General features: G+C 46.7%; 35 protein-coding genes and 1 riboswitch (1 of these 36 running past the window's edge). Of the genes, 6 read left to right on the top strand and 29 right to left on the bottom strand.

The window, feature by feature from the left end:
- On the bottom strand, positions 1 to 1,686 hold the 5' portion of the coding sequence (gmhB, locus tag LKD42_RS06080) for a D-glycero-beta-D-manno-heptose 1,7-bisphosphate 7-phosphatase (protein WP_248835121.1). It extends 93 nt beyond the left edge of the window; the window shows 1,686 of its 1,779 coding nt (coding positions 1–1,686); the start codon lies at positions 1,684 to 1,686; its stop codon lies beyond the left edge, outside the window.
- Positions 1,687 to 1,837: 151 nt separating this feature from the next.
- Between gmhB and LKD42_RS06075 the strand changes: the two genes are divergently transcribed.
- The gene (locus tag LKD42_RS06075; RefSeq protein ID WP_248835120.1) at positions 1,838 to 2,125 is read left to right on the top strand and encodes a hypothetical protein; all 288 of its coding nucleotides are present in this window, start codon (positions 1,838 to 1,840) and stop codon (positions 2,123 to 2,125) included.
- Positions 2,126 to 2,270: 145 nt separating this feature from the next.
- Here the strand turns inward: LKD42_RS06075 and cptIN are convergent, their stop codons facing one another.
- The 4 genes from cptIN to LKD42_RS06055 all read right to left on the bottom strand — a co-directional run bounded on the left by cptIN (position 2,271) and on the right by LKD42_RS06055 (position 7,656).
- Positions 2,271 to 2,735: a type III toxin-antitoxin system CptIN family toxin gene (cptIN, locus tag LKD42_RS06070; protein WP_248835119.1), complete on the bottom strand. Its 465-nt coding sequence runs from the start codon at positions 2,733 to 2,735 to the stop codon at positions 2,271 to 2,273.
- A 300-nt stretch (positions 2,736 to 3,035) separates the two neighbouring features.
- Positions 3,036 to 3,275 (bottom strand): hypothetical protein, encoded by a 240-nt coding sequence (locus LKD42_RS06065; protein ID WP_248835129.1) that lies wholly within the window; start codon positions 3,273 to 3,275, stop codon positions 3,036 to 3,038.
- A 101-nt stretch (positions 3,276 to 3,376) separates the two neighbouring features.
- Positions 3,377 to 6,583, bottom strand: coding sequence for a carbamoyl-phosphate synthase large subunit (gene carB, locus LKD42_RS06060; protein ID WP_248835118.1), 3,207 nt, complete (start codon positions 6,581 to 6,583; stop codon positions 3,377 to 3,379).
- A complete protein-coding gene (locus tag LKD42_RS06055) occupies positions 6,583 to 7,656 on the bottom strand; it encodes a carbamoyl phosphate synthase small subunit (protein ID WP_022119556.1) in 1,074 nt (357 codons plus the stop codon). Before LKD42_RS06055 ends, carB begins: the two co-directional genes overlap by 1 nt.
- A 325-nt stretch (positions 7,657 to 7,981) precedes the next feature.
- On the opposite strand from LKD42_RS06055, the gene LKD42_RS06050 reads away from it, so the two are divergent.
- On the top strand, positions 7,982 to 9,208 hold the full coding sequence (locus LKD42_RS06050) for a peptidoglycan-binding protein (protein ID WP_248835117.1): 1,227 nt from the start codon (positions 7,982 to 7,984) through the stop codon (positions 9,206 to 9,208).
- A 110-nt stretch (positions 9,209 to 9,318) separates the two neighbouring features.
- On the opposite strand, the gene LKD42_RS06045 is transcribed toward LKD42_RS06050, so the two are convergent.
- The 4 genes from LKD42_RS06045 to LKD42_RS06030 all read right to left on the bottom strand — a co-directional run bounded on the left by LKD42_RS06045 (position 9,319) and on the right by LKD42_RS06030 (position 14,593).
- Positions 9,319 to 10,116: an HAD family hydrolase gene (locus tag LKD42_RS06045; protein WP_248835116.1), complete on the bottom strand. Its 798-nt coding sequence runs from the start codon at positions 10,114 to 10,116 to the stop codon at positions 9,319 to 9,321.
- Positions 10,106 to 11,767, bottom strand: coding sequence for a phosphoenolpyruvate--protein phosphotransferase (ptsP, locus tag LKD42_RS06040; protein WP_022119553.1), 1,662 nt, complete (start codon positions 11,765 to 11,767; stop codon positions 10,106 to 10,108). Before ptsP ends, LKD42_RS06045 begins: the two co-directional genes overlap by 11 nt.
- Before the next feature lie 131 nt (positions 11,768 to 11,898).
- The gene (gene tig / locus LKD42_RS06035) at positions 11,899 to 13,101 is read right to left on the bottom strand and encodes a trigger factor (RefSeq protein ID WP_248835115.1); all 1,203 of its coding nucleotides are present in this window, start codon (positions 13,099 to 13,101) and stop codon (positions 11,899 to 11,901) included.
- A 34-nt stretch (positions 13,102 to 13,135) separates the two neighbouring features.
- On the bottom strand, positions 13,136 to 14,593 hold the full coding sequence (locus tag LKD42_RS06030; RefSeq protein ID WP_248835114.1) for a polysaccharide deacetylase family protein: 1,458 nt from the start codon (positions 14,591 to 14,593) through the stop codon (positions 13,136 to 13,138).
- Positions 14,594 to 15,106: 513 nt separating this feature from the next.
- Here LKD42_RS06030 and LKD42_RS06025 point away from each other — a divergent pair.
- Entirely contained in the window at positions 15,107 to 15,619 is a 513-nt protein-coding gene (locus LKD42_RS06025) for a hypothetical protein (protein ID WP_022119550.1), read from the top strand.
- A 43-nt stretch (positions 15,620 to 15,662) separates the two neighbouring features.
- Here the strand turns inward: LKD42_RS06025 and LKD42_RS06020 are convergent, their stop codons facing one another.
- The 3 genes from LKD42_RS06020 to LKD42_RS06010 all read right to left on the bottom strand — a co-directional run bounded on the left by LKD42_RS06020 (position 15,663) and on the right by LKD42_RS06010 (position 17,633).
- The gene (locus LKD42_RS06020; RefSeq protein WP_248835113.1) at positions 15,663 to 16,088 is read right to left on the bottom strand and encodes a YwiB family protein; all 426 of its coding nucleotides are present in this window, start codon (positions 16,086 to 16,088) and stop codon (positions 15,663 to 15,665) included.
- Positions 16,089 to 16,910 (bottom strand): glutamate racemase, encoded by an 822-nt coding sequence (gene murI / locus LKD42_RS06015; RefSeq protein WP_147631933.1) that lies wholly within the window; start codon positions 16,908 to 16,910, stop codon positions 16,089 to 16,091. It abuts the gene before it with no gap.
- 75 nt (positions 16,911 to 16,985) lie between these two features.
- A complete protein-coding gene (locus tag LKD42_RS06010) occupies positions 16,986 to 17,633 on the bottom strand; it encodes a YigZ family protein (protein ID WP_248835112.1) in 648 nt (215 codons plus the stop codon).
- A gap of 445 nt (positions 17,634 to 18,078) precedes the next feature.
- Here LKD42_RS06010 and LKD42_RS06005 point away from each other — a divergent pair, with 445 nt between their 5' ends.
- Positions 18,079 to 20,865 carry a transglycosylase domain-containing protein gene (locus tag LKD42_RS06005; RefSeq protein ID WP_248835111.1) on the top strand — a complete coding sequence of 929 codons (2,787 nt, stop codon included), beginning with the start codon at positions 18,079 to 18,081 and terminating at the stop codon, positions 20,863 to 20,865.
- Between the two features lie 179 nt (positions 20,866 to 21,044).
- Here LKD42_RS06005 and LKD42_RS06000 read toward each other — a convergent pair whose 3' ends face one another.
- The 4 genes from LKD42_RS06000 to ftsH form a co-directional block, all read right to left on the bottom strand.
- Positions 21,045 to 21,977, bottom strand: a complete 933-nt coding sequence (locus LKD42_RS06000; RefSeq protein WP_248835110.1) for an ROK family glucokinase — start codon at positions 21,975 to 21,977, stop codon at positions 21,045 to 21,047.
- Positions 21,974 to 22,924, bottom strand: a complete 951-nt coding sequence (gene hprK / locus LKD42_RS05995; RefSeq protein WP_248835109.1) for an HPr(Ser) kinase/phosphatase — start codon at positions 22,922 to 22,924, stop codon at positions 21,974 to 21,976. The genes LKD42_RS06000 and hprK overlap by 4 nt, the downstream gene beginning before the upstream one ends.
- Before the next feature lie 226 nt (positions 22,925 to 23,150).
- The gene (gene uvrC / locus LKD42_RS05990) at positions 23,151 to 25,007 is read right to left on the bottom strand and encodes an excinuclease ABC subunit UvrC (protein ID WP_248835108.1); all 1,857 of its coding nucleotides are present in this window, start codon (positions 25,005 to 25,007) and stop codon (positions 23,151 to 23,153) included.
- 18 nt (positions 25,008 to 25,025) lie between these two features.
- Positions 25,026 to 27,014: an ATP-dependent zinc metalloprotease FtsH gene (gene ftsH, locus LKD42_RS05985; RefSeq protein WP_248835127.1), complete on the bottom strand. Its 1,989-nt coding sequence runs from the start codon at positions 27,012 to 27,014 to the stop codon at positions 25,026 to 25,028.
- 249 nt (positions 27,015 to 27,263) lie between these two features.
- Between ftsH and LKD42_RS05980 the strand changes: the two genes are divergently transcribed.
- On the top strand, positions 27,264 to 28,742 hold the full coding sequence (locus tag LKD42_RS05980) for a DUF1846 domain-containing protein (protein WP_147631928.1): 1,479 nt from the start codon (positions 27,264 to 27,266) through the stop codon (positions 28,740 to 28,742).
- A gap of 145 nt (positions 28,743 to 28,887) precedes the next feature.
- Positions 28,888 to 30,498 (top strand): CTP synthase, encoded by a 1,611-nt coding sequence (locus LKD42_RS05975; RefSeq protein ID WP_248835107.1) that lies wholly within the window; start codon positions 28,888 to 28,890, stop codon positions 30,496 to 30,498.
- Between the two features lie 174 nt (positions 30,499 to 30,672).
- On the opposite strand, the gene LKD42_RS05970 is transcribed toward LKD42_RS05975, so the two are convergent.
- The 13 genes from LKD42_RS05970 to LKD42_RS05910 form a co-directional block, all read right to left on the bottom strand.
- Positions 30,673 to 32,013, bottom strand: a complete 1,341-nt coding sequence (locus tag LKD42_RS05970) for a polysaccharide deacetylase family protein (protein ID WP_248835106.1) — start codon at positions 32,011 to 32,013, stop codon at positions 30,673 to 30,675.
- Between the two features lie 6 nt (positions 32,014 to 32,019).
- The gene (locus LKD42_RS05965) at positions 32,020 to 32,247 is read right to left on the bottom strand and encodes an HPr family phosphocarrier protein (protein ID WP_147631926.1); all 228 of its coding nucleotides are present in this window, start codon (positions 32,245 to 32,247) and stop codon (positions 32,020 to 32,022) included.
- 112 nt (positions 32,248 to 32,359) lie between these two features.
- Positions 32,360 to 32,836, bottom strand: coding sequence for a COG2426 family protein (locus LKD42_RS05960; protein ID WP_022119537.1), 477 nt, complete (start codon positions 32,834 to 32,836; stop codon positions 32,360 to 32,362).
- Positions 32,837 to 33,034: 198 nt separating this feature from the next.
- Entirely contained in the window at positions 33,035 to 35,464 is a 2,430-nt protein-coding gene (locus LKD42_RS05955) for a transglutaminase TgpA family protein (RefSeq protein ID WP_248835105.1), read from the bottom strand.
- Positions 35,465 to 35,473: 9 nt separating this feature from the next.
- The gene (locus LKD42_RS05950; protein ID WP_173866391.1) at positions 35,474 to 36,571 is read right to left on the bottom strand and encodes a DUF58 domain-containing protein; all 1,098 of its coding nucleotides are present in this window, start codon (positions 36,569 to 36,571) and stop codon (positions 35,474 to 35,476) included.
- Positions 36,572 to 36,580: 9 nt separating this feature from the next.
- Positions 36,581 to 37,510 (bottom strand): AAA family ATPase, encoded by a 930-nt coding sequence (locus LKD42_RS05945; protein WP_147631945.1) that lies wholly within the window; start codon positions 37,508 to 37,510, stop codon positions 36,581 to 36,583.
- Between the two features lie 146 nt (positions 37,511 to 37,656).
- Positions 37,657 to 39,012, bottom strand: coding sequence for a prenyltransferase/squalene oxidase repeat-containing protein (locus LKD42_RS05940; RefSeq protein WP_248835104.1), 1,356 nt, complete (start codon positions 39,010 to 39,012; stop codon positions 37,657 to 37,659).
- Positions 39,006 to 41,144 (bottom strand): DUF4430 domain-containing protein, encoded by a 2,139-nt coding sequence (locus LKD42_RS05935; RefSeq protein ID WP_248835103.1) that lies wholly within the window; start codon positions 41,142 to 41,144, stop codon positions 39,006 to 39,008. Before LKD42_RS05935 ends, LKD42_RS05940 begins: the two co-directional genes overlap by 7 nt.
- Before the next feature lie 103 nt (positions 41,145 to 41,247).
- Positions 41,248 to 45,216: an InlB B-repeat-containing protein gene (locus LKD42_RS05930; protein WP_248835102.1), complete on the bottom strand. Its 3,969-nt coding sequence runs from the start codon at positions 45,214 to 45,216 to the stop codon at positions 41,248 to 41,250.
- Positions 45,217 to 45,382: 166 nt separating this feature from the next.
- Positions 45,383 to 52,618 (bottom strand): Ig-like domain-containing protein, encoded by a 7,236-nt coding sequence (locus tag LKD42_RS05925; protein ID WP_248835101.1) that lies wholly within the window; start codon positions 52,616 to 52,618, stop codon positions 45,383 to 45,385.
- A gap of 187 nt (positions 52,619 to 52,805) precedes the next feature.
- A riboswitch (cobalamin riboswitch) is annotated at positions 52,806 to 52,998 on the bottom strand.
- A 211-nt stretch (positions 52,999 to 53,209) separates the two neighbouring features.
- Positions 53,210 to 53,731: a flavodoxin domain-containing protein gene (locus tag LKD42_RS05920; RefSeq protein ID WP_022119529.1), complete on the bottom strand. Its 522-nt coding sequence runs from the start codon at positions 53,729 to 53,731 to the stop codon at positions 53,210 to 53,212.
- 177 nt (positions 53,732 to 53,908) lie between these two features.
- Positions 53,909 to 55,636 (bottom strand): ABC transporter ATP-binding protein, encoded by a 1,728-nt coding sequence (locus tag LKD42_RS05915; RefSeq protein WP_248835100.1) that lies wholly within the window; start codon positions 55,634 to 55,636, stop codon positions 53,909 to 53,911.
- Complete coding sequence (locus LKD42_RS05910; RefSeq protein ID WP_248835099.1) at positions 55,633 to 57,378, bottom strand: ABC transporter ATP-binding protein; 1,746 nt, start codon at positions 57,376 to 57,378, stop codon at positions 55,633 to 55,635. Before LKD42_RS05910 ends, LKD42_RS05915 begins: the two co-directional genes overlap by 4 nt.
- Between the last annotated feature and the right edge of the window lie 293 nt (positions 57,379 to 57,671).

Here is a 57,671-nt window from a genome sequence, read left to right as displayed (position 1 = left end):
AATCAGAACTGTTTTACATCCTGCGGCCAAGCCCGCCTTAATATCATTCTCACCATCGCCAATCATATAGCTCTGGCTCAAATCAATATTATAATCGCCGGCCGCCTTCAGCAACATTCCCGGCTTCGGTTTGCGACAATCGCATTCAATCTTTAACTCTGGGATTTCTCCTTCATATCCCTTGTGTGGATGATGAGGGCAATAATAGATTGCATCAAGGTAGGCTCCCTGCAAGCCGAGTTCTGTCTCCATCTTATTATGGATTTCCTCCAGTTCCTGGAATGCCACCTCTCCTCTAGCAATAACAGGCTGATTTGTGACTACAATTGCAAGATAACCAGACGCATTAATTTTCTTGATTGCCTCTGCCACACCATCAATCAACTCAAAGTCATTAATGTTTCTAAGGAAGCCAACATATTTATTGATCGTACCATCCCGGTCGAGGAACACTGCTTTCTGCTTGTTTGAAAGATTCTTAGCCGACACTCTTCCTACCTTGAAATCATCTTCTACCTGATGGAAGCGATCCGGAGTTCCCATATCCTTTACATACTCTGGAGAGTCATAGCAGAACATCTCACCGGTTCCTGCTAGTGGTTTTAGAAGCTGCCGATCCAAATCAACTTTTACGGTCTTTCCTGTCATCTCGTCCACAGTACCGATTTTATCTACATCAATTGATGCCATATCAAGGATTTTAGGATCAATCACATGCAAACCTGCATTAACTCTATTTTTGTAATATGTCGGGCGAACATCTTCCTTAGCTAACCAAGATTGAACCGACATGTCCTTGTCCGCAATGATGAGTCCACTATCGTAAGGATGGTTATTCGGATGAGTGAACAGCGTCACCAATCCACCATGTTCTTGATGAAATCCGACCATTCGATTAAAGTCAACATCAAAAACCGCATCTGCGTTCAGAAGCAGAAATGGCTCCTCTCCCAATTGCTCTCGCAACTTAAAAAGTGCACCAGCATTTCCAAGCGGCGTGACCTCATTATAATACTGGATTGACACACCCAGATTTGAGCCATTCCCAAAATGACCTATAATTTTGTCTCCCATATGGGATACTGTCATAATAACATGTCTGATCTCTGTTGGATCATCCGGTATATAATCTTTGTTTTTTCTTTTCTGTACAAAAAAATTTGCCACCACTTTGAAGTCACTGTGAAAGTGACTGATCTGCTCTTCCGTCAGCCACGCAACCTCAAAGACATGCATCTGATAATCATTCACATAGGTATCAAGACATCTTGGGATTTCCATCAGTTCTTTGATCTTTTTCCTGCTGTTCCAATGTCTGTCCGTCCCAAAATATAACACGATCGTCACTACCGGCAGCATCTTTTTTCTTTCCTGCTGTAACTGACTGCGGTATGCCGCCCCATCATATCCAACGATGCGAAACGGCATGTTCTTCTCCACCTTGCTCTGGTTCTCAATCCCACAGATTGCAAGTTCTACCTTTTCCTCTTTCCAGTATTTTGCAATATCACGCTCCAGTTCGTGAACCTTCTCATCCTCTGCCTTGTACTGTGCATGAACGGTTGTATTTTCCAGAGCTTCCGGTTTGATTTCCTGAACTCCATCAAATAATAATCCATTTATGATATCTGCAAAAACATCATTATAATCTTCCAATACCTTTTCTGTAATATCTTTTTGCCCCATAAGCCTCGCTCCTTTTCTTCTGTTTTTGGCACGAAGCTGCCAGGACTGGATTACTGCTGTTTATTGCCGCTTCGTGCAGGTCTTTAATGTTTGGATTTTCCTGCCGAATGGCATAGAATATCGAATAAGATTTGATGTGTTGATTTTGTTTGTGTTTATTATACTTGTGTATGTGATACGTGTCAACCTTTTTGTTTCTTTTCTTGAAAACATCCAAATTAAAAGTTACCTCTTTTCCACAGCAAAAGACACGAAAAAAGAATTTGTTCTTCTTCGTGTCTTTTTGCTTTACATATCTTTCTTTTTTTCTCTTCCTGATGCCTTGCTTTCACAAAGCGGCTTCTTGCAGTTTGGGGATGCAAGAAGCCAAATTAGTATGAATGAATTGCTTGTTATTCAGCTTTTTTATTATAACAAAGTTTCTCTGCGTTTTCAATAGTTTTCCGGCAATATTTTTCTTTCTTTTTCGTGTTTTTTTCTACACGATGCTCTCCTGCTATGATTTTTGTGCTATACCGTATTTCAGATTTCAAATATGAGAAATGGGTGGGTGGATGTGTGTAAGCAAAAACGTCCGTTTTTTCTTATTTTTTTAACTTATCTAACATTCTTGCTACGTCTGGCTGTGTTGTCATAAATTTCACTCTACGTTTTAACATCCCTCGAACTTTTTTTGCTTTTCTTTCTATTACTTTTACATTTTGTTCGCTGGTCAGCATTAAATGATTATTTGCTATTTTATATTCTCGTTCAATGTATTGTTCTGTAATCGGAAACATGTCTTGTATCAAAAATACACTTTCGCTCTTATCATCCAGTCTTAAGATATGTAATATATCACAAGTTTTTCCTTTTGCTTCTCTTTTTTCCATGATTTTTCTATATTTTTCTATTTTACTTGAAAGTGGAATCATCCAGTAAATTCCTGTATTCTCATCCTCAAAGCAATAATAGTGTGGTCTGTTTTCTTTTTTATTTCCTTTAAGATATGGTTCATTCATATCTTCAAAAAATTGTTCTTTTATAATATAGAATCCTGATTTTTTCATTATTGTATTTTCCTCACCAGCATAATAAAAAGTCCTCTACCATCTGGTAAAGGACTCAACTTTCAACCCGACCATTTATATACCACATATCGGTCAGTGGTAAACTTTCAACCCGACCATTTATATACCACATATCGGTCAGTGGTAAACTTTCTTTATGTCTTCATAATATCAGTTCCATAGTTAAAAGTCAAGTCTTATGTTTACTTTTTCTATGTTTTTGTGTTTATTATAATCGTTTATGTGATATCTGTCAATCTTTTTGTTTCTACTTATTTTAAGATGCCAGGGTCAAAAGGTCTAAATCCACATGAGCTTGCTCATAGGTGGATGAAAGACCTTGGGACCCGCCCCGATATGAGCATAAAAGTGGGATGATAATCCCACGATATGCGAATATTGGGGCGGATTGTGGGAGTGCAACGCACGGAACAATCCGTAGGCATCATAGTTGGGGACTTTTGACACCCACATCATTTTAAAAAAAAGAAAAAAATGCCGGATACGCAAAGTCTCCATAACGATTTTATGCTTCATCATGCATTTCATCTGTTCTTGGACTTTTGTATCCGGCATTTTGCAATGCTCAGGGAATTATTTCTGTACAGAGTATAAAATGCTCCCTGTAATCATCTTTTTGTTTAGATATTTTTCACGGTTGCGATATCGATCAGGGTCAGCTTCTTGATATCGGTGTTCTCCAGGCTGGTCACGAGTGCCCTGGCGGTATCCATAGCGGTCAGGACGTTAACGCCTGTCTCGATGGCTGTCCTGCGGATGAGGAATCCGTCTCTGGAGTGCTCTACGCCCTGGGACGGGGTATCGATGACAAGGTCGATCTTGTGGCCGAGGATCAGGTCGAGGAGGTTCGGTGACTCCTGCTCGATCTTGTTGGTGCGGATCGCATTTACGCCTGCTTCCTGCAGGACTTTTGCGGTGCCGCGTGTTGCGTAGATGCGGTATCCGATCTTCTCGAATCTTCTGGCGATCTCGATTCCTTCTTCTTTGTCGGCATCTTTCAGTGTCATGATCATATTTTTATGCTTCGGCAGTTTGATGCCGGCACCGATAAATGCTTTGTAGAGTGCTTCGTTGAAGGTCTTTGCGATACCGAGACATTCTCCGGTGGACTTCATTTCCGGGCCGAGGCTGATGTCAGCACCGCGGATCTTCTCGAAGGAGAATACCGGCATTTTGATCGCGATATAGTCTGCTTCCGGTGCAAGTCCGGTCGGATAGCCGAGTTCTTTTAATTTTTTGCCGAGGATCACTCTGGTTGCCAGCGGTACGATCGGGATTCCGGTCACTTTGCTGATGTACGGTACGGTACGGCTGGAACGTGGGTTTACTTCGATGACATATACGTCTTCGCCGCAGACGATGAACTGGATGTTGATCAGTCCGATGACATGCAGGGACTGTGCCAGTTTTCTGGTGTAGTCTACGATCGTTGCTTTTACGTGGTCATCAAGGCTCTGTGCCGGGTACACGGAAATACTGTCTCCGGAATGGATTCCGGCACGTTCGATATGCTCCATGATACCAGGGATCAGGATATCTTCGCCGTCGCATACGGCATCGACTTCGATCTCTTTTCCGACCAGATATTTATCTACGAGGATCGGGTGTTCCTGTGCGATCCGGTTGATGATGCCGATAAATTCATCCACATCTTCGTCATTGATCGCAATCTGCATACCCTGTCCGCCAAGTACATAGGACGGGCGGACAAGTACCGGGTAGCCGAGTTCGTTTGCTGCTTTTTTGGCTTCTTCTGCGGTAAATACGGTGTGGCCTGACGGTCTTGGGATGCCGCATTTCTCCAGGATCTCATCGAACAGCTCACGGTCTTCGGCTGCATCGACGTTCTCTGCGGATGTTCCGAGGATCGGCACGCCCATCTTCATCAGGGCTTCTGTCAGCTTGATCGCTGTCTGTCCGCCGAACTGCACTACGGCTCCGTCCGGTTTTTCGAGGTTTACGATGCTCTCTACGTCTTCCGGTGTCAGTGGCTCGAAATACAGTTTGTCTGCGATGTCGAAGTCGGTACTTACGGTTTCCGGGTTGTTGTTGATGATGATGGTCTCGTATCCTTCTTTTGCAAATGCCCAGGTACAGTGTACGGAGCAGAAGTCAAACTCGATACCCTGACCGATACGGATCGGACCGGAACCAAGGACGAGGACTTTTTTGCGGTCGTTTGTCTCGATGGCTTCGTTTTCGCTGCCGAATACAGAATAGTAGTACGGTGTCTCTGCGGCAAATTCTGCGGCACAGGTATCTACCATTTTGTAGGCTGCTGTGATGCCGTTTGCATAACGCATGTCTTTGATCTCTTCTTCGGTCTTTCCGGTCAGGCGTGCGATCACGTTGTCCGGGAATTCGATGCGTTTTGCTTCTTTTAATAATTCTGCCGTCAGTGGCTGTGTCTTCAGGGCCATTTCCATTTCTGTTAAGATGCACAGTTTGTCGATGAACCATTTGTCGATCCTGGTGATCTCATGGATCTTATCATAGGAAAAGCCTCTTCTGAGTGCTTCTGCGATCACCCAGATACGGCGGTCATCGACTACAGCAAGCTGTCCGGTCAGTTCCTCATCATCCAGGTGTGTGAAATCGTAGGACATCAGACAGTCTACGTGCTGCTCCAGGGAGCGGATGGCTTTCATCAGGGCTCCTTCGAAGTTGTCGCAGATGCTCATGACTTCGCCGGTTGCTTTCATCTGCGTGGTCAGTGTTCTCTTGGCACTGATGAATTTATCGAACGGCAGACGCGGGATCTTGACAACGCAGTAGTCCAGCATCGGCTCGAAACTTGCATACGTTTTGCCTGTGATGGCATTTTTGATCTCATCCAGTGTGTAGCCCAGTGCGATCTTTGCGGCAACTTTTGCAATCGGGTAGCCGGTTGCTTTGGATGCCAGTGCGGAGGAACGGGATACTCGTGGGTTTACTTCGATTACACAGTATTCGAAGCTTTCCGGATTCAGGGCGTACTGTACGTTGCATCCGCCGGTGATGCCAAGCTCGCTGATGATGTTCAGGGCGGAGGTACGCAGCATCTGATATTCTTTATCGCCAAGGGTCTGGGAAGGTGCTACGACGATACTGTCTCCGGTGTGCACGCCGACCGGGTCGATGTTTTCCATGTTGCAGACGGTGATGCAGTTGCCGGCACTATCTCGCATGACTTCGTACTCAATCTCTTTCCATCCGGCGATGCAGCGTTCTACCAGAACCTGTCCTACTCGTGACAGACGCAGACCGTTTTCGAGGATTTCTACGAGTTCTTCATAGTTGTGGGCGATTCCGCCGCCGCTTCCGCCGAGGGTGTATGCCGGACGCAGTACTACTGGGTATCCGATGATCTTGGTAAATTCTATACCGTCTTCTACGTTTTCTACGACACGGGATGCTGCGATCGGCTCACCGATCTTTTCCATGGTCTGTTTGAATTCCAGGCGGTCTTCTGCTTTTTTGATGGTCTGGGAAGTGGTTCCGATCAGACGTACGTTATTCTCACGTAAGAATCCGGCTTCTTCGAGCTCCATGGCAAGGTTCAGTCCTGCCTGTCCGCCAAGGGTCGGCAGTACGCTGTCCGGCTTTTCTTTCAGGATCAGCTGCTCTACGACTTCTACGGTCAGAGGCTCGATGTATACACGGTCTGCGATATCTTTGTCGGTCATGATCGTTGCCGGGTTTGAGTTCAGAAGTACGACTTCGATGCCTTCTTCTTTCAGGGAACGGCACGCCTGTGTTCCTGCATAGTCAAATTCTGCTGCCTGTCCGATGACAATAGGACCGGAGCCGATCACAAGTACTTTTTTAATCTCTGGATTCTTTGGCATTATTCTGACACCTCCATCATTTTCATAAAGCGGTCAAACAGGTAACCGGAATCTAATGGTCCCGGGCATGCTTCCGGGTGGAACTGTACCGTAAAAATATTTTTCCCGGTGTAGGACAGTCCTTCGTTTGTACCGTCGTTTACATTGACAAATGCCGGTACTGCTACGGACGGATCCAGTTTATCGGTATCTACCACATAGCCATGGTTCTGGGAGGAAATGTATACACGGCCGGTCTGCAGATCTTTGACCGGGTGGTTGCCGCCGCGGTGTCCGTATTTCATTTTGTGCGTATCCGCACCGGTTGCCAGTGCCATCAGCTGATGTCCGAGGCAGATTGCAAAGATCGGGATATCGGTATTGTACAGTTTGCGGATCTCTTCAATAATGGAAGTACATTCTTTCGGATCTCCAGGTCCGTTGGAAAGCATGATGCCGTCCGGATTGGATGCTATGATCTCTTCTGCTGTGGTCAGTGCCGGATATACGGTCACTTCGCAGCCGCGTCTGTTCAGATTGCGGGCGATGTTTCTCTTTGCACCGAGGTCAAGAAGTGCTACTTTCGGTCCGTTTCCTTCCAGGACGTATTTCTCTGTGCAGGTCACTTTTTCTACCACTTTGCCTGTATTATATGCTGCGATCTTCGGAAGAACCTCACTTAAATCTTCATATTCGCAGGTGGTGATCATGCCATTCATGGTTCCCTTTTCTCTCAGGATCTTGGTCAGTGCTCTTGTATCGATCCCGGCAATACCAGGAATGTCGTGTTTTTCCAGAAATTCCTGAATCGTTCCTTCACAGCGGAAATTGCTCGGCATTCTGGAAAGTTCACGAACAATGTATCCGTCCGGCCATGGCTTTGCGGATTCCATATCTTCGTAGCAGATGCCATAGTTTCCAATCAGCGGATAGGTCATCACAACGGCCTGTCCTGCATAAGATGGATCAGTCAGCACCTCCAGATATCCGGTCATGGATGTGTTAAATACGATCTCGCTGATGATTTCTTTTGTCGATCCGATACTTTTTCCAGTGAAAACAGTACCGTCCTCCAGAATCAAATATGCTTTCATTCGTCTTCCCCTTTCGCGTTTAATCCAATGGTTATTGTATCTTTGTCTGTACCCCGGACTCTAAAAAAGGGTACGTAATAGTAAGTCCCTACTACGCCCCCCTCAGCCCTGGATACATAAATGCTCAAATTGTTAAGATTCTACCACAAGATAATCAAGATTGCAAGTACTTGTTTGCGAATTTTTATGCATTTTTATGATTAGTTATACAAATAATGTCAGGTTCAAAAGCCTGAAAGCACGATGTGCCGGCACAGGAATTGTTTTCTGGCATCTTTTCCGTTCTTCTGCATATACTTTTTCAAGGGAATTTTTGAGGTGTTCTATGGCTACCGGAAAATTACAGATACAGGTTACTTCCCAGCTGCGTGCTGCTCCCGTGGAGGATGCCGTGATCGATATTTCAAGCACCGGGGAACCGGATCAGATCCTGGAAGAAGTCAGAACGGACAGTGTCGGACAGACGGATACGTTGGAGCTGGAGGCTCCGCCGGAGGAATACAGTTTAAGTCCCGGCGAAATGCAGCCTTACTCGGAGTACAATTTCCGCATTACGGCTCCGGGCTATGAGCCGCTTACGATCTCCGGTGCGGAAATCCTCGCAAATCAGCTGGCTTTGCAGGATATCCGGCTGAAACCGCTCGCCGGCCCGGAAGCATATGACAATGTCGTGATCCCGGCTCACACGCTCTATGGCGATTATCCGCCAAAAATCGCAGAGGCGGAGATCAAACCTCTCTCGCAGAGCGGCGAGATCGTCCTAAGCCGCGTAGTGATCCCGGAATTTATCGTGGTGCACGACGGTGCCCCGACGGACAGCACTGCGGGCGATTATTATGTGCGTTACCGCGATTATATCAAAAATGTGGCTTCCAGCGAAATCTATGCCACCTGGCCGAAGGCCGCCATCCGTGCCAATGTGCTGGCGATCATGTCGTTTACCTTAAACCGTGTATACACGGAATGGTACCGCAATAAAGGATTTGATTTTACGATCACGTCCTCGACTGCATTTGACCACAAATGGATCTACAGCCGAAATATTTTTGAGAGTATCTCGGAGGTTGTGGATGAGCTTTTTGCCGATTATTTATCCCGCCCGAACGTCAAACAGCCAATCCTGACGCAGTACTGCGACGGCAAACGGGTCAGCTGTCCGAACTGGTTGTCACAGTGGGGTTCAAAGTCTCTGGCAGATCAGGGATACACAGCCACAGAAATCCTCCGCTACTACTATGGCGACAACATCTATATCAATTCAGCGGAGGAGATTTCCGGGATTCCTTCTTCCTGGCCTGGATACGATCTCGACATCGGGGCAACCGGGCCGAAAGTGGAGCAGATGCAGGAACAGTTAAATGCGATTTCAAATAATTATCCTCTGATCCCGCGGATCGCCGTAGATGGTATTTACGGAGAAGAGACACAGAAGGCGGTGGAAGTTTTTCAGGATATTTTCAATCTTCCGGTGACCGGTATTGTGGACTATCGCACCTGGTATAAAATCCAGGAGATCTATGTCGGCGTGACCCGCATCGCAGAGCTTCGTTAAATATCTTTTTCTGTCTTTACTATATCCGAAATGAACGCAGAACAATAAAAAAGCAGGTCAGACTGTGCATTCTCATCCTGATGAGTGCACATCTGACCTTGCTTTATAATCTACTGATCCGCCGAAAGATAACCGAAATGGCGAAGTGCAAAGCTCACGCCTTCTTCTTCGATCGGCCTGGTCACGTAATCTGCCACTTCTTTGAGCTTATCCACAGCATTTCCCATGGCGATGCCGTTTCCTGCCTTCTCTATCATTTCGTAATCGTTCATGCTGTCTCCAAATGCCACGATGTCAGACCAGTCTTTCTGGTAATAGTCCAGAAGTGCCTGGATGCCGTTTGCCTTGGAAACTTCTTTTGTGATGACATCTGCCCCTCTGCGGTCGGCAAAAAGCGGCGTCTTGATTTCCGGAAATGCTTCCCGGAGCAGATCGGTACCTTTTGGATCGCCAAAGTATGCCAGTCCGTAAAACGGGTGTGTCAGAAGGTTGGACTCGTCTATGTACTCGCGGTCTCCGTCTCCGAAAATCCGCTTTTCATGCTCGATCAGCACTTCTTTGTTGACATAGCAGCCGTATTTGCCGATGTTCATGCCGATGCAAAGATGATGCTCACGGCAGAACTCCATCATACGTGCAATCAGCTTCGGATCCATGAAGACTTCCCGGATCTTCTTCTCGCCTACGGTTACTTTCTGTCCGTTGCTGTGGACGATCGCATCCGGATTCAGCTGCTTTTTATAAGCTTTGCTGAATTCACTGTCCATATCGCGACCGGTTGCGACAGCTACCACATGACCTTCTTTTTTCAGTGTTTCCAGATCCTTAAGCACTTTTTCGGAAATGTGAAAAGTCTTGTGATCCAGAAGTGTCATATCTAAATCAAAACAAAATATTTTAGAGCACATTTTTTAAGATTTCTTCCTGTCTTTCTTTGACTGAAGTCTCGCGGATCTTCTTACGCAGCGGCAGAACACATGCCGGTGATACAGACAGTTCGTCGATGCCCATTGCCAGGAATGCTTCTGTCATCTCCATATCTGCTCCGAGTTCACCGCAGATACCGATCCAGATGCCGTTCTTATGTGCATTGTCTGCTGCCATTTTGATCAGACGCAGCAGACCTTTGTGATGCGGATAGTAGAATCCCTCCAGGTTTGCATTCTGTCTGTCTACAGCGGTTGTATACTGTGTCAGGTCGTTTGTTCCGACGCTGAAGAAATCGACTTCTTTTGCCAGGTCATCGCTGATCATGGCTGCTGCCGGTGTCTCGATCATGATACCAAGCTGGATCTCTTTGTTGTACGGGATGCCACTTGCATCTAATTCTGCCATAACACTCTTTACGATCTCTTTGATCTGCAGTACTTCTTCCAGTGCCACGATCATCGGGAACATGATGGCAATGTTTCCAAATGCAGATGCACGCAGCAGAGCACGCAGCTGTGTACGGAAAATATCCTGCTGTTTCAGGCAGATACGGATCGCACGGTAACCCATTGCCGGATTTTCTTCGTGAGGCAGGTTAAAGTAATCAATCTGCTTGTCTGCTCCGATATCCAGTGTACGGATGATGACCTGTTTCTGTCCCATCGTCTCAGCCACATATTTATATACTTTAAACTGTTCTTCTTCGGTCGGGAAATTGTCATTTTCCAGATACAGAAACTCGCTTCGGAACAGTCCGATGCCTGCTGCATCATTTTTGATCACAGCTCCGATATCAGATGCATTTCCGATATTGGCATACAGTTTTACTTTCTGTCCGTCCAAAGATACGGTCTCTTTTCCGCGGAACTGCTGCAGAAGCTCCTGCTGTGCCAGATACTCCTGTTTCTTTGCCTGATATTCTTTCATGGTCTCTTCATCCGGCTCGATGATCAGGCATCCGTTTGCTCCATCCACGATGGCTTCTTTTCCTTCGTATTTCTCATCCAGTGCATCACCGATACCGATGATTGCCGGGATGTTCATCGTCTTTGCAAGAATTGCGGTATGGGAGTTCGTAGAACCGCCCTGTGTCACAAAAGACAATACCATATCTTTATTGAGCTGTACGGTCTCGCTCGGTGCAAGATCGTCTGATGCCAGAATGACCGGCTTGTCCGTTACCAGTCCGCTCTCACCTGCTCCGGTAAGGATTTTCACTACACGGGCTGAAATATCCTTTACGTCAGCAGCACGCTCACGCATATAGTCATCATCCATGGAAGCAAACATCTGTGAGAAATTATCTCCGGTAACGCTGACTGCATATTCTGCATTTACAGACTGTGTCTGGATCATGTTTTCGATTGCTTCTACATAGTCCAGATCTTCCAGCATGAACTGATGTGTCTGGAAAAGCATGGCATTGCTCTCGCCAACTTCAGAAACGGCTTTGTCATACAGTTCACCGAGTTCTTCAATGGCTTTTGCTTTTGCATTTTCGAAACGCTGGATCTCAGCCTGCGGATCTTCTACTTTTTTTCGCTGTACTACACCGGAATCTCTCTTAAAGAAAGCGATCTCTCCAATTGCGATTCCACCAAAAACACCTTTTCCCTGTAACGTAATCATTAAGTTTCCTCCTCACTTATTTTACTTATGTAATGCTCAGCAACTTCGCAATTACAATTTTTCTTATGAAACACCTGTAATGGCCCGGCAGCAAGTGCTTCGGCCTGCACCGGATCATTACAGACATTTTTTTATTTAGATGCTGTTTCTGTCTCGGTTTCTGCTGTTGTCTCTGCCAGTGTACCGTCTGCATTTTTTACAACGGCATTTTTCTCAAGGATCTCCACTGCTTCATCCTGCAGAATGCTTGCCATGATCGTGCTCTTACCATACTGGCTGATAAATGCATCTACATCTGTTGATCCCATCTGTGCTGCGTATTTGCTTGCTTTTTCCTGGAATTTTTCATCGGAAATCTCAACGCCTTCTGTCTCTGCGATCGCACGCAGTACCATTTCCTGGCCAAGGCTCTGTTTTACGGTTTCTGTCATTTTCTTTACAAATTCTTCTTCCGTCATGCCTACCTGCTGTTTCAGGAAATCTGCATATTCCATGCCATACTGATCTGCGTAGGATTTATAATAGGAGGTAACCTGCTCCAGCTGATAATCGATCATTTCCTGCGGATAATCGTTTACGGTTGCATTCTGGTATGCAAGTGCTACCAGATCATTGAGTTCCTGGTTGTGCTGGTTTTCTTTTTTCGTGTTTTCCAGTTCTTCTTTTATATAGTTGTTGTATGCTTCTACTGTTTTGTATTCATTATTGGAAATTTCCGCTGCAAGCTCATCTGTCAGCTTTGGTGCACGTTTTACGGAATTGATCTTAACGGTAAATACAACTTCTTTGCCTGCCAGGTCGGTGGAACTGTAATCTTTCGGGAAAGTCAGGTTCAGATCTACGGTATCTCCGATCTTTTTGCCAATCAGTCCGTCTTCAAAGCCGTCGATGAAGCTGCCGGAGCCGATCGTCAGATCGTAGCCTTCTGCTGTGCCGCCGTCAAATGCTTTTCCGTTTAATTTTCCTTCGTAGTCGATGTTTGCCACATCACCGTTTTCTACGGTACCTTCTTTGAGCTCTTCGGATTTGTCGTTGTTGTTTAAGTTTGTCTCAACCTGCTGCTCGACTTCTTCGTCTGTGACATCGATGGATGCCAGTGTTACTTCCAGTCCTTTGTAGTCTCCCAGTTTGACATAATCCAGTGCTTTGTAGTCCGGGCGTTCTGCTGCTTCTGTTGCTGCTTCACTCTCAGATGAGCTGTCTGCGGTTGTCTCAGAAGACGCATCCGATGCTGCTTCGGTTGTGGTGTCTGTATCTTTTGTCGTGTTTCCTGAACATCCTGTCACGGTGATCGCCATGCCAAGAAGCAGGGCTGCGATTACTTTTCTTTTCATTGTAGTTGTTTCTCCTTTCAGATCTTGCGTCGCTTTACATTTCCGGTACCGGTGTCGGTCTTGCTTTATCAAAGACTTCTCCGGCATTAAAAAGATCTTCCAGCATTTCCGGATTATAATACATACGGTAGCCGTCCAGATTTCTTCTTCCCTGACGCATATAATTTTCTCCAAACTGTACCCAGTACTGCGTGGAATCTACATTACAGTAAATATCAAATCCCATGCTCTTAAGATAAGCGAATTTTTCGTTATCTGATGTGTATGGCTGCCAGTCGCCAAGGTCGGAACCAAAGGCAAAAATGATCACATTGGTGTCTCCGACAAGCGGTTTTACATAGTCCAGCCATTTCTGTGTATCGGTCTGCAGTCTTTCAAGACTTGCTTCGCCAACATTGATATGTCCCCATGTATGACTTGCAAACTCCCATCCTTCTTCTTTCATGGCATCTGCCACTTTTTTTGCCTGCTGTCTTTCCTTTTTCCAGGCTGCTTTGTCGAAATCCGGGTTCTCTTCGAAGAATTTCTCCTGGTACTCATCCAGGTCTTTTCTTGTCTTGTATGCGATATCGGTGCGATAACCGAGTATACCGTTGTATCCGGTCAGAGCAATGATTCCCTTATGTCCGTGATAGGAGAAATCCGGATGCTCTTCCACAAAGCGATCGATCAGAGGCACCATATCGTAATCGCCTACTGATATACTTCCGTCATCTTCTTTATATTCATTTTTAATATCGCCATTTTCATCCACAATCAGCTTCGTTGCCATGCCATCACCATCCATATAATGATAGTAACTGACATCGTCCTGTGAAAGGACAAATGCCTTTTTGCCCGGCGGAAGCATGATCTTGCCCGGTGATACGGTACCATCTTCATTGACCGTACACATATCATGCAGACTTACCATCACATATCCTTTGTCATACATAGACTGTGTGATCTTGTTGAACTCATCGATGGTAGTCATAACCTGATTATATCCGGCTTCTTTGGAATCACCATCAAATGCTTTCGAGGTGTCATATATTAATGTATGATAAAATACATGCGTCACCTGGTCAAGTGGATATTCTACAAGCTCCGATTTTGCCTGCTCGTACTCTGCCACTTTATCCTGCATATCCTGACTGTCTGCGAAATCAGAAGATGCCTTTAAAAGCTCAATTGCACCGTCATAATCATACTGTGCTGCCTTTAATTCTGCCTGAGACATGATATCGTCTTCTTTTTTCTGTGCCTGTGTTTCTGTCTCGGCTGCACTCTCTGTGCCTGCGGTATCTGCCGTACTCTCACTTTCAGCACTGGTCGCTGCCTGCTCCCGGTTGTCCCGAAGCTTTTTCTTTTCAAGCATATCTTTTCCAAGAAATGCACACAGGCCAAGGATGATGACCAGAAGAAGGACTATGATCATCCTCCCTATAAACATCTGTCGCCTTTTTCTTTTTTTGCGGGCATCCGCTCGCTTCTGTTTTTCACTTTCGTTCATATTCCCCTCCACACTGGTGATAAATTCGCCCTTCGGACTACTTTCTCATGTTTAGCGGATTCCAAAGTCATACTCTGGCCACCTTGCATTATTATGATTCCACGGATTGCTCCGCATTTCATGCTCCCGCAATCCTGAAAACATTCGAAATCCGTCCTGGCGGACTACTTTCTCATGTTTTTACGGGCTCCATAGACATACTGTCCTGCCCACATATTATGATGCTACGGATTGCTCCGCATTTCATGCTCCCGCAATCCTGAAAACATTCGAAATCCGTCCTGGCGGACTACTTTCTCATGTTTTTACGGGTTCCAAAGTCATGCGTTTTCATGTAAACATGAAACGCATGACTTTTTAACCCTTGCATCATAATATCACATCTATAATAGAAATTACCACCCTAAATTGATGATATTCATAAAATTGTAATTATTCGGTACCGCTTCTTGCACTTTCTGCAAATAAATGGTACAATATTGAAATATATGAACTTATTTAGGAGGGTGTACTATGTCTACATTTTGGAATGTCCTCATTGTAATTCTGCTCGTGCTGGTAATCGCACTTGCACTTCTTTATTACTTTGGACAGAAAGCACAGAAAAAACAGGCCGCACAACAGGAACAGCTCGAAGCGACTCGTCAGGTCGTCTCTATGCTTATTATTGATAAGAAACGCCTCAAACTAAAGGAATCCGGTCTTCCTCAGATTGTCATCGATCAGACACCGTGGTATATGCGTCGTACGAAGATCCCGGTTGTCAAAGCAAAGATCGGTCCTAAGATCCAGACGCTGATCAGCGAAACAACTATTTTTGATTCTATTCCGGTAAAGAAAGAGATCAAGGCTGTTGTCAGCGGTATCTACATAACTGAGATCAAGAGTGTCCGCGGCGGACGAGTTGAGGCACCGCAGCAGAAAAAGAGCCTGCGTGTCCGTCTTTCCGAAAAGCTTCTTCGCAAGTCAAAAGAGCTCAATGCATCTGCTGCCGAAGATTCCAAGGGAAAGAAAAAGAAGAAATAAAAACTTTCAAGTGCATGCGTATCGAGAGATATGGATGCACTTTTTATTTGGAATTTGCACAAATGCTGATGCTGCAGTCTGCAATATACTCACTGTTGATCTCCAGTGCGTATTTTACCTGCACATCAATGCTGTCTTCTTTTTCGCTGACATCCAGATGTGTTGCGGAGATCCCGACCAGGAATCTTCCAAATGGGGTGTCGTAATAAGATTCGCTTTTTTTGTCTTTTTCGAACACCATATGCACGTTTGTCATCCCGCGTCTGGTCAGTTCCAGACTGCCGTTTTCGATTTTCAGAAGATTGCGAATCACTTCATTGGAATCTTCCTGTACTTCATCGTACTTGATATAATGGCGGCCGTCTTTTTCAAAGTAGCTGCCGGAAGTGATCACTTCCATCTCTTCACTGTTTTCTTCTCCATCCGGAAATTGTACACCGCTGATGCGGAGGATTATATCTTTTGTCATTTAGTACTCCTCTATGCTGATCTTCTTTGTGGTATTTACATCAAATGGCAGAATCGAATCTGCAAATCTCATAAATTTATCTGCCTGGTCGCTGACATAAAACTGATATTTACGTGCTTCTTCCTGAGACTGGATGTTTGTCAGTCCTTTTTCTGCAAGAAGCTGTTTCAGCTCACGTGCAGTCTCATAAGCCGGATTGACCAGTGTCACCTTTTCTCCGACAATTTCACGCAGTGTGGAACGCAGAAGCGGATAGTGGGTGCATCCAAGAATCAGGGTATCGATGTCCTGCTCCATCAGTTTCCGCAGATATCTGCCCGCAACTTCAAATGTCACCGAGTCTTTCAGCCATCCTTCTTCTACGAGCGGCACAAACAGCGGACATGCCTTGCCGATCACCTGGATCTGCGGGTCCTGTCTGGTGATATAAGAAGAATAAATTCCCGAATTTATTGTTGCTTCTGTAGCGATAACACCGATCTTTTTGTTGTGGGTTGCCTCACATGCTACTTTCGCTCCCGGCTTTACTACACCAATGATCGGAATATCCAGCTCTTTTTCCACATCTTCCAGTGCATAGGCACTTGCCGTATTGCAGGCGATCACGATCGCTTTGACATCCTGTGTTTTTAAAAAGCGGATGATCTGTCTGGAATAACGCAGCACCGTATCTTTTGATTTTGTTCCATAAGGAACACGGGCTGTGTCCCCGAAATATACGATATTCTCTTCCGGCAGGTTTCGCATGATCTCACGAGCCACCGTAAGACCGCCAACGCCGGAATCAAAAACTCCTACCGGAGCATTACATTTGTCACTCATAAATTATTTTCCTCCGAATTAATCCCTTATATTTTACGTCGAACCCCTGTAAATTGCAAGCAGTCCTTTCCCTGCTTAGAAAAAGACCGGTGTTTTCCCGTCAAATGCATAGGCAACCGGTTCTTCTTTTGCAAAGACCGTCTTGCCGTTCGTCCCTTCTGTGATCTCTTCTTTGACAAAGACAAGCTCTTCCTGCGGAACCAGCGTCTCGACGGTCACTTTGTCCGTATACTGAGAATCTGTGATCAGAAGCCCTCTCTGTCCGAGCAGATACTGGATCTTACCGATCCCGGAATAATCGGTTTCCATCGCCAGCAGAAAGCCTTTTTTCTTTTCGAGTACGGTGCTGGCCGCAAGCCCTGCCTGTACAGATTTTGAATACGCACGGACAAGCCCGCCTGTTCCAAGCAGTGTTCCGCCGAAATAACGTGTCACCACAACGGCTGTGTTGTGGATGCCCTCTCCGAGCAGCACGTCCAGCATCGGATGACCTGCTGTTCCTGCCGGTTCCCCGTCGTCACTGCTTCTCTGTATTTCATTATGTTCCCCGATCACAAATGCAGAACAGTTATGTCTGGCATCCCAGTATTTCTTTTTCATCTCTGCAATAAATGCAGATGCTTCCTCCTCCGAGTCCACCGGCTTTACGGTCGCGATAAAACGTGATTTTTTCTCAACGATCTCGCCCTCTCCGCCGCAATAGACAATTTTATATTCTTTCATATGCCAAAACCCTCCGATTAAAATTCCAGAATTCGGTAATACTTATGCTATCTTACCAGAGTCCCCCAAAAGAAGCAACAGCAGAAATCCTCCTTTGCTCTTTCTTTCCTGAAAGTTGTGTGATAAAATACTAAGATGCCAGGGTCAAAAGCCTGAAACCACGATGTGCTTGCACAGGAGTGGTTTTATGGCTTAATGACCCGCCCCAATATGCGCATAAAAGTGGAGCGTAAGCTTCACGATATGCGAATGTTGGGTAGGATTGTGAAAGTACGCAGTACGGAACAATCCGTATGGCATCATGGGTTCCGCTAAATCATGAGAAAGCAGCCATTTTTCGCTGAAAAATGAGCGAATTTCGAATGATTTTGTAGCACATCCTGCTTTTTAAACGTTATCGTTTTTACATAGCAAAATTTACTGTCTTTTTTCGGAGGTATTTTATATGAATTTTGACAAAAACCACGTTGCCCGCAAGAAGAGCATTCCAACGGGAACCAGGATCTTCCGGCGTATTTCGCTTACGGCTCTGAAGATTTTTCTGGTACTTCTGCTGTTTTGCGTCATCCTTGGCACGGCGGCCGGTGTCGGCATGATCAAAGGGCTGATCGCCAGTGCCCCTAACATCGATTCTCTCTCGGTTGCACCGGCAGAATCGGCCACCTACATCTATAACACCGGCAATAAACCGGTCCAGAAGCTTGCCGAATCAACTTCCAACCGTATTCTTGTGAAGCTGGATCAGATCCCGGAGGATCTGCAGCATGCGATCGTTGCCGTCGAGGATGAGCGTTTTTACAAGCATCACGGCATCGATATCCAGGGTATCGCCCGTGCCGCAGTGATCGGCATCACCAGTGGGGATTTCTCAGAGGGTGCCAGTACGATCACGCAGCAGCTGATCAAGAATAATGTTTTTACGGACTGGGTGACGCAGACGGCTCTTTCTCAGAAGCTGCGTCGTAAGTTCCAGGAGCAGTATCTGGCTCTGCAGCTGGAGAAAAAGATGTCGAAGGACCAGATTTTGCAGGATTATCTGAACACGATCAACTTAGGTGCCAGCTCGTACGGCGTACAGGCTGCTGCCAAACGCTATTTTAATAAAGATGTATCTCAGCTGAATCTCTCGGAATCTACGGTCATTGCCGGCATTACACAGAATCCGACGCTGTACAATCCGATCATCAATCCGGATGAGAATGCAAAGCGACGCAAGATCATTCTTCAGAAAATGGTCGATCAGGGCTATATCAGCGAACAGCAGCAGCAGGATGCCCTTGCGGACGATGTGTATTCCCGTATCCAGAAAACGGCTCAGGAGACGGACGAGGTTTCTATTTACAGTTACTATACGGACGCTCTGATCGAACAGGTCATGGATGACCTTGTGGAAGTCAAGGGATACACCAGACAGCAGGCTTACAAAGCTGTTTACTCCGGCGGTCTGAAGATTTATTCCAATCAGGATGAAGAGATTCAAAAAATCTGCGATGCGGAGTTTGCCAACCCGGAGAATTATCCTTCGGTGACGCTGATTGGTCTCGATTATGCTCTGAGTATCCAGAAATCCGACGGCGAGATTATCAATTACAGCAGTGAAATGCTCCGCAGCTGGTTCCAGAAACAGGACAGCTCTTTTAACATGATGTTTGACGATGAGGAATCTGCAAAAGCTGCCGCAGAGACTTACAAAAACGCCATGGTTGAAAAAGGCGATACTGTGCTTGGCGAGCGTGTTTCTCTTGTTCCGCAGCCACAGGCCTCTGTCGTGATCATCGACAATGAGACCGGATATGTGAAGGCGATCGTCGGCGGACGTGGCGAAAAGGAAGCCAGCCTGACGCTGAACCGTGCCACGGAAACCCGCAGACAGCCTGGTTCGACTTTTAAGATCGTCAGCACATACGCTCCGGCTCTTGATGCCGAGAATATGACGCTTGCTACGGTATTCGACAATGCACCTTACAATTACACAAACGGTGTCCCGGTCAATAACTGGGCAGGTAAAAATGCCTACACCGGACTGACTACGATCCGTCAGGCGATCGCAGGTTCAATTAACGTAGTAGCAGTCAAATGTCTGACCGAGATCACACCGCGGCTTGGTTTTGAGTATGCCGAAGCTCTCGGCATCAGCACACTTTACGATGATGAAAATCTGGACGTACGCCAGCCGCTGGCTCTTGGCGGTATCACGGACGGTGTCGTAAACATCGAGCTGTGCGATGCCTATGCAACGATTGCTAACGGCGGCAAATACAACGAAGCGAAGTTTTATTCCCGTATCGAGGATTCCGAAGGAAAAGTGATCATTGACAATACTCCGGAAGAAAAGACAGTTTTAAAGGACAGCACCGCTTTCCTGCTGACACAGGCGATGATGGATGTTGTAAAAGCCGGCGGAACAGCCTCCGATGTCAGCCTCGGCGAGATGCCGATCGCCGGCAAGACCGGTACGACTTCGGACGACCGTGATATCTGGTTTGCCGCATACAGCCCGTATTATACGTGTACGGTCTGGGGCGGCTATGACAACCACGATACGCTCCCGTCCGGCGATCTTTACCACACGTATCACAAAAAACTGTGGACTGCGATCATGAGCCGCATCCACGAAAATCTTCCGGTCAGACAGTTTGAACAGCCGGACAGTGTGGAAACTGCCTATGTATGTAAGAAATCCGGACTGCTCGCCGTGGATGGTGTCTGCACCGGAGATCCGCGAGGCTCCATGGCTTACACGGAATATTTTGCAAAAGGCACGACACCGACCAAGAGCTGCGATGTGCACACGGCTGTAAAGGTCTGCTCTTCCACCGGACTGCTCCCGACTGCGACCTGTACCACGACAACGAAAATCTTTGTCAAACGACCGGCCGGAAGCGAGGGCACAACGGAAGATTCCGCTTATGCTCCGCCAAGTGCGACCTGCAAAGGTCACAACATCCTGGATAAGATCACGGATATCCTGAATCCGAAAAAAGATGCGGCAGATATGGATGCCGATGATTCGAAGAAGGATGGTGCGACCACGCCGGGTTCTGATGCAAATTCCGGTTCAACAACTACACCTGACGGCAATTCCGGCTCCGGCGATTCTTCCGGAAGCGGAGATACCGGCTCTGGCACAGGTTCCGGCTCCGGCGGCAGCACTTCCGGCGATAGCTCCGGCGGAGACTCCGGAGGCACCACGGCTCCGGGCGGAGATAAGATCCTGGAGATCATTCCATAAAAGCATCTGCTCTGGTGTTCAAAGCATTTGTTGTCTGAATCTTAAAATTTCATTTGGATACAAAAAATTCCATGAGGATATTACTTAAATCAAGTAAATTCTCATGGAATTTTTATTTATCTCAGTCGGAGAAGACTCTCACTTCTGCAAGTATTGCGGTGCTGACTGCCATTGTTTTATTACAGCATCAGTTTTGCTGCACCGTAGATACCGGCATCATTGCCCAGTGTTGCCAGTGCAAATTTTACATCTTTGCAGGATGGAAATGCATATTTTTTGTAATATTTCTCGATATAATCAAAGAGTATCTTTCCGGCTTTGGAGACGCCGCCGCCGATTACAAATACCTGCGGATCTACCACACCTGCGATGTTTGCACATGCAAGACCGAGGTATCTGCCGAATTCTTCTGCGATTTCCTGTGCAACTGCATCGCCTGCTTTTACGGCATCAAAGACGCTTTTTGCACTGACTTCTCCGTCACGCAGAACGGAAGGGGTATCGCAGGATGCCAGCTTTTTGTTTGCCAGATATACGACACCTGTTGCAGATGCAACCTGTTCCAGACATCCGGTGTTGCCACAGTTGCAAGGTTTGTCAACGCTGTCGGTTACATGGATATGTCCGATCTCACCGCCGGCTCCGTTGCTTCCGGTTACGATCTTGCCATTGATGATGATGCCGCCGCCGACACCGGTTCCAAGTGTCACCATAACAACATTGTGATAGCCGACTGCTCCGCCTTTCCACATTTCGCCGAGTGCTGCCACGTTTGCATCGTTTCCGACGCGTACCGCAAGACCTGTCTTTTCGGAAAGCTCTTTGGAAAGTGGTACAAATCCCCAGTGCAGATTGACGGCTACCGGAACGTTGCCTTCTTCATCTGCCGGTCCCGGTACACCAACGCCTGCTCCAACGATCTCTTCTTTGTCCAGACCTTTTTCTGCGATCTTGGCATTCATCGTCTCTGCGATGTCTGCGATGATATTTTCGCCGTTGTTTTCGGTTCTTGTCTTAATTTCCCATTTATCCAGGACTTCTCCGTCTACATTAAAAAGTCCGCATTTTACGGTTGTTCCTCCGATATCGATTCCAAAACAATATTTTTTCATTTCTTCTGCTCCTCTTTTTTCTTTGCAAGTGACTTCTGAACACGGTTATAAAGCTCCTGAGCTGCATTATAACCCATCTTTTTCTGTCTGTGGTTGACAGCAGCAGACTCTACGATCACAGCCAGGCTTCGTCCCGGACGGATCGGAATGGAATGGCATACAACGCGGTTGCCGAGGAACTCGGTGTATTCTTCCTGAAGTCCGAGTCTGTCGTATTCTTTGTCCTTGTCCCACTCTTCCAATTTGATAACCAGGTCAATGGTCTGTGTATTTTTCACGCTCTCCACACCAAATAAGGTCTTGGCATCAATGATACCGATACCGCGAAGCTCGATAAAGTGGCGGGTGATATCCGGAGCACTTCCGACCAGGCTCGCATCGCTGACTTTGCGGATCTCTACGACGTCATCGGATACCAGACGATGGCCTCTCTTGATCAGCTCCAGAGCTGCCTCACTCTTACCGATGCCGCTCTCGCCCATGATCAGGACACCTTCGCCGTATACATCTACCAGCACGCCGTGGATAGAAATACAAGGAGCCAGCTCTACATTCAGCCAGCGGATGATCTCTGCCATAAACGGAGATGTATTTTTCTCTGTGGTAAAGACCGGAATACCGTTCTCTGTGGCGATACGCAGGATATCTTCATCCGGATCCGTTCTCGATGTAAAGATAATGCACGGAACCTTATGGGCACAGAACTGCTCATAGGCATGCACTCTCTGATTTCTCGTCATATGTTCCAGATAAGTAAATTCCACATAACCGACAATCTGTACACGCTCGGATGCGAAATGTTCGAAATATCCGGTCAGCTGCAGTGCCGGTCTGTTGATATCCGGTGTGGTCACCACGATCGATGAAATATCAACATCCGGTGTCAGATTCTTCAGTTCCATGCTTTTTGCAATTTTTGTCAATTCTACACTACTGTTACTGTTCATCTGTTTTTGTCCTTTCCTGTCAGTAAAGCGGACATTCACAATCCGCTTCGCTACTTGCTCATGAACGCACACAACATCGTCAAATCCATGCACGTTCCTTCGATTTCATGCTCTCATTCTATCACATCCGTACACATCATACAAGAAACAAAACAGATTCTGTAAAAAATTGTATACTGTTCACATGAAAATTCAAGAATGCCAGAGGCATTCTTGCTGCATACAATCATCTTTGTTCTTCTTTTTTCTTTTCATGGAAGAAAGCGTAGACTTTTCCTGCACTTAAGGCGGTCATTGAAGGCACTGCTGCCAGTTCCTCTTCGCTCGCCTCGCGGATCGCTTCCAGGGAGAGGAAATGACGCATCAGTGCCTTTCTTCTTGCCGGACCGATACCGTCAATGTCATCCAGAATCGAATGTACCTGATCTTTGCTTCGCAGGGAGCGGTGATACTCGATGGCAAAACGGTGGGCTTCATCCTGCACGCGGGTGATCAGTTTAAATCCCTCGCTGTCGCGGTCGATCGGGATCTCTACGTTATTATAATACAGGCCTCTGGTGCGGTGCCGGTCATCTTTTACCATACCGCAGACCGGGATGTTAAGATCCAGCTTTTCCAGAACGCCAAGTGCGATATTGACCTGACCGCGGCCGCCGTCCATCATGATCAAATCCGGCAGTTTTCCGAAACTGTCATACTCTTTTTTCTCAGGGTCACTCTCGTGTGTAAAACGTCTTGTCAGGACTTCTTCCATGCTTGCGTAGTCGTTTGGCCCCTGCACGGTTTTGATACGGAATTTGCGGTAATCGCTTCGTTTTGGTTTGCCGCGTTCAAAGACTGCCATGGATCCGACCGACTCAAAGCCACTGATATTGGAAATATCATAGGCTTCCACTCGTACCAGATCTGGCAGATCCAGCCAGCCGGCAATTTCTTTCATCGCCCCGATTGTGCGTCCTTCTTCTCGTTTGATACGATCTTTGTCCTGTCGCAGGACAATCTCTGCATTCTGCGTGGCAAGCTCAACCAGTTTTTCCCTGGTACCTTTTTTCGGTACTTTGATGTGCACCTTCTGCCCTTTTCGCTTTCCGAGCCACTCTTCTAAGACGGACTGATCTTCGATCTCACACGGGATCATGATCTCCCTTGGAATAAACGGCGTGCCGGAATAGAACTGCTTCATAAAACTGGAGATCACGATATTCTGCGAATCGTGCGGTGCGATCCGCAGGAAGAAATGGTCTCTGCCGATCAGCCTGCCCTGTCTGATAAAAAATACCTGGGCTACTGCGTCGCTGCCATCCATTTTCACGGCGATCACATCTTTGTCCTCGCCGTCGCTGCTTGTGATCTTCTGCTTCTGTGCGATCTGGCTGACGCTGTTTTTGAGGTCACGCCAGGCCGCTGCCTCCTCGTACTCCATACGCTCCGAGGCATCCAGCATCCGCTTTTCGAGCATTTTCAGGATTGGTCCGTAGTTTCCATTCAGAAAATCCATCGCTCCGTTTAAGGATCTGCGGTACTCTTCCTGACTGATATAGCCCTGACATGGTGCATCACACTGTTTGATGTGATAATTCAGGCAGGGACGCTCTTTTCCGATATCCTGCGGCAGTCTGCGATTACAGGTACGGACTTTGTAGATCTTACGGATCAGCTCGATCGTATCTTTGACTGCCCCGGCACTGGTGTAGGGTCCGTAATATTTATTTTTATCCTTTTTCATGCTCCTTGAAAACAAAATCCGAGGATATGCCTCCGATGTCGTTACTTTTATAAATGGATAAGTCTTATCATCCTTGAGCATCGTATTGTACTTCGGGCGGTGTTCCTTGATCAGATTGCACTCCAGAACCAGTGCCTCCAGCTCGGAATCCGTCACGATATATTCAAATCTGGCGATCCTTGTGACCATCTGCTCGATTTTGGCACCTTTATTGCGGCTGGTCTGAAAATACTGCCGCACCCTGTTCTTCAGGCTGATCGCCTTGCCCACATAAATAATGGCATCTCTGTCATCATGCATAATATAAACTCCCGGCTTAGCCGGGAGCTTTTTTAATTCTTCCTGAATATCAAACATCTGCTTTTACATCCTCACTTACTCGGTTGCGGTGTCTGCTGTGTTCTCTTTTGAAAGATTTACTTTTGTGCTATTTTCTTCGGTCTGTATTTCGCTGTTTTTCTGTGCTTCTTCTGCCTGTACTTTACGCAGGATCTCCATAAATTCCTTTCCGGTGATCGTCTCTTTCTCGATCAGGAAAGCGGCGATGTGATCCAGAATGCTGCGGTTTGCCGTAAGCATGTCTTTTGCTTCCTTATATGCCTTTTTGAGCATAGCAGTGATCTCTTTATCGACCTCGGCCTGTGTCACCTCACTGCAGTCCAGAACCGTCTGATTATCGAGGTACTGGTTTGCCGCACGCTCCAGACCGGTCAGTCCGAATTTCTCAGACATACCGTAGCGTGTGATCATTGAGCGGGCAATGGAAGTTGCTTTCTCGATATCATTGGATGCTCCGGTTGTCACTGAACCAAATACGATCTCCTCTGCTGCACGGCCGCCGGTAAATTCTACCAGTCTCGCCCACAGTTCTTCTTTTGTATAGAGGCATTTCTCCTCTTCCGGAATGTTCATGACATAGCCGAGTGCTCCGGATGTACGCGGCACGATCGTGATTTTCTGTACCGGCTCTGCATCTTTTTGCAGTGCACTGACCAGTGCGTGTCCGACTTCATGATAGGAAACGATCTCCCGCTCTTTTTTGCTCAGGATCTTGTTTTTCTTTTCTTTTCCCATTTCAACCAGCTCGACTGCTTCTGATAAATCTGCCTGAGATACGGCACTTCTTCCTGCTTTTACAGCAAGGATGGCTGCTTCATTGACCATATTTGCTAGGTCTGATCCGACAGCTCCGGCTGTTGCCAGGGCGATTTCTTTGAAATTGACCGTCTCATCAAGATTAACGTTCTTTGCGTGTACACGCAGAATATCTTCTCTTCCTTTGAGATCCGGGCGGTCTACGATCACTCGGCGGTCAAAACGTCCCGGACGCAGAAGTGCAGAGTCCAGAACTTCCGGACGGTTCGTTGCTGCAAGGATCAGCACACCTTTGGAGGAATCAAAACCATCCATCTCCGCAAGCAGCTGGTTCAGTGTCTGCTCACGCTCGTCGTTTCCGCCGCCATAACGGCTGTCACGGCTCTTACCGATCGCATCGATCTCATCGATAAAAATGATACACGGTGCACTCTTTTTGGCCTCTTCAAACAGGTCTCGCACACGCGATGCACCGACACCGACAAACATTTCCACGAAATCGGAACCGGAAATGGAGAAGAACGGCACGTGTGCCTCTCCTGCGACTGCCTTTGCCAGCAGTGTCTTACCGGTACCCGGAGGGCCGACAAGCAGTGCTCCTTTCGGCAGCTTCGCTCCGATCTTCACGTATTTCTGCGGATCTTCGAGAAATCCTACGACTTCCTGAAGCGATTCTTTTGCTTCATCCTGTCCGGCAACATCCTGGAAGGTCACACCGGTTTCCTTCTCGCCGTAAACTTTTGCCTTGCTCTTGCCGACACCCATGACTCCGCCGCCTGATCCCATACGACGCATGAAAAAGTAGAAAATAAATCCGATCATAACCAGCGGCAGAACATTTGCCACGATATTTAAGATCAGGTAAGAAGAATTGTCCGGTACGGTTTTGCTACACTGTACACCTGCCTTGAGCAGTCGGTCTGTCAGTGTCGGATCGTCCATGATACCGGTATAACAGGTGATCTTCACACCCGGTATTGGCTGATTTTTCAGGTTGATGTCGATTCGGTTGGAACCGATCTCTACAGATTCGACCTCTCCACGGTCAACCATGTTAATAAACTGATTATAGCTGATCTTACGCTCGGTTGTATCTTTTACCATACTGGTAACGATATTCGTGGCAAGCATCACAATCAAAGTAATCACCAGAAAAACCAGAATGCTTTTGCCGCCGCCTTGCTTTTTCCCATTGTTCTTATTGCGACCATTGTCCGGCTGTTTTTGTCCACCCGGTCCCTGTGGTCTGCCAGGACCGCCGCCCTGCATCTGATTGTTGTCCATTTTTGTCCTCCTCATATGCAAACTCCAACTTATCCCATTATAAGTACAGTTTCAGAAGAAATCAATATATAGATTGTGAAAAAAAGCTCACAATTATGAATCTTTTCTAAAAAAACGGTAGCCGAACGGGTATGATTTATTGTATACTAGTGCAAGAGTTACTTTGTAACAAGGAAATGCACGCCGGTTCTTGCGTGCATCCGACTTGAATTTTTAGGAAAGGTTCTTAATCATATGAAAAAAGGATTTGACAACGAAAAATATCTTGCTACACAGTCTCGCTGTATCCGCGAGCGTATTGACAAATTCGGAGACAAACTTTATCTGGAATTTGGCGGAAAGTTATTTGATGACTACCACGCTTCCCGTGTACTGCCGGGATTTGAGCCGGATTCCAAGCTTCAGCTTCTGATGCAGCTGTCCGAGCACGCAGAGATCGTCATCGTCATCAGTGCGGTGGATATTGAAAAAAATAAAATCCGCGGCGACCTCGGCATCACTTACGATACCGATGTACTGCGTCTGATCGACTCTTTCGAAGAACGTGGACTTTTTGTCGGAAGTGTCGTTATCACAAAATACTCCGGACAGACCAGTGCAGACCTGTTTAAACAACGTCTGATCAAACTCGGCATCAAGGTTTACACCCTCTATATGATTCCGGGTTATCCGAATAATGTTTCTCATATCGTAAGTGATGAGGGATTCGGTAAAAATGACTACATCGAAACTTCCCGCCCTCTGGTCGTGATCACTGCCCCTGGTCCTGGAAGCGGAAAGATGGCTACCTGCTTATCTCAGCTTTATCAGGAGCATCGCAGAGGTATCCGTGCCGGATATGCGAAATTCGAGACTTTCCCGATCTGGAACATTCCGCTGAAACATCCGATCAACCTGGCATATGAGGCAGCAACGGCTGACCTGAACGATGTCAACATGATTGATCCGTTCCATCTGGAAGCTTATGGATTTACCACGGTAAACTACAACCGTGATGTGGAAATCTTCCCGGTTTTAAAAGCAATGTTTGAAAAGATCTACGGCGAAAGCCCTTATCAGTCTCCGACTGACATGGGCGTCAACATGGCCGGGAACTGCATCTGCGATGATGCACTCTGCCAGGAAGCTTCCCGCCAGGAGATCATCCGCCGCTACTTCAACGCACTGAACGGACTTCTGACCGGACGCAATCAGGAAGAGGAAGTTTATAAGATCGAGCTGATCATGAACCAGGCCGGCGTTACTGCAACCGACCGCAAGGTTGTTCCGGCTGCAAGACGTGTCGCAGAACTGACCGGTGCTCCGGCTGCTGCTATAGAACTGCCGGACGGCAGGATCATCACCGGAAAGACTTCTGACCTGCTCGGTGCCGCTTCTGCGGTTCTGTTAAATGCCTTAAAAGAGCTTGCCGGCATTGACCACGAGAAAAATATCATTGCACCGGAATCTCTGGAGCCGATCCAGCGTCTGAAAACTGCTTACCTCGGAAGCCGCAATCCGAGACTGCATACCGATGAGGTCCTGATCGCCCTGTCCATCAGTGCCGCCGCTCATGAAGATGCTGCTCTGGCTATGAAACAGCTGCCGAAACTTGCCGAATGCCAGGCACATACTTCTGTTATGCTCTCCCCGGTGGATATCAAAAAGCTGAAACAGCTCGGTATCCAGTTCACGATGGAAGCAAAATATGAGAACAACAAAAACTATCACTAAAATTTCTTTGTACTTTTTTGAAAAATCCAGTATGATTTACTGGATTTTTTTCTTTGCATAGTGTATAATCTTTTCCGTATTTTTTTTAGGAACTTAATATCTGGTCAAAAAAAATGCGTGTTTTGTGCACAGAACGGAGGAAATTATGTCAGTAAAATATGTATTTGTAACAGGAGGTGTTGTTTCCGGACTGGGAAAGGGTATCACAGCCGCATCCCTCGGACGACTTCTGAAAGCACGTGGCTACAAAGTAACGATGCAGAAATTCGATCCTTATATCAATATCGACCCGGGAACGATGAATCCGATCCAGCATGGTGAGGTATTTGTAACCGACGACGGTGCTGAGACAGACCTGGACCTTGGACATTATGAGCGTTTTATCGACGAAAGTCTGACGAAAAATTCCAATGTCACAACCGGTAAGATTTACTGGTCCGTTCTGCAGAAAGAACGCCGCGGAGATTTCGGCGGTGGAACGGTACAGGTCATCCCTCATATCACCAATGAGATCAAGAGCCGTTTCCATCGCGATTTTACATCAGACGAAACCAGCATTGCGATCATTGAAGTTGGCGGTACGGTCGGCGATATCGAAAGTCAGCCGTTCCTGGAATCCATCCGTCAGTTCCAGCACGATGTCGGACATGAAAATGCGATCCTGATCCACGTTACTCTGATCCCTTACCTGCGTGCCTCAGGTGAAATGAAAACCAAGCCGACACAGGCCAGCGTAAAGGAGCTCCAGGGTATGGGAATTCAGCCGGATGTGATCGTGTGCCGTTCCGAGCTGCCGCTTGACAATAGCATCAAGGACAAGATCGCACTGTTCTGTAACGTGCCAAGTGACCATGTTCTGCAGAATCTTGATGTGGAATATCTCTACGAAGCACCGCTTGCCATGGAAAAAGAACATCTGGCACAGGTTGTCTGCGACTGCCTGAAGCTTGACTGCCCGGAGCCAGATCTGGAAGACTGGAAAGCTATGGTAAATGCTCTGCGTCATCCGACAAAAGAAGTAAATATCGCTCTGGTAGGCAAATATATCCAGCTGCACGATGCTTACATCAGTGTTGTGGAGGCTCTGAAACACGGCGGTATCGCACAGCATGCGACTGTAAATATCAAGTGGGTGGATTCCGAACTGCTCAACAACAGTAACGTCGAAGAAGTACTCTGTGATATGGATGGCATCCTGGTCCCTGGCGGTTTCGGTGACCGTGGCATCGAAGGCAAGATCACGGCAATCGAATTTGCCCGTATCCGCAAGATCCCATTCCTTGGGCTCTGCCTTGGCATGCAGTTATCGGTTGTTGAATTCGCCCGCCATGTGGTTGGCTACAATGACGCACACAGCATCGAACTGGATCCTAAGACTACCCATCCGGTCATTGCACTTCTGCCGGAGCAGGACGGCATCGAGGATATCGGCGGTACCTTAAGACTTGGTTCTTATCCTTGTGTACTGGATAAATCTTCCCTGGCTTATAAGCTTTACGGTGAAGAAACGATCCATGAACGTCATCGTCATCGTTATGAATTTAACAACGATTACCGCAAAGTGCTCACAGAAAACGGCATGATGCTCTCCGGTATTTCTCCGGATGGACGTATCGTGGAAATGGTAGAACTTCCGGATCACCCGTTCTTCATCGGAACACAGGCTCATCCGGAACTGAAGTCCCGCCCGAACCGTCCGCATCCGCTGTTCCGTGGATTCGTAGAAGCCGCTGTCGCAAAACACGAAGCAGAATAGATATGATGCCAGGGATTGTGGGAGTGCGACGCACGGAACAATCCGCAGGCATCATAAATCTCACATCACAAAGTAACGAAAAGCTGGGGTATATCTTTCGATTATACTCCAGCTTTATTTCATATCAAGCGGATATTCGCAATCCGCTTTGCTACTTGGATCCGTAAAATCCACTCAGCGGTAAAAGGCATTGTACACGCCTCCGCTGTACATAGCCACACTGCGGTATTTTGCCAGTTCACTGACCGTAACTAACTGATAACCGGATGCGATCAGTTTCGGGATCAGCACTTCTGCTGCATCCACAGACGGGCTGTGGATATCGTGCATCAGGATGATCGAACCGTCTTTCACTTCATTCATAACCACATTTATCGTATTCTTGGCGTTTCTTGTCTTCCAGTCCAGGGTATCAATGCTCCACAGGATCAGCGGTGCTCCCGCATTGATCTGCACATTGCTGTTGTAGGCTCCATACGGCGGACGCACCAGCGTCGCATTGTGGCCGGTGAGTGCACGGATCTGAGCATTTGTGCTGCTGATCTCACTCTGTATGGAACTGCCGTTTAAAGATGAAAGGCTTGCATGATCCCAGGTGTGATTTCCGATCTCGCATCCCTGCTTCGCCATCTGCTGTATCGTATCCGGATAATTTGCGATACTCGTCCCAACCAGGAAGAAAGTCGCTGCTGCCCGGTTGTTCTTCAGGCATTTTAACAGACGGTCGGTATAAGGTCCCGGACCATCGTCAAACGTCAGTGCCACCATCTTTCCTTTCGGGTTGATCAGCCGCTCTTTGATCTTTTTGTCCTTATGATAAACACCTTTTTTGTCAAAATAATAAGCTTTGTTGCCAATGTAACGGCTCTTTGTCACTTTGACGCCTTTTTCATCGATATAGTACTTTTTGCCTTTTACTTTGACCCAGCTGCTTACCAGCCGCTTTCCTTTTGCATCTACATAGGCATAACCGGTCTTTGTCCTGATCCAGGACGCTTTCTTCATGGAACCGTTTTTGCCGAAATAGTACCAGTGCTTTCTGATCTTCTGCCATCCGGTGACCATCGCTCCCTTTTTGCCAAGATAGTACGTCTTTCCATTGCGATAGCGGAACAGCCCCTGGCGGCGGAAACCGTTTTTATCAAAATAATAATATCTGCCTTTTATGTTTGCCCAGGTCTTTGTTGCATAAGTCTTATCCTGTAAAAGAAACCGAATCTTCCCGTGCTGTTTTACCCATTTTCCAGAAAGCTTCGGTGCTTTTTTAACATTTTTCAGAGGAAGTGTCTCACTTTGGCCGGTCGTTTCGGACTGCTGTGTAGTCTCAGGCTGCCTCTGCATCTCGGACTCCTGCGGCGTTTCACTTTGCCGCACGGTCTCAGACTCCTGTACACTTCCTGCCTGATCTGCAATCTCTGCCGCATTTGCTCTCTGTATCCCCCCGGCTCCTGCGGCGAACATGGCTGCTGCCATGCCAAAAGCGACTGCATATCTTTGTATTGCTTTTTTTAACATCTGCAATTACTGGATAAAAGCTTTGAACTTTTCGTCAATCAAAGCTTCATCGTTTGTATTTGCACACAGCTCTAATGGTTTTTCCATGTCCAGACTGAAAATGCCCATGATGGATTTTGCATCTACCAGGTATTTGCCCTGTGCCAGATCTACATCAAAATCCATATGTCCGCAGATTCTGTTGAACTCCTGAACATTTGCTACATTGCCAAGTACGATATTTCTTTTTACCATAACAATTCTCCTTTCCCGGTATCAGATACCACGCTTTATTGAAAGGAAACTATCTGTTTCCCTTATCTCTTAGCATACCATTATCTGAAAATAAGGTCAACCATAAAAAACCTTACACTGCAAACAATGCACTGACTGCCCCGAGCAGTCCTGCGGATGCAAGTCCCATGATGATGCCGGCGAGCATAACGCCGAGCATGACTGCGATGATACTGGACTTAAAATCCATATCCAGAAAGCTTGCCGCAAGTGTTCCTGTCCATGCTCCGGTTCCCGGAAGCGGAATACCTACGAACAGCAGCAGTGCCACAAACAGGCCTTTTCCTGCTGTTGCCTGAAGTTTCTTTCCGCCTTTTTCACCTTTCTCGATACAGTAGGTGAAGAACTTTCCGATCACCGGTTTGTCGGCTCCCCAGAGCAGTACTTTTCTGGCAAACAGATAAATGAACGGCACCGGAAGCATATTTCCGAGGATTGCTATGATGTAGGACGGCACATACGGCAGTCCCTGGGCTATGGCATATGGAATCGCTCCTCGAAGTTCGATCAGTGGAACCATTGATATGAAAAATACAATAATATAAGACATACGTTATCCTTTCCTGTTTCTGTATCATTCAGCAGTCCATTTGGCTGATCATGATACCCCTTTTATGGATGCCGGACGGCACCGATTTCTGGTCACAATATTCGTATGATAAGCTGATTTGCCGGAAATGTCAAGCAATTACCGGCTCTGCTTATCCTTTTGTGCCCCTGTGATCTGCCGGAGATCCTGTCCGGTGTTTCAGGAGAGGACTTTCAGCTGCATCTTCCATTTCTGAAACAGATTCTTTTCATTTAATATCTGTTTTTGGGTACTCATAAGAAATGCCCGGACTTCTTCTGCCTGTTTTTCTTCCATGGCATGGCTGCTGTATGCGGCTTTTTCTGCCAGTCTTGTCACTTTCCGATACTGATCTGCCATCTCGGAGCTATACTTTCTGCTCAGTTCTTCGCAGATCTGATATCTGGAGCCTCCCTTTATCCGGACTCCGTCGTACATAAGCCAGCACCTTAGCTGTGCATAACAGCTTCGGATCGCCTGTGAGGCATCTTTCGAATACATCGCCCGATTCTTTTCTTTCCATTTTTTGCGGTATTTTAAAATCTGATAAGCGATCCACAGGATCAGTGCCAGTATCAGCAAAAGGATCACAACGATCAGAATTTTCCGGACCGGCAGCTGTTTTCTGCCTTTCCTGGTTTCCGGCTTTGTCTGCTCTTCATCTTTGATCTGTTCTGCTGTGTCCGTCTGCTCAGAAGCTCCCTGATTTTGTGCTCCCTGCCAGGAAACCGTCTCGAAATCCGGGCGTTCCATCTTATCGAGATACGGCGGCGTCACTTCCATCGGGATCCATCCGATGCCGTCCTGATAGATTTCCACCCATGCATGGGCCTCTTTTCCAGTCACATAGATCGTTCCGTCATCCTGAGCATTTTCTGCCATCTCCGGCGTGACCAGATAACCCTCGACATAGCGTGCCGGGATTCCGAAGCAGCGGTACATCAGAACAGCCGCCGATGCATAATGCACGGAATAGCCTTTCTTCTCCGTCATCAGAAAATCGGTCACAAAATTTCCGGTCTTTGCATCTGTTTTCTGATCTTCTCCGGATGCATCTGTATTCTTCGGATCGATCTCTTCTGTATAAGTGATGTTCTCATTTAAATATCCGGTAATCCTGGTATTTGCCTCTTCATAGGAAATATGAGACGTAACATTTTCGCTGTCTTTCTCATCCGAATCAGAAGCAAGCACTTTTGTAAGCATCTGTTTCAGAGAATCCGGTACCTGCAGATACTGGTCATATACATATGCATTGTAGCTGTTTTCGCATTTTTTGTATTCTGCAAATGCCTCCGTATCCTGATCCTGATAATATACGGATGCGATCTGCGGATACTTTCTGATCAGATTGCTGTGTACCGGAAACGAAATCGTCTTTTGCGGCCGGAATCCTTCCGGGATCAGGCGGTCATCTCCAAAACTTCGGACATTTTCCAGCGTATCCGGAAGCGTACTCAGCTCATACGGCACATAAGCATATTTCCGGCTCGCACCAATGGTCGTGACCGTCATATTTCCGGTGTCATCGTCTGCAGGATTTTCCAGCTGATAAAGAGCGGTAAGCTGCTGAAGCCCGGAAACGTTTTCTTTGTGAAGCCAGTAAAACAGATCTTTTTTATCATAAATTTCATCTGCATCCTGTTGTTTCCAGCCGTCTTCTGTGTAAATACTGCCGACAAATCCACGAAGATAGAGAGAATCCGGATGTTCCATGGTCACTTTCAGAGCGGCTTCATCGGTCAGTTTCAGGTTTCCAAGCCTCCGGAACTGTCCTTCCGGCAGGGAATCCACCGTCTTTTTCCCATAACGGATCTGTTCTGCAAATTTCTGTACTTTCTGCGAGAACGGATTGTCTGGCGAAAAACTCGAAGCTTTTCCCCGAAGCATGAAAAATCCGGCTGCCGTCACTGCCGCAAATAACACAAGTAGCATCACATCTGTCTGTAACTGTGCCAGACCTTTTTCTTTTTTCCGAAAGGCAACAAGGCAGAGAAAACCTACATAGATCAGAAGCACCGGAAAAAGAACTGCTTCTTTCTGCCAGATCAGAAGCAGAACTCCCGGAATAAGGCTGACGAGAATCATTCCGATGCAGCTTTTGCTGACCCTTAAAAATTCCAGAAGAGCTGCCAGAACCATGCCTGCTGTCACATAAAAAACGGCTGTGACAAATGGCTGCAAAGGTTCGGAAATCGTAAGTGCATAATCCGGCTCAAAGGTTCGCATATTTCTCCCGATCGTCTCAAGCAGCCCGTTTCCGGCGATCAGTGCTCCCTGAAAGATCCAGCCCTTTCGGATCGTAAAGCTGATCAGAAAACAAAGAATTGCCGCTGCCAGAATTTCATGCACGATTTTCCGTATGAATTTCTTTTCTTTTTGTCCATTTACAAGAACGGCCATCACAAGTAGAATCGCTCCCACACTGCCAGAAAGAGTCATCGTCAGAGATGCCCTGCAAAACTGCATCACCATAAGATACCATCCGACATAAATGCAGAAACAGGCAAGTGCTTCTCCGACATTTTCTTTCTGGTTTTCCGACTTCTCTGCAACCTGAACGTACAGTTCTGTTTCTTGCTTTTTTTGAATTTTTCTGTGTTTCTTCATGTTTCACTCCTAAATCAGCAGGATACCGACATCTTCTCCTGGCCGTACGGTCTGGAAACTGCACTGCCATGCAAAGAGATCTGCCAGATTTCCCGGATCTTCTGCGGTAAAATAGAGAATATGTCCAAATGGCTGTTCCTGATATTTCTGTGCATATTCCTGCAAGCCTGTGAATGTTTTTTCTTTTCTCTCCAGTGAAAGTAAGCCGTGTATGATCTGGGCAAGGTTATCTGCGGAGTCGATTTCTTCCATACAAAGCTGCTCTTTTTTCTGATCGTACCAGCCGATCTTGTGATGCATCCCTTTCTCCGTCAGATTTTCGGAAACGGAGATCAATTTTTCCATCAGTTCTGCCTGATCTGAAGTTCTGCTATCCCCGGTCAGTTTTGCTGTCTCAAAAAACAGAAGCACTGCATTTTCTACCGGAAGTCCCGGTTCCTTCACATAAAGTTCTCCCAGTTTCTGTGAGATTTTCCAGTGAATCATCTTCGTGCTGTCACCTGGCTGGTATTCCCGGATCCCGAAGGTTTCTCCCGGATCGTCCCCTTTTTTCTGTTCGGAATATTGTATGCTTTCCCAGTCGGTCGTAAAACTATCCCCGACCTGTACTTCCACCGTTTTCATTTCCGGAAGCACGATCATGGTATCGCTGATGTTAAGCTTCTGCTCGGTCAAAAACAGTCCCAGCATATCACTGACCAGAAGTTTCTGCACGGATATTCTGATGGCCCCGCAGCAGTTGCTGCAAACACTCCATTTCGTTTCTGTCTTTTCTTTCCCCGCTGCCATACTGTCAAGATGGCAGATTTCTTTCTCTCCGGTCAGCAGATTTTGAAACAGAAGTTCTGCCCTTAAGCGTCCTGCCGGCAGCAGGCTGTGGTTTTCAAAGATCAGTTTCCCGTAAACCTGCTGTTCTTTTTCTGCCATGTCCGGCACTTCAAAATAGCAGGTTACTTTATTTTTCATGGCAATCGAAAGAAAAAAGCAGAAAAAGCAGAGCAGAACGGTTGCCACAGCTGCAATTCCTATGGTGATGCTCGCACTTACCAGATATGCAACCACCAGAAACAGCATCCAGATGCCGGCAAGGATTCTGGATTTTTTCATGTTCTCCTCCTATCTGATCTCCGGAATGGAAACCTGATGTGTGATCTGCTCCATGATCTCTTCTGCCTGGATACCCGCAACTTTGGCACGCGGATGCAGGATCACGCGGTGTGCACATACCTTTGCAAATACGCGAAGGACATCATCCGGGATCACATAATCACGCCCGTTTATGTAAGCGGATGCTTTTGCCATGTTGTTGAGGGCCAGTGCTCCTCGCGGGCTGACGCCGAGCTGGATCTTGTCGTTCTGTCTGGTCGCTTCTACAAGCAGTGTGATGTATCTGAGGATATCATCTGCCACTTCTACCTCTTTTACTTCCTGCTGAAGCTGCTGTACTTCTTCTCGGGATGAGATCATCTGAAGCAAATCCAGCGGCTGCTCCGTCTGACGATCCCGCAGGATATTGATCTGGCTTTCAAAGTCCGGATAACCCATGGAGAGTTTGACCATAAAACGATCCATCTGAGACTGCGGGAGCATCTGTGTTCCGGCAGAACCGAACGGATTCTGTGTGGCAATTACAGTGAATGGCTTCGGGATTTCATAGGTTTTTCCATCTACCGTGGCATTTCCTTCTTCCATTACTTCAAGCAGGGCTGCCTGTGTCTTGCTGGAAGTACGGTTAATCTCATCTGCCAGAAGCAGGTTGCACATGACTGCCCCCGGTTTGTACTGAAACTCTCCACTCTGCCTGTCGTACAGGGAGAATCCGACCACATCGGAAGGGGTAACATCCGGCGTAAACTGAATTCGGTGATAGTCCACGCCCATGACTTTTGCAAAGCTCAGTGCCAGCGTTGTCTTTCCGACTCCCGGAATATCTTCCAGAAGCACATGGCCTTTCGCCAGGATTGTCATCAGCACCTGTTCGATCACTTCTCTTTTTCCAATGATTACTTTTTCAATCTCGTTTATCATTGCTTCTGTTTTTCTCATATGTCCTCTCTTTCTCATAACTGTCCTGTTATATTTATACTGTTTACTTTCTGCAAAATCCGTTAAAATTTTCTTCCCAACCGTATTTTTGCACACCTGAATCCTGTTTTTGCTGTCATGGCATCCCATGCTTCTCCTGTGCCGGATCATTCTTTTTTGTTTCTTCTTTTTAACATCAGTACCACTGCCGCTGCGATCACTGCAATCACCACTGCGATGACCATGACCGGCATGGCACTGCCATTTTTCGAAAGCAGGGATGCTTTTTCCGGACGCAAGTTAAATAAATTTTTCATATTGTTTTTGTAGCGGCAGAATGCGGTCAGTGCGTATGCCGCCTGGCCTCCTGCCAGGAAATCGGATTCATCCGGTATGGATGCCGGATTGGACGCATCATAAACATAAGCATGGACAAATCCGCCATCTTCCTGACGAAAGCTCATCAGATTATCAAGCACGGTATTTCCGTTTTTGATAAAACGACTGTCGCTCTGCGGATCGATGCCTAGACTGCAAAGAGCCGTCAGAACCTGTGCACAACTCTCAGAGCTTTCTGTGCCGGTATCCATGGAAGAACAGAATCCTCCGTCACTTTCCTGATGTTCAGAGATCCAGGACAGTGCAAGATCTGCTGCCGCTTTCGCCTCGCTGTTTTCTTCGTAATATGGTGCCAGGGCAGTCAGTGCCATGGCAGTGATATCTACATCCATCTGCCCGGAACCCGCTGAGAGGGAAAATCCGCCGTCACTCTCCTGTGCTTTTAAAAGTTCTGCCAGGATCTCTTCCCGGCTCTGGTATGCATCTTCCGGCACTTCATAATCCCCGGAATCCAGTGCGATCAGTGCCCAGATCAGTGCATTTGTTCCCTGCGTATCGAGCGGTTCTGTCTTTCCGCGGTTGTACGTTCCGTCTGCAATCAGATTGATGGTCTTCTCTCCTGCCATGTCACTTACTGCCTGTGGATCACCGCCAAGAGCCGCGATCACCAGTGCCGCTCTCTGATATTCGGTCGCTTTTCCGAGTTTTTCTTTTTTTGTGCCATATTTTTTGGCGATCGCTGTTTCCATCGCTTTTCGATAGCTTTTATAGTCTTCCTTGTATCCGCTTCTCGCTGCTGCAAAGGCAAACCAGTCATTGAGCGAAGTATCCGCCCCTTCCAGAAAGGTCTTATCGATCAGCTCGTCAGCATTTGTGAGGCTCTTGGCCCACTCAAAAATACCCTGGATGGTTTCTTTTACTTCTTCTGTCGTGTATTCGTAATGTGTGACAGTTGCTGCACTTTTTGTTGTATTTTCTGCTATATTTGCTGTATTTTCTGTCGTAACGTCTGATTCAGAAGCTGTTTGCGTCTCACTGTTTTGGGATGCAGACTGTGCCCGCACTTCCTTGTTTGTGCCGGAAACCATCCCAACGCACAGGATCAGTGCCATGAGCAGGGCTGTCATTCTGTTTTTTCTTTTTTCTGCATTTTGTTTTTGATCATTTCCCTTTTTCATTACCATTCATACCCCCAGTTATCTGAACCGCCGGTCATGTCCTGCCCGATATCAGCTCCGTATGCCAGCGTAAAACGCAGCCGCAGTGTATCGCCGTTCTGGAAACAGTAATCGCTTAAGCCATAGTTCGGGTAAACGCCGTTTACCTGATACATCCAGCCGCTTCCTTTTGTAAAATCATAATCTCCGAGGCTGTTCGGTGTAAAATCATAGATTTCAAAGCCGTGTTCTTCCAATTTGGTCCTTAAATCCTCCGGAATATTTCCGGTGACAAAATTGCTCTCGGAACTAATCCTTGCCAGATAAAAACCGGTCTCATAGTTTCCGGTATAGTCAACAGAATAGCCATTATTCTGCAGCATGCGTACTACCGTCTCCGCCGCAGTCTCTCCCTCATAAATATCTACATCCTGTGACAGCAGAATACCGCTTCCCACGGTCGTTGCTTCCACGCTGATGTGGACCGTTCCGATCCGCTCCCCGCTCTCTGCCGCCGTACAGAAAATGCTGTAAGTCAGTTCCGTTGTGTTGTCTTCTGCATCGGTGACGGTGATCACCATGGTATTATAGCCTTGGGACAATTCCGTATGGTAACTGACATCGCCGCTGTTCTCCCAGATCAGACCGGTAATATTGTCTCCGCTGTCACCGAAACAGGAAATGCGGATGTTGTCTGCACCAAGCCCGTTTCCATGATAATCGGTTGCCTGTACCTGGAAACTTAAGCTCTTTCGCTGCGTCTCAAGACTGTTTCCGGAATCACCAAGCGTACAGGTAACTCTTGGTGCCTCCACATTGCCTTCGCCGTCTCCGTCTCCGCTGTTCTGTTTGACATAGGTTACGGTATAGGTAATCTCTTCACTGCTTCCGTTTTTTTCTGCATACAGCGTGATCTGGTTTTCGCCCTCTTCCAGCAGCACTTCATAGTTGTCACCATCTGTCGGTGAAAGCTGCGTTCCGTTCAGCCAGGCGGTCAGATCTTCGACTTTGTCACTGCCCATAAAGGCCTGTGCATAGAACCGGTATTTCTTTTTATATACTTCTTTGTCCTCCAGATCGGTGTCAAAGCGGATATTCTGATTCTGCGGTCGTTCATAAGTTATGGTATAAACCTGCTGTTCGCTCTTTCCGTCTTTTTCTGCATCCAGAACGATCTGATTTTCGCCCTCCTGCAAAGGAACGTCTTTATAATCCCAGTTTTCATCGGCACTGATCGGTGTACCGTTTAGCGTTGCCGTCAGTGCAAACGTCTCTTTGCCAAGCTGTGCCCAGGCACGGAAGGAAATGTGATCGCTTTTTACCGTCTGATCGGACAGATTTGTCTGGATCAGCAGTTTTTCTTCGTCGTAATAGATGGTATATTCTTTGGAAACAGTAAATTTGGTACCGTCTTTCTGCTGATAAGTGACTGCCACCAGAATCTTATTTTCGCCGTGTGCCAGTTTCAGACTTCCCCGGTAAGTGGTCACTTTGCCGTCGTTTAAGGTGTTTTCTGTTTTCAGTACTTTCAGATCCGTCAGCTGTTCAATCTGATAACTGTAATCTGCTTTTGTGACCGTCCCGCCGTTTTCAATCGTTGTCCGGAAATACTGCCTGTCTTTTTTGCCGTTTTTGTCTTTGTTTTTATTTCCGGAGTGATTCTTATTCGGCTTTTTGTTGTTTTTATCGTCTCCATCCGTCTTTTCGCCGCCTGTTCCGTCTCCGTAATTGCCTCCGTTTGTTCCTGATGCAGTCCCGCTGCCATTGCCGGAATTGTTTCCGGAAGCATCTCTGTTTGCCTCTGTTGAACTGCCGTTTTCGTTTTTACTTCCGCTCCCTGTGCTTTCTGTGCCCTGGCTGTCAGCTCCGCTTTCTTTTGACGATTCGCTCTCCGTCTCCTTCATATCCTGATTTTCTGACTGCTGATTCTGCATCTGCTGCCGGCTGCTTCCATTCTCTTTTGTCTGCTCTGCCAGCACTTCTTTCGTGCCGGTCAGCATGACCATCGAGCTTTTCTCCATGCCATCGATTGGATTTTCCGGCACACTTTCTCTCTGCGTACGGATTCCCAGGATCATCACTCCCGAAAACAGCACAATAAGCAGCAGTGCCGCAATGGCACCTGCTGCTTCTGAATGTTTCCGCAACTTTTTCATCATTTTTTGAAAAAGCTCTTTCATATGCTCCTCCTGTTATTCTGAAACTGTAAAATATTCTGATCCATTTTTCACTGTAATTGTGATGTTCCGGATCAGTCACCGCTTATTTTACTTTTACAGAACGAATTTTGCTGTATTTTCCGCTGTATTTCTTTCCTCCGACGATCTTATAGGCCTGGATCTTAAAGTAATATTTTTTCCTGGATTTCAGTTTCTTCCAGGTCAGTTTTGTGGTGTTCGCCTTTTTGATCGTCTTCGCCCGCTTCCAGTTTTTCTTCTTTCCGATCGCGTAGGAAATCTCATATCCAGACACGCCTTTGATCTTCTTCCACTTCAGCACTGCTTTTTTGCTCCTGGATGCCTTCAGGGAAATAAAGGAAACTTTTGGTACGGAAACGGTGATATTCTGGTTTGGATCGGTTGGTTTCGGCTGTACCTGCTGCGTTTCTTTAACTGTCACTTTGATCTGTGCCAGGATCTGAGGCTGCTCCACGCAGTACGCTGTGATCAGGGTCTCTCCGGATGCAAGTGCACGGACCTGTCCGTCTGCATCCACAGATGCCACCTGTGGATTAGCACTGCGATAACGGATGCTGACCGCTACATTCAAATCTTCCGGGAGGAGCTGTACTTTTAACATATGACTCTCGCCCTTTTTCAGCGTCACGCTGTTTTCTGTAAATGTAAGTTTCTCCAGCGGAACTTCCACTTTTAAGGTACAGGTCGCTGTCAGCATTCCAACATGGGCGGACACCGCCGTTTCTCCGCCGCCGATGGCTGTCACTGTGCCGTTTTCCACGGTTGCCACGGAAGGATCTGCCACATTCCAGATGATGGTTTTGTCACTGATCGTATCTTCCGGATCGTAAGTCACATGAAGTGTCACCCGTTCTCCTTTTTTCATGTTGACTTCTGTTTTATCCAGCGTGATGTTTTTCAGAACAAGGGACTCCAGTCTCGCATATTCTGCCTCCGCATCGGTCAATATTTTTAAGATTTCTTCGCTGACATACTGTTTCTGATCTTCCAGAAGTGCATCGTACGCCGCCCTTGCTTTTGCGATAGCTTCACGACTGTTCAGGGTCACTTCTCCTATGGCATTTATTTTTTCAACAGCTGACTCTGCCTGGCCTCTGTTGTATTTGAGATCTGCCAGTTTATTTTCTGCCTGTGCAAGCAGCTCATAATTTCTGACCAGATTTTTCTGTGCGGTTGTCAGTGCAGTGTAATCTTTTCGCAGTGCCGTCAGCGTCTCTTCACTTTCAAAGGTGATCTCGCCAAGTGCTGCAATTCGCTCGCTGATGGCTTCTGCGATGGCGGTATCTTTTTTCAGCTTCTCCAGATCCATTTCCTGTGCAACGAGAGAATAATAATTGACAACCATCGCCTGCCGGATCTTTGTCATCGCATCAAAATCACTTCGGATCTTTTTCAGGGTCTCTTCATCCTCAAGTTTCACCTCACCGCTTGCCGCAGCAATCCGCTCTTCCATCTCTTTGACTGCCGTATAATCCTCATCCGTTGCCTCTGCCTGTGCAAGCTCCTGCAGTTCTTTTTCTTTTTCTTTGATCTGTTCGATCAGCTTTCCATCTACCTGTGCCCTTTCTTCATCGTTCAATTTCAGCCATGCGGCATGGGCATTCATAAGCAGTGAAAGACTGTCATCTGTAAGTGACACTTTTTCCGGGATCCGCTTAACGCAGCTTGAAAATGCATCGATCCTGTCTTTCTTCTCCAAAAGCTCTGTAATCTTCTTTTCTGCATTCTCCAGAAGTTTTCTCACACGCTCCGGAACAAGTGCCTGCTGGCTCTCTGTCAGTGCCTGGAATGCTTCTCTTGCCGCTGTGATCTCCTCTCTGGAATCTAAGGTCACATCTCCGATCGCTTCGATCTGACGGATCACGGCATCTGCCTTTTCTTTGTTCTCCTTCATCTGTGAGATCTTTTCTTCTGCTTTCGTCAGAATATCCAGATTTTCTACCATCGCTTTTTCTGTTTCTGTCAGTGCATCGTAGGCATTTCTTGCACGCACTACCGGCTGCTCATCTGCAAGCGTCAGTTCTTTATCCAGTGCTTTGATCATCGCACTGACCTGTTCTGCCTGATCCATGCTTGCAAGCAGTTCCTTCAGTTCTTTTTCCTTCTTCAGGAAAGTATGATAAGTACTTGCCGTGATCCGCTCCCGCTCGATATCCAGCATTGAATCATACAATTCTCTCGCCTTTTCAATGTCTTCTTTATCAGAAATGGCTGTCGCATGGCCGGACAGACGATTCACGATCGCATAAAACTGATTTGCTTTTTCAGTATTTACCGTCCATTTTGCATAAAAAGTCTTATCGCCATAACTGTGTGCCGGTATTTCGGTCACTTTGCTTCCGGTAAATTCCGCATTGGTGTACCATCCGTCAAATTTACATCCTGCTTTTGTGATCTCATCTGCGGTCGGCAGTGTGATCTGGTCTTTCGGACTGTAGGTGTCCGGAAGAATGATGTCATCGGAAAGAGTACCACCGTTTAATTCAAATTTCAGTGCATAACTTGGCTGTCCGTACTGTGCGTAAAGCGTGATATCCTGCTCCGGCATGGAAAGGAGTTCTCCCGGATAATAGCTGATTCCGCTTCCGTCCGATTTGGTATTCCACTCCGTCAAAAATGTTTCCTGTTCATCGGTTACTTTTCCTTCGGATAAGAGTACTTCTGCATAAGGGGAAGCTTCTGTTGTGAAGGTCTCGCCCTCTTTCTGACCGTCATAGGTGATCGTATAAGTATCTGCCGTGGCATTCAGATAACTGCCGTCCAGCTGATCCTGCATATCAAAAAGGGAATTCTGTTTGTGTGCAAAACGGTCGTATGCAATCAGTCCGTAAAGTGCCTGGTCGGTTGCCATCGGATTGACCGTTGTGCCGGAACCGCCACCTCCGTCGTAGCCTGCCGTTACATGTTTAAATCCGCCGATCGACGCACTGCTTCCGCTTCCGGCTGCCCAGAAGGTCAGAAGTGCATCTACCATATTGTCGGTGTAAACGCCGTCCCGTGTCGCTCCTTCTTTGACAAAGCTGCATGTTTTTCCGATATGCGGCAACGTTACCTTATCTGATTTCGGATCGATCCCCATTTCCAGAAGCGGCATCATCGCCCATACGGTCGATTCGCTGTTGACCGTTCCCCAGCTCTCAAAACCGCCGTTCGGCTTCTGCATATTTGCCAGCACGAGAATACCGCGTTCTACCGCACTTGCAAACTCATCATAACTATAGGTTGCATCTGTTTGCTCATATTTTTCCTGACTCAGATAATATGGTGCAAATGCTGTCAGTGTCATGCCAGTGATATCGGCATCCGGTACATTTCCTGACAATGCCCAGCCGCCTTTGATTCCGTTTGCATCGGTGATCTCCAGATTCAGAATGTAATCCAGCATTTTTCCAAAGGTATTTGCTGTTTCCGGATGATCCGTCTGGTCAAATTCATAACCGCCGCTGTTCATGGAAATGATCTCCCAGATCGGACCGTTAATGCCCTGGCGATACGAAAAACTGAATGAATCAGATAGTTTTTCAATAAAATCATAGCCTGCCACACTTCGTATATCATATCCCATTGCAGTCAGCGGCAAGATCAGTCTTGACCACTCGGTAGACTTTGCCGCATGCAGATTTCCTTTCTTATTTTCTACATGTGCTTCCACACGTTTTAAATAGTCAGAAAAATAATTCTCCGGTATGCTGTTAATATAATCTGCCCCTGTATACATGCCGCGCAGCAGATCCCATACTGACCATTCTCCAAACGTACTTCCTACGGTCGGGTAGCTGTTTCCTGTTTTTTCTGACTGCTCCTGCTGGTTTTCCAGAATATATTTTGCCGCTGCATTGATATAAAAACGCACTCCCGGCTTTTCATTGTTCCAGAAACGCAGCTTCAGACTGTCTGAAAATTTATTCTGATCCCACGCTGCCGCATGGACAGCAGTAACAGGCATCTGGACAGATGACAGAGCTACAACTGCCGACAGAACCCCTGCAAGAATCCGTTTTCTATAACCACATTTTTTTGTTTTTCTGCTCATTTCTCCACACTCCTGTTCTTTCTGTAAGTGCATCTCTTTTTCTGAGATTGTAATCTTTGTAATGGTGATCCGGGGGCAGATTTCTGCCCCCCCTGATCATCCATCTTCCTTGCTGATAAGCATATATTTCATATTTTTATGCTCTCAGCATACGGAAATTTAATTGTTATTTTTTAATCTTTGCAGACTTGGTATTTGAGTACTGACCGTAGATCACTTTATTTTCTACTTTCTGGAATACACGTACTTTGTAGGTATATTTCTTACCTGCTTTTCCTTTCAGTTTGTAGCTTGCCTTGCTGCCCTTATTGAGCGTCTTCACAAGTTTCCACTTGCCTTTTCCAGTCTTGCAGTAGATTTCGTATCCACTTGCACCCTTAACCTTGTTCCATTTCAGAGTTACTTTTTTGCCTTTCACCTTTGCAGATTTCAAAGTTGTCTTCTCATTAAATCCATACTTGTCTTTCTCTGCTTTCAGTTTTTCTTCCTGCTCTTTCAGTTTTGCATCCTGAGCCTTCTGTGCCTCTTCAAGTGCTTTCTTGGCTTCTTCTTCCTGTTTCTTTGCAGCATCCTGCTGAGCTTTCAGGTCTTCTGCTGCTTTAAGTGCAGCCAGGTCTTTTTCTGCGATAACCAGGTCAGACAGGTTCGTTACTTTTTCTTTCACATCTGCTTCCAGTGCTTCATATGCACTTCTTGCTGCTGTGATCGCTTCTTCACTGTCAAGTGTTACTTCTCCGATTGCTGCAATGGCATCAACTAGCGGCTGTGCTTTGGTTTTCAGAGCTTCCTGTTTTGCCTGCTCTGCCTTGTCTGCTTCTGCTTTGTCTGCTGCCTCTTTTACCAGATCTGCGATCTTGCTCTCTGCTGACTGCAGATCTTTGTAGTTGCTTACCAGTGATTTCTGGACATCACTCAGAGTATCGTATGCGGCTCTTGCTGCTGCGACTACGCCTCTCTTATCCAGCGTTACTTCTCCGATCGCTGTGATTGCATTGCTTATCGATGCTGCTGCCGCTGCATCTTTGTCCTGACTCTCTTTCTCTGCTTTCAGCAGTGCCAGATTCTTCTCTGCTACGACCAGGTCAGACAGGTTTGTTACTTTTGCTTTCACATCTGCTTCCAGTGCTTCATATGCACTTCTTGCTGCTGTGATCGCTTCTTCACCGTCAAGTGTTACTTCTCCGATTGCTGCGATCGCATCGACTACCGGCTGTGCTTTGGCTTTCAGAGCTTCCTGTTTTGCCTGCTCTGCCTTGTCTGCTTCTGCTTTGTCCGTTGCCTCTTTTACAAGTTCTGCAATGCGGTTCTCTGCTGCGGTCAGATCTGTGTAGTTTGTTACCAGAGCTTTCTGATCTTCTGTCAGTGTGTTGTATGCGGCTCTTGCTGCTTCTACCACACCTCTCTTATCCAGCGTTACTTCTTCGATTGCTGTGATCGCACTGCTTACGGATGCTGCTGCCGCTGCATCCATCTGGTTTTTCAGTTCTTCCTGCTGTTTCTTTGCTTCCAGAGTCTGAATGGTCTTTTCTGCCTGAACCAGAACATCATAATTGGAAACCAGTTTCTTCGCATCTGTGGAAAGTGCATCGTATGCATTTCTTGCTGCTTCTACGCTTTCTTTTTTCTCGAGTGTTACATCTCCAAGTGCTTCGATCAGTGCTTTTACTGCATCTGCATCGGTCTGTGTCTTTTCATCCGCTGCAAGTTCTGCACTTGTTTTCAGTTTGTCCAGATCTGCTTTTGCATCGCTTAACTGTTCTGCAACGTCCTCTGCTGATTCTGCATTGTTGATCAATACCTTTGCATTTGCAAGGATCTTTGTGATCTTGGCTTTTTCAGCATCACGGTAATCATCTGCATTTTTGTATGCGTTCAGTTCTGTGATAGCTGCTTCTTTGTTTACAATCGTCACTTTCAGCATATTGCTGGTATGTGGCTGTGCATCGTTATCTTTTACAACCATATAAACATCACTGATTGCAGAAGGCAGATTTGTGACTTCTACGGTTGACTCGCCAACCTCAATGCCGCTTCCTTCTCCTGTTGTATCAATAGATTCTGGTGCAGTTTCTCCATACGGTACTGCTTTATAATAGAATGCTCCATACTCGTTCGAAGTAAGGGTGATACTTCCGGCTGCTTCATCTTTGCTTACGCCTGCAGCATTCGAAATAACCGGTGTATTTCCTGCTTTCTGTTTTATAGTTACAAAATAAGAAGCCTCTGCGTAACCGCCTTCTGAAATAACTTCCACACGTACCTTCGCACAGTCATTATTTCCAAAATAAATAGCATAGCGGTTATGTGTATTCGTTGTTGCTGTAACCGGAATTGTTCCATCTGAATTTACTGCTGTACTGCTTCCGACCAGAACCGGATATACTTTTACGGTTGCATTTGCATCCTGTGCCAGTGCCCATACATTTAAAAAGCTCTTTGTACTGCTGTATTCTGCACGATATTCATGCACATCGTTGCTGAATGTCGGTGTCATTGGCACCATACTGCTTGAACTTGGTACTCCATTACTGGTAGTCACACAAAGCTCACTAAGTTTTACATTTGGCTCTTTTCTCTGTACGATCAGCGTATAAGTTCTGCTCTCCACACCCTTTTTCACAACAACTGGTACCGTAATTTCTTCATCCGTAAGATCCAGATTGTAAATGTTTCCTTCTACACCATTAATGGTCACAGTACTTCCTGCGGACGCTTTTACCATCAGTGTTGTCTTTTCTGCTTCTGAAAAAATATTGATCTTATGTGAATTTGCTTTTGGATCAAATGCTGCACCTGCGTCAATACTGCTGCCCTCTGCACTTGATGTTACGCCGGTCATATATGCCTCACTGGATGCAACCGCCATAACGCATGCACTGTCGTTCTTATAGTACAGCGTACCGTTTTCGTCACAGATAATACTTGTGATGCAGTACTGCTGTCTTGCTTTTTCCGGTGTGAAAATTTCTTCTACATCCGGAGTTGTCTGTCCTTTTTTATCACGGATCAGAGTGATACCGCCCGGATTGTTGTTATAAGTTGCATACAGATAAACACTTCCGTCTTCTTTTTCGTAAGCGGTTGACAGAAGTACAGAGCACTGTGGATATCCTTTCAGCGGTGCTTTGTAGATCTCTGTCATCGTTGCCGCATCAATCACGCTGATCGAATAGGTTCCGCTGAAGTTACTTCCGCTTGTCACACCGATATAGATTCTTCCGTTGTATACAACCGGTGTGCTGGTGCTCATGCTTCCAGGCTGTACGGATTTCAGCGTATCTTTATCAAAGGTTCCGTCGGATTTCAGTTTTAGACTGTAGAGGTAGCCGCCTTTTGTTGTGAAATACAGTCTGTCTGTTTCTTTGTCATAAGCAATCGTAGAACGCTGGTCACCGATCACATCAACGCTGTCCATAACTGCTCCGGTCTTCTTGTTCAGAGATAATACATGTCCGGTTCCGTCTGAACCGCTTGTGCCGTCATCCGTACCAAATACAACATAGTCACCGCGTACCACAGAACCTGCCCAGTAGAAACCGCCAAGGCTTGTGTACTGCCATGCTGCTTCTTTTGCTTCCTGTGTGTTCGTCGGATCTTCATCCGTAACCGGGATGCACACATAGTTTGCATCTTTTGTCTCTGCATTCCAGAATCCGGTATAAATATAACCGTCACTGTAAGTGATCGGGCTTAAGGACTGGCCTTTCAGCGTATCCTGGTAAACCCACAGAGATTCCAGTGTCTCTGCATTGAACGCCTGTACACGTCCGTCTGCCAGCGGTGCAAAGATCATGCCGTCTGCATAGGTTGGCGGTGTGTATCCAAAGTTTGTCGCTGCTACCATATCGCCTGTCTGCAGGATATCACCTGTATTCAGATCCAGTTTGTAAATATGGTTTGCACTCATGACGATCAGGGAATTATCCACGATGATCTGCACACTCGGTGCTGCACCCCAGCCGCTTCCCAGTTTCTTAAACCATTTTTCGTAGGTTGTCGCCTCGCTCGTTGGTGTTTTTGCAGAGGTAATACCCATGTTGTCATCACTGTTACGGAAGTTTTTCCATGCTGCGGATACATCTTTTCTGGTGCTCTCCGGTGCTTTTTCCATTGTGATGGTTTTCTCGGTGTCTTCTGTAACAGAAATCGTATCTTTCTTTGTAACATATCCGGCTTTTACGGCAACATAGCTGTAAGTTTCTTCTGCCTTCAGTGTGTATACACCGTTTTCTGCTTTCAGCTTTTTGCTGTCAGCATCTTTCAGTGTGATCACTGTATCTGCCGGATCTGTTTTCAGTGTCAGTTTTACGGATTTTTTTCTCAGAACATGAATCTTGTATTCTCTTGCCTGAGACGGTGCATCTTCCATTGCTGCTTTGACGGTGATCACAGTCTCATCTCCGCTCAGAGGAACTGATGTTTCTCCTGTCACTGCGGTACCGTTGACAGAAACTGCTGCATTTTCCAGAAATGCTGCTGCATTTATTTTTATGCTGTCGTTGTTGTCGGTTACACTGACTGTGTAATCTGTTACATTTTTATCAAAACCAGGATGAAGCACTTCTTCTCCATCTGCAGATGCCACACTTAAGGATTTCAGAGTGGATTCACGAACAACATCAAATTCATAAGTTGTTGTCTCGTCTCCCTTCTTCACATCTACATACAGTGTGTTGCCATTCATGTCTTTTTTGGTCAGGTAGGCGGCACTTGATGTCGCACCACTTCTCAGTGTAATATTCTTCGCAGATCCGTTATTTGCCGCTGTGTAACGTGCTGTTACCGTTGCAGTTACATTATCTGCAAGTTTGGAGTAGAGATATACATTGGTAATTGCATCCGGGATGACAACCTGATATTTGTTTTTCGTAATATTATATTCCGGTGTGATCTCGTATGCAAAAGAAGTTTCTGCATTGGTTCCTGCCAGGATCTTGAACTCTTTCATGCCGGCTGCTACAACGGTTACCGGAATATCTACGCTCTTCTGTCCTGATTTTGCTGTGATCACTGCTGTTCCCTTTCCGGTTGCTGTGACCACTGCTTCTTTTCCAACCTGCATCGTATTCTCTGCTGACTGTGCTGCTGCCAAAGACTGGTCTGTGCTGACTGCCACAACTGCCGGATTGGAAGAAGTCCATACAACCGGATCGGTTCCATCGCCTACGTCTGCCATAATCTTCTGTGTATCAGAAACGCCACATCCAATCTCTTTCTGATTCGGAGTGATGGATATGGTGCTGAACACGTCTGCATTTGCAGCCAGAACTTTTACATAACATTCTGCAGTAAAAGCACCGCTTGTGAATGTGATGATCGCTTCGCCTTCACTGACTGCAGTTACCTTTCCTGAACTGGAAACGGTTGCCACATTTGTATTGCTGCTCTTCCAGGTTCCGCTCTTGGTATCTGTGGTATCACTTGGAAGATAGCTTGCTGACATATAGGTGGACTGTTTTACTTTCAGTGATTTAGAGCCATAGCTGATCTTTACGCCGGTCATCGGCACTTCTACAACTTCTATTTCAATGGAAGCAGTCATGTCACCGATTTTTGCCGTGACCGTAGTCGTTCCTTTTTTCAGTGCACGTACGTATCCGCTTGTGGAAACACTTGCAACGCTCGGCTCTGAGCTTTCCCAGGTCGCTTTTTTTGCATCCGTTGTATTGGACGGATCAAATCTCAGAGATAAGGTTTTGTTCTTTCCTTTATTCAGGGTCAGTTTGCTGTCATCAAAATAAATCCGCTGTGTATGGACTTCTTTAACTGTTACCGTACAGCCGGCCTCTTTGTCACCAACCTTTGCTGTAATGACAGCCGTTCCTTCTTTTTTACCGGTTACTCTTCCGCTCTGATTTACCGTTGCGACATCTTCTGCATTTGTGCTCCAGGTAACGGTTCTGTCATCTGTGGTATTTGCCGGAACCAGTGTCGCTGTCAGTGTTTCACTGTCATTTTTCAGGATTTCCAGTTCTGATTTATCCAGCCGGACTTCCTGAAGCGGACTTGCATTTACGGTTACTTTACAGGTTGCTGTCTTTTCGCCGCAGGTTGCCGTGATCGTGGTCGTTCCTGCACCGACAGCTGTTACCAGACCATTTTTCACCGTTGCAACAGAAGGTTCTTCACTGTTCCATTCGATTGGCTCGATCGGTTTGCCTGTCAGCTCCACTTTTGCATTTAACTGCATGGTACCTTCGTTTTCCAGTGTGATCTCACTCTGATCCAGTGTGATACTTGTGATCTCACCGCCAAGCAGTTTGTTCAGTTCATCGTTTACTTTATCTACTTCACTCTGTTCTGCAACAATATTTTGCAGAACTTCTTTTGCTTCTGTGATCTTTGCTGCGATATCCGGATCTGCCTTCAGCTCGGCACTGTTCGGTGCAGAATTGATCTTTGCCAGAGTGGTGGTCAGCACATCTTTGTTTGCGACGCTGTAAGAATCATCATAGCCGCCGCCCATACCGCTGGAACCTCCGATATCACCGCCGTACTTCAGAGTAAACTGTGCACGCATGACATCGCCGTCAGACAGATAATAATCTGCAAATCCTACATTCGGGAATACCGTATTTACACAGTACATCCATCCTGACATGTAGTTGTAGTCAAATTCACCAAGAGAACCTTCTGTTCCGCCGTCGGCGTCAAACATCAGATCCGGAAGTTTTTCTGCCATATGCGGCTCAAGTGCTGCACCGGCAAGATCCAGTTTCTTTGTCGCATTCTTTGGTTTTTTTGCATTAGATCCTACGATATGGGACAGATAGAAACCACTGGTCAGACTTCCGGTGTATTCTACATCATAGCCTTCTTCACGGATCAGGTTTACAAATGCTTTCGCTGCATTGTCACCTTCGTAAACCGGCATCAGAACCGGTTCTACGATATAACCTTTTGAGATTGTAAAGGCTTCAATGCTGACCGTTGCATAACCGATAAATTCGCCTTTTTTGGCTTTCTGATAAATAACGGTATAAGTCTGTGTTTTCGATGCTCCTTTTCCGTCTTCTGCGGAAATAACAACGGTATGCTCTCCTTCTTCCATGCCCTGGAAATCCAGCGTAAAGCTTGTCTTTACATTATCACTCCAGGTTGCCGAAAGTACCTGTCCGTCAAGAGTTGCTGTCGGTTTGAGCGTGTTGTCCTCAGCATCTCTTGCCCAGACATCGAACAGCTTGCGCTGTCCTTTTACCTTAAGCTTGTCCGTCAAAGTTGTCTTTAAAAGAATACCATCCTGCGTTGTTTCATCCGATGACGCATCCTCTGAAACAACTGCTCCCGCCTCCTGTCCCGGCAGTGCTGCGAATGCACTTGTCGGAATCATGGTTGTGATCATCAAAAAAGTCAGAAACCATGCCAGAATTCTGGAAGCAAATCTTTTTTCTCTTCGTTCCATTTGTTCCTCCTCATTCGCTTTTTGGCGATTCGATTCTGTTTGCTTTTTTTATTTTACACATGCTCACATCTGTGTTTTCCTTTTTCGTTTTCCTCCTTCCCTTTCTGTGTGTTCTCCAATTTCATAATTTTCAGACACCGGGCAAAAGGGGACAAAAAATACACCTCCGCTATGCCTGCGGACGTTGCTGATAAACCGGTTTTGTGTTTGTGTTCTGACTTGGGTTCCTCCTACTCAAGATGCCTTCCCAGTTTGACTAACCAGTGGCAAATAATCTTTTTCGTCCCCCATACAGCAGGGAATAACTGTTCCGGATTCTCACCGGATTCCTTTAAAGAGATCACATAAACGCAATCTCACCACAAAACTTCTATGAAATTAGCCCTCTATTACGCCAACAGTGTACCCCTATTTCCGATAATTGTCAATCAAATCCACTTTTCTCTTTTTGCTGAAAGTCCTTGATATAACTGGATTTTTCGTATCTTACATACATTTGTTCGGTTCGCATAACAGATGCTTTTTATTATATAAAACCAAAAAACAGGAATGTCACATCTCATATTCTAATTATGTAACATTCCTGTTTTTTTATAATCCCTGTATATAGTTGAGCATCGGTTCGAGATTTGCCTTTTCACAGACATCAAAGGATTTCTGCATCTGTTCAAAAAGGGCTTTCTCTTCTTCACTGTGTGCTTTGCGGCTCTTCATCATCTTGCAGAAGACTTTCATCATAAGCTTATCGCCAAGATTCATCGCTTCATAATTCAGCCCGCTTTGCAGGTAGAATACTTTTACTTCTCTGTCCTCTCCTTTGCCCAGCTGCTGTTCAATAGACTTGACAGCGTCTGCAGAAGACGGCGGCATCGCCCCGGTCACAAACAGCACGTTTGTCTTTTCAAACGGCAGGATCGTCTCTTTGTACCATTTCAGCTCTTCTACATTTCCTGCACGGAAGCTGCTCCCGAAAATGATCACATCGTAATCCGAGAGCCTTTCTCCGCCGACATCTTCCTGTGGTATGCACTCACAGTTTAACGACTGTGCAAGCCACTTTGCATATTTTTTCGTAAATCCGGTTCTCGATTTATATATGACAATCTGTTTCACTTTAGCACCTTCCTTCTGTTACGTTCTTTTTTTACTGATGCCCACGAATTGCTCCGTTACGAAGTAACTCTCGCAATCTACGCTCCGCTTCGGTCGGCACTAAACAAGTGCCACTGGTATCAGGTATAATCATATCAGAAATTCTTTACAAAACAAGGACACTACTTTACAAAACTATCACAATTCATACTGACTGTTATATAATTTTGCATAAAATCCTTTTTCCGCCAGCAACTCTTCGTGTGTTCCCTGTTCTATAACTTTTCCACTGTCCATCACAAGAATAATATCTGCCTCACGTATCGTCGAGAGACGATGTGCCACGATAAAGCTGGTGCGGCCTTTCATCATGCTGGCAAAGGCCTGCTGGATCTTGATCTCGGTACGGGTATCGATGCTGGAGGTTGCCTCATCCAGGATCAGCATCGGCGGCAGGCAGAGCATGACTCTGGCGATACACAGCAGCTGTTTCTGTCCCTGGCTGATATTGCCTCCGTCTTCTGAGATCACGGTGTCATAGCCGTCCTGCAGTCGCTTGATAAAGCTGTGGGCATGAGCCGCTTTGGCAGCTTCGATGACCTGTTCTTTTGTGGCATCCGGTCTGCCGTAGGCAATATTTTCATAAATCGTTCCTGATTTCAGCCAGGTATCCTGGAGCACCATGCCGTAACTTCTGCGAAGGGAAATGCGGCTGATATCGCGGATATCCGTTCCGGAAACACAGATCTTGCCGGCATCTACATCATAGAAACGCATCAGCAGATTGATCATCGTCGTTTTTCCGCAGCCGGTCGGTCCTACGATCGCCACTCGCTCGCCCGGTTTTACGGAGAGATTGAAATGCTCGATCAGTTTGCGGTCCGGCACATAGCTGAAGGAAACATCGGAAATCTCTACGGTTCCGTCAACCTGTTCTTCCGTCAGTACTCTCGCATCTGCTTTGTCCGGAGTGCGTTCTTCTTCATCGAGCAGCTCAAAAATGCGGCTTGCACATGCCATGGCATTCTGAAGCTCTGTGACAACACCGGAAATTTCATTAAACGGTTTTGTGTACTGGTTTGCATAACTTAAAAAGCAGGACAGCTGACCGACGCTGATGCCGCCGGACACGGCAAACAGTGCTCCGACAAGAGCCACACCGGCATAAACCACGTTGTTGACAAAACGGGTGGCCGGGTTTGTGATGCTGCTGAAAAAGATGGCTTTCAGGCTCGCCTTCTGAAGACGCTCGTTCATCTCATCAAACTGATCCACATTTTCTTTTTCATGACAGAATGCCTGTACCACTTTCTGTCCTTCGATCATCTCATTGATAAATGCAGTCTGCTCGCCGCGGACTTCGGTCTGCATATGGAAATTACGATACGTTTTCTTTGCGATAAAGCCTGCCACTATAAAGCTGAGCGGTGTGACGCACACAACGACGAGCGTGATCGGCACATTGACATACAGCATAAAACCCAGTGTTCCGAGGATCGTCAGAACTCCGGTAAAAAACTGGGTAAATCCCATCAAAAGTCCGTCTGCAAACTGCTCTACATCGGCGATCACACGGCTGACCAGATCTCCGGTCGGATGTGCATCCAGATAAGAAACCGGCAGTCTCTGGATCTTGGCGATCGCTGCATTTCTCAGGTCACGACTGACATTATAAGTGATCTTGTTATTGCAGATACCAAAGATCCACTGGGAGATTGCCGTCACGGCAGTCGCTGCCACGATCACCCGTACGATCGCCGCCACGCCCGCAAAATCCACTTTTCCGACTCCGATCATATGGTCAATAGCATTTCCGGTCAGGATTGGCACATAGAGCTGGGATGCAACAGAAAGAGCGGCAAAAATCAGACTGCATACAATATAAAACCAGTATTTTCGAATATGTTTCCAGATTCTCATGATCATGCCGTCTCACCTGCCTTTCCAAACTGACTTTCATAAATTTCCTGATAAACCGGGCAGTTTCCGAGCAGTTCTTCATGCGTGCCCATGCCGACGGTCTTGCCGTCATCCAGCACCAGGATCAGATCGGCATGCATCAGGCTGGATGTTCTCTGGCTGACGATAAATACCGTCATCTCTTTATCCAACTCACGGATTGCTTTTCGAAGTGCCGCATCCGTTGCAAAATCCAGTGCACTTGCACTGTCATCCAGGATCAGGATCTTCGGATCTTCCACCAGAGCACGGGCGATCGTCAGACGCTGTTTCTGACCTCCGGACAGATTGCGTCCTCCCTGCTCCACCGGTTCATCCAGCTGTTTCTCTTTTTTCTGTACAAATTCGGCTGCCTGTGCAGTCTCAAGAGCTGCCCAGAGCATCTCATCGGTCGCTCCTGGATTGCCCCAAAGAAGGTTCGAACGGATCGTACCGGAAAACAGCTGTGCTTTTTGCATGACCATACCAATCTTGCCACGCAGCTCTTCTCTTGAATAGCTTCTGATATCGTGACCGCCGATGCGGATTTGTCCGTCCGTTGCATCATAAAAACGTGCCAGCAGATTGACCAGCGTGGATTTTCCGCTTCCGGTTCCGCCGATGATACCCACGGTCTGTCCTTTTTTCACCGTAAAATGAATATTGGAGAGCGTTTCTGCACCAGCACCGCCGTAAGTGAACGATACATGGTCAAATGCCACTTCTTCATCTGAAGTGCCTGTTTTTCTGTTTTTTGCATTGTTTTCCGGACAGGAAAACTCCATTTCCGGCTCTACGTTCAGAACAGAAGCAACACGCTCTGCACACGCCATTGCTTTTGTCACCTGAATGATCAGGTTTGCCAGCTTGACCAGCTCGATCAGAATCTGGTTCATATAATTCACAAGAGCTACCACATCGCCCTGCTGCATATTTCCAAGATGGATCTGCACTGCTCCCGTATTTAAGATCACAACAACCGCAAGGTTGATCATCACGTAAGTCAGCGGATTCATCAGTGCGGAGATCTTTCCGACCAGAAGCTGGCTGCGTACCAGAAGTGCGTTGTTCTCCTCAAAGCGATCCTTCTCCTGCTCCTCTCTTCCGAAAGCACGGATCACACGCACACCGGTCAGATTCTCCCTGGTGATCCCCAGGATCCCGTCAAGGCTGCCCTGTACCTTCCGGTAAAGCGGCATCGTGATCAACATAATGCCAAAGACAACGATGGAAAGCAGCGGGATCGTTACAACAAAAATAACAGCCGCCTTCGGACTTACGATAAATGCCATGACAATGCTTCCGAATACAATAAACGGGGATCTCAGGAAGAGTCTCAGGAACAGATTCAGTCCGCTCTGCACCTGGTTGATATCACTCGTCATTCGCGTGATCAGTGTGGAAGTACCCAGCTTGTCCATCTCCGCAAATCCAAGGGACTGGATATGTGAGAACAGCACATGCCGCACCTTCGTACAGAATCCAACGGATGCTTTCGCCGCAAAATACTGTGCGGTGATACTGCAGGTCAGACCAATCACACCGAGCAGGATCAGAAGTCCGCAGTGTGACAGAATGTATCCCTTGTCTTTGTTTGCAATTCCTGTGTTGATGATCGCAGCCATAACAAGAGGAACCAGAAGGTCAAACGTTGCCTCCAGCATTTTGAACGCCGGGGCAAGAATGCTCTCTTTTTTATAGTCGCGAAGATATATCAGAAGTTTTTTCAAAATATCTCCTTTCCGTTCTCACTGCAATTTGAAAGAAACTTTCTCTTTTATACCAAAATGGTAAAAACAGACCGCTTTTGGCATCCTATGATGTGGGTGTCAAAAATCCCCAACTATGATGCCTACGGATTGTTCCGTGCGTTGCACTCCCACAATCCTTTCTACGCTCCGCTTCGGTCGGTGCTAAACATGTGCCACTGGCACATAGCACCCCACTATTCGCATATCGTGGGATTATCATCCCACTTTTATGTCTACGCTCCGCTTCGGTCGGAGCAAAACGAACATCCACT

This window comes from Hominisplanchenecus faecis (assembly GCF_020687205.1).
GTDB classification, from domain to species: Bacteria; Bacillota; Clostridia; order Lachnospirales; family Lachnospiraceae; genus Hominisplanchenecus; species Hominisplanchenecus faecis.
Note: the sequence above shows the minus strand (reverse complement) of the source record. Positions and strands in the feature narration are given on the sequence as shown.

Coding starts and splice junctions, on each gene's coding strand:
- LKD42_RS06010 (WP_248835112.1), bottom strand. CDS start 17,633: ATGAAAGAATATAAAATTGTCTATTGCGGCGGAGAGGGCGAGATCGTT.
- tig (WP_248835115.1), bottom strand. CDS start 13,101: ATGAAAAGAAAAGTAATCGCAGCCCTGCTTCTTGGCATGGCGATCACC.
- LKD42_RS05980 (WP_147631928.1), top strand. CDS start 27,264: ATGAAAAAAGGATTTGACAACGAAAAATATCTTGCTACACAGTCTCGC.
- uvrC (WP_248835108.1), bottom strand. CDS start 25,007: ATGTTTGATATTCAGGAAGAATTAAAAAAGCTCCCGGCTAAGCCGGGA.
- LKD42_RS05965 (WP_147631926.1), bottom strand. CDS start 32,247: ATGGTAAAAAGAAATATCGTACTTGGCAATGTAGCAAATGTTCAGGAG.
- LKD42_RS06025 (WP_022119550.1), top strand. CDS start 15,107: ATGTCTACATTTTGGAATGTCCTCATTGTAATTCTGCTCGTGCTGGTA.
- LKD42_RS05970 (WP_248835106.1), bottom strand. CDS start 32,013: ATGTTAAAAAAAGCAATACAAAGATATGCAGTCGCTTTTGGCATGGCA.
- LKD42_RS06005 (WP_248835111.1), top strand. CDS start 18,079: ATGAATTTTGACAAAAACCACGTTGCCCGCAAGAAGAGCATTCCAACG.
- cptIN (WP_248835119.1), bottom strand. CDS start 2,735: ATGAAAAAATCAGGATTCTATATTATAAAAGAACAATTTTTTGAAGAT.
- LKD42_RS06045 (WP_248835116.1), bottom strand. CDS start 10,116: ATGTGCTCTAAAATATTTTGTTTTGATTTAGATATGACACTTCTGGAT.
- LKD42_RS06000 (WP_248835110.1), bottom strand. CDS start 21,977: ATGAAAAAATATTGTTTTGGAATCGATATCGGAGGAACAACCGTAAAA.
- LKD42_RS06020 (WP_248835113.1), bottom strand. CDS start 16,088: ATGACAAAAGATATAATCCTCCGCATCAGCGGTGTACAATTTCCGGAT.
- LKD42_RS05940 (WP_248835104.1), bottom strand. CDS start 39,012: ATGGTAATGAAAAAGGGAAATGATCAAAAACAAAATGCAGAAAAAAGA.
- hprK (WP_248835109.1), bottom strand. CDS start 22,924: ATGAACAGTAACAGTAGTGTAGAATTGACAAAAATTGCAAAAAGCATG.
- ftsH (WP_248835127.1), bottom strand. CDS start 27,014: ATGCAGGGCGGCGGTCCTGGCAGACCACAGGGACCGGGTGGACAAAAA.
- LKD42_RS05935 (WP_248835103.1), bottom strand. CDS start 41,144: ATGATGAAAAAGTTGCGGAAACATTCAGAAGCAGCAGGTGCCATTGCG.
- murI (WP_147631933.1), bottom strand. CDS start 16,910: ATGAGTGACAAATGTAATGCTCCGGTAGGAGTTTTTGATTCCGGCGTT.
- LKD42_RS06050 (WP_248835117.1), top strand. CDS start 7,982: ATGGCTACCGGAAAATTACAGATACAGGTTACTTCCCAGCTGCGTGCT.
- LKD42_RS05945 (WP_147631945.1), bottom strand. CDS start 37,510: ATGAGAAAAACAGAAGCAATGATAAACGAGATTGAAAAAGTAATCATT.
- LKD42_RS06055 (WP_022119556.1), bottom strand. CDS start 7,656: ATGAAAGCATATTTGATTCTGGAGGACGGTACTGTTTTCACTGGAAAA.
- carB (WP_248835118.1), bottom strand. CDS start 6,583: ATGCCAAAGAATCCAGAGATTAAAAAAGTACTTGTGATCGGCTCCGGT.
- LKD42_RS06030 (WP_248835114.1), bottom strand. CDS start 14,593: ATGAACGAAAGTGAAAAACAGAAGCGAGCGGATGCCCGCAAAAAAAGA.
- LKD42_RS05915 (WP_248835100.1), bottom strand. CDS start 55,636: ATGATCATGAGAATCTGGAAACATATTCGAAAATACTGGTTTTATATT.
- ptsP (WP_022119553.1), bottom strand. CDS start 11,767: ATGATTACGTTACAGGGAAAAGGTGTTTTTGGTGGAATCGCAATTGGA.
- LKD42_RS05960 (WP_022119537.1), bottom strand. CDS start 32,836: ATGTCTTATATTATTGTATTTTTCATATCAATGGTTCCACTGATCGAA.
- LKD42_RS05975 (WP_248835107.1), top strand. CDS start 28,888: ATGTCAGTAAAATATGTATTTGTAACAGGAGGTGTTGTTTCCGGACTG.
- LKD42_RS05925 (WP_248835101.1), bottom strand. CDS start 52,618: ATGGAACGAAGAGAAAAAAGATTTGCTTCCAGAATTCTGGCATGGTTT.
- LKD42_RS05950 (WP_173866391.1), bottom strand. CDS start 36,571: ATGAAAAAATCCAGAATCCTTGCCGGCATCTGGATGCTGTTTCTGGTG.
- LKD42_RS05955 (WP_248835105.1), bottom strand. CDS start 35,464: ATGAAGAAACACAGAAAAATTCAAAAAAAGCAAGAAACAGAACTGTAC.
- LKD42_RS06065 (WP_248835129.1), bottom strand. CDS start 3,275: ATGATGAAGCATAAAATCGTTATGGAGACTTTGCGTATCCGGCATTTT.
- LKD42_RS05930 (WP_248835102.1), bottom strand. CDS start 45,216: ATGAGCAGAAAAACAAAAAAATGTGGTTATAGAAAACGGATTCTTGCA.